58 protein-coding genes and 4 pseudogenes are annotated in these 55,455 nt (G+C 64.6%); 28 read left to right on the plus strand and 34 right to left on the minus strand.

The annotated features are described in order from the left end of the window. Positions 1-923: 923 nt before the first annotated feature. From MKK88_RS18970 to MKK88_RS18980, 3 genes and pseudogenes are all read right to left on the minus strand, one after another. Entirely contained in the window at positions 924-1,316 is a 393-nt protein-coding gene (locus MKK88_RS18970; protein WP_244002422.1) for a hypothetical protein, read from the minus strand. An 11-nt stretch (positions 1,317-1,327) separates the two neighbouring features. Further along, the gene (locus tag MKK88_RS18975; protein ID WP_244002424.1) at positions 1,328-1,885 is read right to left on the minus strand and encodes a Panacea domain-containing protein; all 558 of its coding nucleotides are present in this window, start codon (positions 1,883-1,885) and stop codon (positions 1,328-1,330) included. A gap of 920 nt (positions 1,886-2,805) precedes the next feature. Continuing rightward, positions 2,806-3,009: pseudogene (locus MKK88_RS18980) on the minus strand (nickel/cobalt efflux protein RcnA); the annotation flags it as partial. An 880-nt stretch (positions 3,010-3,889) separates the two neighbouring features. Here MKK88_RS18980 and MKK88_RS18990 point away from each other — a divergent pair. After that, entirely contained in the window at positions 3,890-4,150 is a 261-nt protein-coding gene (locus MKK88_RS18990) for a DUF6894 family protein (protein WP_409566677.1), read from the plus strand. 119 nt (positions 4,151-4,269) lie between these two features. Here MKK88_RS18990 and MKK88_RS18995 read toward each other — a convergent pair whose 3' ends face one another. The 3 genes from MKK88_RS18995 to MKK88_RS19005 form a co-directional block, all read right to left on the minus strand. Next, complete coding sequence (locus MKK88_RS18995; RefSeq protein ID WP_244002428.1) at positions 4,270-4,659, minus strand: heme utilization protein; 390 nt, start codon at positions 4,657-4,659, stop codon at positions 4,270-4,272. Positions 4,660-4,981: 322 nt separating this feature from the next. Further along, the gene (locus MKK88_RS19000; RefSeq protein ID WP_244002430.1) at positions 4,982-5,347 is read right to left on the minus strand and encodes a hypothetical protein; all 366 of its coding nucleotides are present in this window, start codon (positions 5,345-5,347) and stop codon (positions 4,982-4,984) included. A 4-nt stretch (positions 5,348-5,351) separates the two neighbouring features. Beyond that, positions 5,352-5,807, minus strand: a complete 456-nt coding sequence (locus tag MKK88_RS19005; RefSeq protein WP_243972793.1) for a hypothetical protein — start codon at positions 5,805-5,807, stop codon at positions 5,352-5,354. 676 nt (positions 5,808-6,483) lie between these two features. Between MKK88_RS19005 and MKK88_RS19010 the strand changes: the two genes are divergently transcribed. The 3 genes from MKK88_RS19010 (at position 6,484) to MKK88_RS19030 (ending at position 10,041) form a co-directional block, all read left to right on the plus strand. Then, positions 6,484-6,711, plus strand: coding sequence for a hypothetical protein (locus MKK88_RS19010; RefSeq protein WP_279602413.1), 228 nt, complete (start codon positions 6,484-6,486; stop codon positions 6,709-6,711). Between the two features lie 2,341 nt (positions 6,712-9,052). After that, positions 9,053-9,799: a Crp/Fnr family transcriptional regulator gene (locus MKK88_RS19025; protein ID WP_244002433.1), complete on the plus strand. Its 747-nt coding sequence runs from the start codon at positions 9,053-9,055 to the stop codon at positions 9,797-9,799. Beyond that, on the plus strand, positions 9,796-10,041 hold the full coding sequence (locus MKK88_RS19030; protein ID WP_244002435.1) for a hypothetical protein: 246 nt from the start codon (positions 9,796-9,798) through the stop codon (positions 10,039-10,041). Before MKK88_RS19025 ends, MKK88_RS19030 begins: the two co-directional genes overlap by 4 nt. 598 nt (positions 10,042-10,639) lie before the next feature. Here the strand turns inward: MKK88_RS19030 and MKK88_RS19035 are convergent. Both MKK88_RS19035 and MKK88_RS19040 read right to left on the minus strand, forming a co-directional pair. Beyond that, positions 10,640-10,912 carry a hypothetical protein gene (locus tag MKK88_RS19035; RefSeq protein ID WP_243917805.1) on the minus strand — a complete coding sequence of 91 codons (273 nt, stop codon included), beginning with the start codon at positions 10,910-10,912 and terminating at the stop codon, positions 10,640-10,642. Between the two features lie 3 nt (positions 10,913-10,915). After that, positions 10,916-11,680 carry a Crp/Fnr family transcriptional regulator gene (locus tag MKK88_RS19040; RefSeq protein WP_243917803.1) on the minus strand — a complete coding sequence of 255 codons (765 nt, stop codon included), beginning with the start codon at positions 11,678-11,680 and terminating at the stop codon, positions 10,916-10,918. A 186-nt stretch (positions 11,681-11,866) separates the two neighbouring features. On the opposite strand from MKK88_RS19040, the gene MKK88_RS19045 reads away from it, so the two are divergent. Continuing rightward, positions 11,867-12,595, plus strand: coding sequence for a Crp/Fnr family transcriptional regulator (locus MKK88_RS19045; RefSeq protein WP_244002437.1), 729 nt, complete (start codon positions 11,867-11,869; stop codon positions 12,593-12,595). A 24-nt stretch (positions 12,596-12,619) separates the two neighbouring features. Here MKK88_RS19045 and MKK88_RS19050 read toward each other — a convergent pair whose 3' ends face one another. The 4 genes and pseudogenes from MKK88_RS19050 to MKK88_RS19060 all read right to left on the minus strand — a co-directional run bounded on the left by MKK88_RS19050 (position 12,620) and on the right by MKK88_RS19060 (position 13,952). Further along, entirely contained in the window at positions 12,620-12,874 is a 255-nt protein-coding gene (locus MKK88_RS19050; protein ID WP_244002438.1) for a hypothetical protein, read from the minus strand. Beyond that, a pseudogene (locus MKK88_RS34105) lies at positions 12,871-13,041 on the minus strand (Crp/Fnr family transcriptional regulator); the annotation flags it as partial. The gene MKK88_RS19050 and the pseudogene MKK88_RS34105, both read right to left, overlap by 4 nt. A gap of 15 nt (positions 13,042-13,056) precedes the next feature. After that, the gene (locus MKK88_RS19055) at positions 13,057-13,614 is read right to left on the minus strand and encodes a Crp/Fnr family transcriptional regulator (protein ID WP_313902331.1); all 558 of its coding nucleotides are present in this window, start codon (positions 13,612-13,614) and stop codon (positions 13,057-13,059) included. A 158-nt stretch (positions 13,615-13,772) separates the two neighbouring features. After that, a complete protein-coding gene (locus tag MKK88_RS19060) occupies positions 13,773-13,952 on the minus strand; it encodes a hypothetical protein (protein ID WP_243917796.1) in 180 nt (59 codons plus the stop codon). Positions 13,953-14,127: 175 nt separating this feature from the next. Between MKK88_RS19060 and MKK88_RS19065 the strand changes: the two genes are divergently transcribed. Together MKK88_RS19065 and MKK88_RS19070 are read left to right on the plus strand one after the other, a co-directional pair. Next, on the plus strand, positions 14,128-14,361 hold the full coding sequence (locus MKK88_RS19065) for a hypothetical protein (RefSeq protein ID WP_244002440.1): 234 nt from the start codon (positions 14,128-14,130) through the stop codon (positions 14,359-14,361). A gap of 93 nt (positions 14,362-14,454) precedes the next feature. Beyond that, entirely contained in the window at positions 14,455-14,865 is a 411-nt protein-coding gene (locus tag MKK88_RS19070) for a hypothetical protein (protein WP_244002442.1), read from the plus strand. Between the two features lie 201 nt (positions 14,866-15,066). Here MKK88_RS19070 and MKK88_RS19075 read toward each other — a convergent pair whose 3' ends face one another. Then, a complete protein-coding gene (locus MKK88_RS19075) occupies positions 15,067-16,851 on the minus strand; it encodes a putative bifunctional diguanylate cyclase/phosphodiesterase (protein WP_244002444.1) in 1,785 nt (594 codons plus the stop codon). Between the two features lie 282 nt (positions 16,852-17,133). Beyond that, complete coding sequence (locus MKK88_RS19080; RefSeq protein ID WP_243917792.1) at positions 17,134-17,652, minus strand: PAS domain-containing protein; 519 nt, start codon at positions 17,650-17,652, stop codon at positions 17,134-17,136. Positions 17,653-18,059: 407 nt separating this feature from the next. Between MKK88_RS19080 and MKK88_RS34110 the strand changes: the two genes are divergently transcribed. Beyond that, positions 18,060-18,176 (plus strand): recombinase family protein, encoded by a 117-nt coding sequence (locus MKK88_RS34110; RefSeq protein ID WP_313902332.1) that lies wholly within the window; start codon positions 18,060-18,062, stop codon positions 18,174-18,176. 1,205 nt (positions 18,177-19,381) lie between these two features. Continuing rightward, the gene (locus tag MKK88_RS19085; protein WP_244002446.1) at positions 19,382-19,624 is read left to right on the plus strand and encodes a hypothetical protein; all 243 of its coding nucleotides are present in this window, start codon (positions 19,382-19,384) and stop codon (positions 19,622-19,624) included. A 26-nt stretch (positions 19,625-19,650) separates the two neighbouring features. Here the strand turns inward: MKK88_RS19085 and MKK88_RS19090 are convergent, their stop codons facing one another. After that, positions 19,651-20,010, minus strand: a complete 360-nt coding sequence (locus MKK88_RS19090) for a hypothetical protein (RefSeq protein WP_243917788.1) — start codon at positions 20,008-20,010, stop codon at positions 19,651-19,653. Between the two features lie 117 nt (positions 20,011-20,127). On the opposite strand from MKK88_RS19090, the gene MKK88_RS19095 reads away from it, so the two are divergent. Next, positions 20,128-20,496 (plus strand): hypothetical protein, encoded by a 369-nt coding sequence (locus tag MKK88_RS19095; RefSeq protein WP_244002448.1) that lies wholly within the window; start codon positions 20,128-20,130, stop codon positions 20,494-20,496. Positions 20,497-20,515: 19 nt separating this feature from the next. Here the strand turns inward: MKK88_RS19095 and MKK88_RS19100 are convergent. Further along, positions 20,516-20,872, minus strand: a pseudogene (locus MKK88_RS19100) (DDE-type integrase/transposase/recombinase); the annotation flags it as partial. Positions 20,873-21,200: 328 nt separating this feature from the next. On the opposite strand from MKK88_RS19100, the gene MKK88_RS19105 reads away from it, so the two are divergent. Beyond that, complete coding sequence (locus MKK88_RS19105) at positions 21,201-21,401, plus strand: hypothetical protein (RefSeq protein ID WP_244002450.1); 201 nt, start codon at positions 21,201-21,203, stop codon at positions 21,399-21,401. A gap of 38 nt (positions 21,402-21,439) precedes the next feature. On the opposite strand, the gene MKK88_RS19110 is transcribed toward MKK88_RS19105, so the two are convergent. From MKK88_RS19110 to MKK88_RS19130, 5 genes are read right to left on the minus strand one after another with little or no spacing between them, the layout of a single operon-like run. Continuing rightward, on the minus strand, positions 21,440-22,144 hold the full coding sequence (locus tag MKK88_RS19110) for an ABC transporter ATP-binding protein (RefSeq protein WP_243917776.1): 705 nt from the start codon (positions 22,142-22,144) through the stop codon (positions 21,440-21,442). After that, positions 22,141-24,030 carry an ABC transporter permease subunit gene (locus MKK88_RS19115; RefSeq protein WP_244002452.1) on the minus strand — a complete coding sequence of 630 codons (1,890 nt, stop codon included), beginning with the start codon at positions 24,028-24,030 and terminating at the stop codon, positions 22,141-22,143. The genes MKK88_RS19110 and MKK88_RS19115 overlap by 4 nt, the downstream gene beginning before the upstream one ends. Further along, positions 24,030-24,905 (minus strand): branched-chain amino acid ABC transporter permease, encoded by an 876-nt coding sequence (locus tag MKK88_RS19120; protein ID WP_243917772.1) that lies wholly within the window; start codon positions 24,903-24,905, stop codon positions 24,030-24,032. The genes MKK88_RS19115 and MKK88_RS19120 overlap by 1 nt, the downstream gene beginning before the upstream one ends. A 10-nt stretch (positions 24,906-24,915) precedes the next feature. After that, the gene (locus tag MKK88_RS19125) at positions 24,916-26,223 is read right to left on the minus strand and encodes a substrate-binding protein (protein WP_409566678.1); all 1,308 of its coding nucleotides are present in this window, start codon (positions 26,221-26,223) and stop codon (positions 24,916-24,918) included. A gap of 44 nt (positions 26,224-26,267) precedes the next feature. Then, complete coding sequence (locus MKK88_RS19130; RefSeq protein ID WP_244002456.1) at positions 26,268-27,293, minus strand: carbon-nitrogen hydrolase family protein; 1,026 nt, start codon at positions 27,291-27,293, stop codon at positions 26,268-26,270. 123 nt (positions 27,294-27,416) lie between these two features. Between MKK88_RS19130 and MKK88_RS19135 the strand changes: the two genes are divergently transcribed. The 4 genes from MKK88_RS19135 (at position 27,417) to MKK88_RS19150 (ending at position 30,810) form a co-directional block, all read left to right on the plus strand. After that, positions 27,417-28,406, plus strand: a complete 990-nt coding sequence (locus MKK88_RS19135) for a LysR family transcriptional regulator (RefSeq protein ID WP_244002458.1) — start codon at positions 27,417-27,419, stop codon at positions 28,404-28,406. Positions 28,407-28,646: 240 nt separating this feature from the next. Beyond that, positions 28,647-28,862: a hypothetical protein gene (locus MKK88_RS19140; protein WP_244002460.1), complete on the plus strand. Its 216-nt coding sequence runs from the start codon at positions 28,647-28,649 to the stop codon at positions 28,860-28,862. A gap of 172 nt (positions 28,863-29,034) precedes the next feature. Then, a complete protein-coding gene (locus tag MKK88_RS19145) occupies positions 29,035-29,766 on the plus strand; it encodes a Crp/Fnr family transcriptional regulator (RefSeq protein WP_244002462.1) in 732 nt (243 codons plus the stop codon). 336 nt (positions 29,767-30,102) lie between these two features. Beyond that, on the plus strand, positions 30,103-30,810 hold the full coding sequence (locus tag MKK88_RS19150) for a Crp/Fnr family transcriptional regulator (RefSeq protein WP_244002464.1): 708 nt from the start codon (positions 30,103-30,105) through the stop codon (positions 30,808-30,810). A 4-nt stretch (positions 30,811-30,814) separates the two neighbouring features. On the opposite strand, the gene MKK88_RS19155 is transcribed toward MKK88_RS19150, so the two are convergent. From MKK88_RS19155 to cyoA, 5 genes are all read right to left on the minus strand, one after another. Next, positions 30,815-31,354 carry a hypothetical protein gene (locus tag MKK88_RS19155; RefSeq protein ID WP_244002466.1) on the minus strand — a complete coding sequence of 180 codons (540 nt, stop codon included), beginning with the start codon at positions 31,352-31,354 and terminating at the stop codon, positions 30,815-30,817. Positions 31,355-31,469: 115 nt separating this feature from the next. Then, entirely contained in the window at positions 31,470-31,850 is a 381-nt protein-coding gene (gene cyoD, locus MKK88_RS19160) for a cytochrome o ubiquinol oxidase subunit IV (protein ID WP_244002468.1), read from the minus strand. Then, positions 31,847-32,485 (minus strand): cytochrome o ubiquinol oxidase subunit III, encoded by a 639-nt coding sequence (gene cyoC / locus MKK88_RS19165; protein WP_244002469.1) that lies wholly within the window; start codon positions 32,483-32,485, stop codon positions 31,847-31,849. Before cyoC ends, cyoD begins: the two co-directional genes overlap by 4 nt. A gap of 1 nt (position 32,486) precedes the next feature. Then, complete coding sequence (gene cyoB / locus MKK88_RS19170; protein ID WP_244002471.1) at positions 32,487-34,481, minus strand: cytochrome o ubiquinol oxidase subunit I; 1,995 nt, start codon at positions 34,479-34,481, stop codon at positions 32,487-32,489. Between the two features lie 67 nt (positions 34,482-34,548). Then, positions 34,549-35,655 carry a ubiquinol oxidase subunit II gene (cyoA, locus tag MKK88_RS19175; RefSeq protein WP_244002473.1) on the minus strand — a complete coding sequence of 369 codons (1,107 nt, stop codon included), beginning with the start codon at positions 35,653-35,655 and terminating at the stop codon, positions 34,549-34,551. A 175-nt stretch (positions 35,656-35,830) separates the two neighbouring features. Here cyoA and MKK88_RS19180 point away from each other — a divergent pair, with 175 nt between their 5' ends. Next, positions 35,831-37,162, plus strand: a complete 1,332-nt coding sequence (locus MKK88_RS19180) for an MFS transporter (RefSeq protein WP_244002475.1) — start codon at positions 35,831-35,833, stop codon at positions 37,160-37,162. A 695-nt stretch (positions 37,163-37,857) separates the two neighbouring features. Here MKK88_RS19180 and MKK88_RS19185 read toward each other — a convergent pair. The 6 genes from MKK88_RS19185 to MKK88_RS19210 form a co-directional block, all read right to left on the minus strand. Further along, a complete protein-coding gene (locus MKK88_RS19185; RefSeq protein ID WP_244002477.1) occupies positions 37,858-39,192 on the minus strand; it encodes an efflux RND transporter periplasmic adaptor subunit in 1,335 nt (444 codons plus the stop codon). Positions 39,193-39,197: 5 nt separating this feature from the next. After that, complete coding sequence (locus MKK88_RS19190) at positions 39,198-40,709, minus strand: TolC family protein (protein WP_244002479.1); 1,512 nt, start codon at positions 40,707-40,709, stop codon at positions 39,198-39,200. A 67-nt stretch (positions 40,710-40,776) separates the two neighbouring features. Then, on the minus strand, positions 40,777-41,799 hold the full coding sequence (locus MKK88_RS19195) for a hypothetical protein (protein WP_244002481.1): 1,023 nt from the start codon (positions 41,797-41,799) through the stop codon (positions 40,777-40,779). A gap of 1,463 nt (positions 41,800-43,262) precedes the next feature. Further along, entirely contained in the window at positions 43,263-44,459 is a 1,197-nt protein-coding gene (locus MKK88_RS19200) for an ABC transporter permease (protein WP_244002483.1), read from the minus strand. Beyond that, positions 44,456-45,115 (minus strand): ABC transporter ATP-binding protein, encoded by a 660-nt coding sequence (locus tag MKK88_RS19205; RefSeq protein WP_279602412.1) that lies wholly within the window; start codon positions 45,113-45,115, stop codon positions 44,456-44,458. The genes MKK88_RS19200 and MKK88_RS19205 overlap by 4 nt, the downstream gene beginning before the upstream one ends. Before the next feature lie 623 nt (positions 45,116-45,738). Then, a complete protein-coding gene (locus MKK88_RS19210; protein ID WP_244002484.1) occupies positions 45,739-45,984 on the minus strand; it encodes a hypothetical protein in 246 nt (81 codons plus the stop codon). A 136-nt stretch (positions 45,985-46,120) separates the two neighbouring features. Between MKK88_RS19210 and MKK88_RS19215 the strand changes: the two genes are divergently transcribed. Next, a complete protein-coding gene (locus MKK88_RS19215; protein WP_244002486.1) occupies positions 46,121-46,309 on the plus strand; it encodes a hypothetical protein in 189 nt (62 codons plus the stop codon). 4 nt (positions 46,310-46,313) lie between these two features. On the opposite strand, the gene MKK88_RS19220 is transcribed toward MKK88_RS19215, so the two are convergent. Next, complete coding sequence (locus MKK88_RS19220) at positions 46,314-46,616, minus strand: hypothetical protein (protein ID WP_244002487.1); 303 nt, start codon at positions 46,614-46,616, stop codon at positions 46,314-46,316. A gap of 264 nt (positions 46,617-46,880) precedes the next feature. Between MKK88_RS19220 and MKK88_RS19225 the strand changes: the two genes are divergently transcribed. The 3 genes from MKK88_RS19225 to MKK88_RS19235 all read left to right on the plus strand — a co-directional run bounded on the left by MKK88_RS19225 (position 46,881) and on the right by MKK88_RS19235 (position 47,906). Continuing rightward, the gene (locus MKK88_RS19225) at positions 46,881-47,198 is read left to right on the plus strand and encodes a hypothetical protein (protein WP_244002489.1); all 318 of its coding nucleotides are present in this window, start codon (positions 46,881-46,883) and stop codon (positions 47,196-47,198) included. Between the two features lie 208 nt (positions 47,199-47,406). Continuing rightward, positions 47,407-47,565, plus strand: a complete 159-nt coding sequence (locus MKK88_RS19230) for a hypothetical protein (RefSeq protein ID WP_244002491.1) — start codon at positions 47,407-47,409, stop codon at positions 47,563-47,565. Between the two features lie 113 nt (positions 47,566-47,678). Continuing rightward, a complete protein-coding gene (locus MKK88_RS19235) occupies positions 47,679-47,906 on the plus strand; it encodes a hypothetical protein (protein ID WP_244002492.1) in 228 nt (75 codons plus the stop codon). A gap of 10 nt (positions 47,907-47,916) precedes the next feature. Here the strand turns inward: MKK88_RS19235 and MKK88_RS19240 are convergent, their stop codons facing one another. Continuing rightward, the gene (locus MKK88_RS19240) at positions 47,917-48,204 is read right to left on the minus strand and encodes a hypothetical protein (RefSeq protein WP_244002495.1); all 288 of its coding nucleotides are present in this window, start codon (positions 48,202-48,204) and stop codon (positions 47,917-47,919) included. Between the two features lie 475 nt (positions 48,205-48,679). On the opposite strand from MKK88_RS19240, the gene MKK88_RS19245 reads away from it, so the two are divergent. The 8 genes and pseudogenes from MKK88_RS19245 to MKK88_RS19280 all read left to right on the plus strand — a co-directional run. Beyond that, on the plus strand, positions 48,680-48,856 hold the full coding sequence (locus MKK88_RS19245) for a hypothetical protein (protein ID WP_244002497.1): 177 nt from the start codon (positions 48,680-48,682) through the stop codon (positions 48,854-48,856). A 5-nt stretch (positions 48,857-48,861) separates the two neighbouring features. Continuing rightward, a complete protein-coding gene (locus MKK88_RS19250) occupies positions 48,862-48,999 on the plus strand; it encodes a hypothetical protein (RefSeq protein WP_244002500.1) in 138 nt (45 codons plus the stop codon). Positions 49,000-49,230: 231 nt separating this feature from the next. Continuing rightward, a complete protein-coding gene (locus MKK88_RS19255; RefSeq protein WP_244002502.1) occupies positions 49,231-50,505 on the plus strand; it encodes a nucleotide sugar dehydrogenase in 1,275 nt (424 codons plus the stop codon). Between the two features lie 29 nt (positions 50,506-50,534). Next, on the plus strand, positions 50,535-51,125 hold the full coding sequence (locus MKK88_RS19260) for a CoA-binding protein (RefSeq protein WP_244002504.1): 591 nt from the start codon (positions 50,535-50,537) through the stop codon (positions 51,123-51,125). 213 nt (positions 51,126-51,338) lie between these two features. Beyond that, on the plus strand, positions 51,339-51,800 hold the full coding sequence (gene rplM, locus MKK88_RS19265) for a 50S ribosomal protein L13 (RefSeq protein ID WP_244002506.1): 462 nt from the start codon (positions 51,339-51,341) through the stop codon (positions 51,798-51,800). Between the two features lie 2 nt (positions 51,801-51,802). Continuing rightward, positions 51,803-52,288, plus strand: coding sequence for a 30S ribosomal protein S9 (gene rpsI / locus MKK88_RS19270; protein WP_244002508.1), 486 nt, complete (start codon positions 51,803-51,805; stop codon positions 52,286-52,288). A 169-nt stretch (positions 52,289-52,457) separates the two neighbouring features. Further along, entirely contained in the window at positions 52,458-53,408 is a 951-nt protein-coding gene (argC, locus tag MKK88_RS19275) for an N-acetyl-gamma-glutamyl-phosphate reductase (RefSeq protein WP_244002510.1), read from the plus strand. Between the two features lie 237 nt (positions 53,409-53,645). After that, positions 53,646-55,455, plus strand: a pseudogene (locus MKK88_RS19280) (glycosyl transferase); the annotation flags it as partial.

Consider the following 55,455-nt stretch of genomic DNA (forward strand, 5'->3'; position numbering starts at 1 on the left):
TGCGACCCTGCGAGATCAAGACATCGACCTGCCGCAGCTTAGCAACGATCTCTTCAGCCGTATGCTTCTTCCGTCCCATGACGACATCCTCCACATGGCTCAAAGCCATACCTCAGGGAGGACCACTTTTCAGGGGGCAGGCCATGTAGGCGGGCTGGTGTGCGCCCAAACTGGAATGGCCCGATCCCCTTTCGCTCCATTAGATACGCATAGAGGTCCCCCGCGGTGCGGCGGATGCCGATGATCGGCACGTGGAAGTGGACGCGGTCGATCCAAAGTGGGTCACGCTCGGCGTTCTGGGCAGTGCAACCGGTTGCACTGGTAGAGAATGACCGGAGGGCTTGGACGCGTTCGCGATAGCGTGGTGGTCTTGGGGGCTCATGCATGCAGAATGGCGATGTCAGTGGGCTTCTATAGAGGGAGGGGCGCTGGAAGGTGCCGCATCACTTTACCAGGGGTGTGACGCCGGTGGACGGCAATCTCATTGTCGCGTAGAGCCGCCCCGAACCCAAATCGGTCCATGAGGGTCAATGGCTGCTACATGCAGATCGTACTCGCTCTTGCTAAGTTTTTAACTTCTTGGATTTGAGAAATCAGGGACGATGGACCCGCACAGTCCGTCACCGTTCCCAGCTGCACGCTCTGTCTGCTGGAGACTTTTGCTACCCAGTGCAACCGGTTTCACTAGCTGGACTGATCGACGCAACTTCAAATTGACGGTGGTAGCGCAGTCGCTTGGCTAGATCTCGCGGCGCCTAAACATCCACCACCGCGACCTCTCGGCGAAAGCAGCCATGCTGCTTCGCGCCCAGCTCACGGCGCCGGAAATTCAGGTGCGATTCGGGCCAGCTCGGCCTGCTGTAGCACCAGCTCAATCGTAACCCGGCATTCAGGTGACTAGGCAGGTGACTCTGAGCGATCAATCAGACGAGGCTGGCGCGAACCGCCTCTGTCTGGGCAGGGGAGATATCCAAGCTCTCCAATGCGCACTCCTGGATCATGCGTGTGATCTCCTTCGGTAGATCGCAGACAGGCTTGATCAGACCGGAGAAGCGCGCGGCAAGCACGGCCTTCGATCCAAACTCGTAGAACTCGTCCAGGCAAACCCAGGTGTTGCAACGAAGATAGCAGCACCCCGGCGGAAGGTACGCGTTGTGAAAGCGATCCTCTGGCTGGCAGCCAAAGGACGTCCCCCTGCCGTGCTGCTTCGATGTGGTTTTGGCCACCACGTGGATCGAGGCCACGTTCCCGAGCGCTACGAAGAGCTTCTCGCCGGTCTCGCCATCATGGAAGTAAAACTCCTCGTGGAAGAACACAGACCCAGGGATCATCCAAGCCGGTCCACCAGTGCCCTTCGATCAGCTGCAACCCGCGTCATCGACTCGGCTTCGTCAGCTCTCAGCGCCAGCTCGTAAGGGATCTTGTGCTGTCGCAGGCCCTGCTGGTTGTAAATCTTGTCCCACGGCATGTTCTCGAGGTGAGTCGCCTCGACCATGTCGTCGGAGCGCGCATCTCGATACTCGTGCGCCAGGCTCTGCATGAGCGCCATTTCGCGACGAGTGAAATGACGATCTGAGAACTCCGCCTTCGGCTTGATGTCTAGCATCATCTGCTCACCGCCACGGATCGGCTTCTGGCCGAAGTCGATGGCATCAGCCATGTCGGGCTGCGGAGCGTCTATCTCCTCATAAAGCGCAACAGGCACAGGCCCCATTTTCCAGGCGCTGTAATTCTGGCCCGTGACGCTTCTGCCGGTAAGCTTGAAATGCTCGAAGTCGAGGAAATAGAGAAGCTTGAACAGCTTCACTTTTCCGCATTGGCGGGTGTGGGTGACGAAGAAAGTGATCGCCTGGATCAGCTTTTCGCGTTCATGCGTGACTAGCATTTTCCGCCCCTACGAACGGTCGATGCTGATGAGTGCAATGAAGCGATAGCCGTACGAAGCGCCGGCGACGGACGTGTGCATTGGACGACCCTCCCCGCGATCCATGCTATGGCGGGCACAAAGAACCATGCGAGCCTGATCGCTTTATGTTCTTCGTTATCCCCGCTGTCCACACTCCTATCCCAAGTTCTCAATATGTTCCAGATGGAGGAAGTGCGTATGGCGCCGCAGCCACAGAGAGAGGCGTTCTGCTCGCCGCTCTTGTCCGCCGAGGCAGTCTTCCCTTCCAATCGGGCTACGCGCAGGTCGTCTCCATCAACAGGGGTTGATCCCTGCTACACCTGACTGCTACGCCGCGAGGGCAGGGGACTTCTCTAAGTCATTGATCTTGTAGGCATCGGCAGTCCCGGACGATTGCCCGCATCTTCCGACAAGATTGCGAGGTTCGCCGCTGTAGCGGCACGAGCCCGCTGTTACCTAGTGCAACCGGTTTCACTGGCTCAGTCGAACAACATACCCTCGGGCCGACGGCGGTTGCGCCCTTGCCCGACCCGATGCCTGCGCTGCTACGGCATCCAATAGGGCGACCGCCCGCTAAAAGCAGCCATACTGCTTTGCGCCCATCCCGGTCATTCAGATGGCTTCGACGACGTCCCGTAAGCGGACGTTACGGGCCACGATCGGCCATTCGCATAAGGGCACGCTACGGAACGTCGGTGTGTAGATCGGCGTTAAAGCGGGGCCCCAGCTAAAACCAAGATAGCGTATTGATCTTATTGGCAGAAGCAAAAGAGGAGCGGGATCTCGGTCGGCGCTGATTGGGACCCCGCCTCTAAATGGAAATTTTTTGTTTGTTGAGGACGTTACCGTCCTTCAGGAAGGAGTCCCGGATCGGCGCTTATCTGCAGCCATTCGCAAAATCAGGCGCGTTGCACAGCGAGTGCCTCGGCAGCGTGGCCAACCGGGCCGTGTTGGATACCCTGGTAGCCGAGCCAACCGGTGTAGAGGCCGATAAGAACGATCAGACCTGCGGAGGCGTAGGGGGCCAGCTGCGCGAAGCTGCTGAACCCGGACCAGCGGCTGGCGATTTGCTTGACGCTCAACGCCGCAATCACGCCCGCCGAGGGCCGAGAGCAGCCCTGGCGAGCCGACGATCACTATCATTCAGTTGAACACCCTGATGCAGGCCCTGCGCGCTGCCGGCGCCAGCTTCTCAGAAGCCGATCCTGACCATAGCTCTGGAGAGGGACGGTCCTGAGCTTTGGTCATGCCGAGCGTCTGGAGCTATAGCGAGGGCCAGGGCTTAGAATGCCGGTAGCGCCAAACGCGCCACTCAATGACTGCGGATGGTGGGTGGATACGCTCTGGATGCAGCAGTGCCCGCGATCCGACGCACCCTAGCGATGATCCGGCAAGAAGCTTCTTCCGCTCCCTGACGCTCCGCGTCCATCTCCAGTTCAAGCAAGCGATTGAACAAAAGCGCGTCCTGCGTGCTGGCCATTGTCGACTGATCCTCGGAGAGGATAATGACGAGCTTTCGCATAAAGCGACATGTTATCGACGGCGACCACGCGGCCATTGGCGTGCCCCAACATTCAAGTATCCGCGTGAGAACAATAATCATAAATCTGATACCGGCGCCATCATTTGATAGAGTCTCATCGATATAATTATGCTCGCTTTGAGATGGTCAACTCTGACAGGAGCATGGATGCAGCCATGCCGAATGACCTCCCGCAAGGCCGAGTCACTTTTCGTGGCCGCGGACTGGCCTTTATCTCCGGCACACGAATTGTCGTAAAAATCTGTCCGCTTTGTTCGCAATGGAATGCACCAAAGGCGGCGGAGAACGGCCACTGCGGCTGGTGTGCCTACGTTCCATCGTACTTGGACGTGGAGCCGGTTGCTGTCGCACGGATCGGCATGATCTGATGCCGAGTTGCGCATCCTTGAGAGCAAGGTAAGCCAATCGATGGCCCGGCACGATTAGTGCTTTAGGTCCATATGCCGCCGGCACATCTAAATTGTATCCCGTTGTATTTCTTCCACGTCCGCGATGGGGGCCGACTGATTGAAGACGTGGATGGCAGTTATTTGCCGAGCTTGGCAGAAGCATGCGCCGACGCTTCTGCTTCTGCCCGTCACGTGCTCGCAAAGGGCCGATCGCTCGGCGAGGTGCTGGATGGACGATGCTTTCAGATCAGCGACAGCGCCGGGTTGATCCTCGCCGTGATGCCCTTCAAGGAAGCGATCATCCCGAGGTAAATATCCCGGCAGGATAGCCACTGGCGCACGGGTATCGAGCGGCCCCGACCCACGGGCAAGGTCCTTCTCGCCGCATAGCCTACCGACGCCAGGAACCATGCCTTCGCGCCTTGAATACCCTAACTTGAACGCTTGGCGCTCCAACTGCCGGTGCATTCGACCAGTCCGCCGGACGTGCGCCATGTGCCGCTGCCGTCGCCCTTGGCGTCGAGGCTGCCGGAGATCGGGACCTTGTTGGCGCCGCTGGTGATCGTGGCGTGCACGGAGCCGCTCGCAGACACGCCGCCGTCGATATCGACCTCTTCACCGGGGATCGAGGCATCGCTATCCTTGATCTGCACGTGATAGCTCGTGCTCGCCGAACAGGGGCCTTGAGCCGTGGTGGCGACGATGGTCCAAGAGCCATCGTACTGGTTCGGCACCCGGACTTTTTTCATGGCGGCACCAGCCGAGCAGAGAGCGCCAGCCGTCAGGCCAGTTGCGAGGATCAAGACAGGAATACGGGCCACGGACAGCTCCGACGGTTGCGCCGTCGGGACTGACTTCGCGCTCTGAAAACAATAGCATCGCACAAACAGTTTCCGGATCTCGGCGCCTTCACCGCTTCTCAGGCGATTTCCCTCGGCAGTCTAATCTGATGCGAGCGGGGCAGTCCGACGATCGAGCAGACGCCGGCGCATACGGGGTCCAACTCGACTCTGGTCCAGCACAGCGTTGGCGGTCAGCTCGGCGGCAAGATCCCGCATCACTGGGAGCGCGCAGGTCTGCGCGTGCTGATCTCGATGCCGATGACCCAGCTGCTGCCGATGAACGGGACCGGATCGGGCTCCCTCAGCCCCACAGAGCGCTGAAGGTTCGCTCGAAGTCTCCGACCAAAGTCCGGTTGCAGAAACGGTGCAGGACGGGACCGTCCGTCGTTCCCTCGCGCATCTCAATCGACTCGGTATTCTGGTCGTAGGAGAAGGTCAGATGGCGACCGCCGAGGGTGGTCGACAGGATGGCGTTGGTACCCATCTCGTCCTGGATCATCTCAGTCGATCCGGGCGCGCCGCGCCACATGATCCCGCCGAGCAGCGCCAAGGTGACCGCCTTCATCTGCAAGGCCTCACCTTCGGATTGCGCGATGACGCTCACCGCGTACCGCCGCACGGCGTCGAGGTCGGTCGTCTCGGACTTGACGGGAGCGAACTGAGGCATCGGCTTATTCCCGTCTCGTCGTGATGTCCGTGGCACCGGTCGAGGTGGCGGAATAGCCGCCCCACCCCTCTGTCGAGACCGGCGACGTGCCGCCCCACCCCTCGGCGCGCCACGTCGCGAGGCGCAGCGTCGGGTCGACCGAGCCGTGGTCCTCCAGGATGCTCATGACGTGGTCCCGCTGGGCGTCCGCGACCACCAGGTCCAGCATCGCCGCGCCCTGCCTCAGCCGCGCGCAGCAGGCGTCCAATGCCTCCCGGGGCAGGCCCATCGTCCCGAGCCTATCCCGGAGGCCGGGGCCGTCGGGAAGCGCCGCCGTCGCCTCGACGCGTCCGGGTTCCGGATCAGCGGAGCCGACGACGAGCCGGATCGCCCGCTCGGGAATGCCGGCCGCGACCAGCGTGGCCATCGCCGCCTGCGCCTTGCTGCGGCTCTCATACAGCGCGAGGATCCCGAGACTCATGGTCGGGTCTTCGCTCGTGGCAGGGGTGCCTCCGATCGGTCGGCCGAGCCGCCCTCGGATGCGATCTCCGCTCGCGCCGCGGCGATGAACGCGGCGCGCTGATCCGCGCTCAAAGCGAAGCAGGCACTCATCGCGGATCCCTCCATCGGGGAGGGATCTACCCACATCCGGTCGCCCGGACCGGTGTCGAGAAAGTTCTGCTGAGCTCGTTCAAGCACCGCAGCCTCGACTGGATCTTCGTTCGCCGTCTCAACCGCGGTCACGGGTTCAGTGCTCTGTCCCAGGCATGTTCGGACGTGGCGCGCCGCCATGATCCTTGATGAGATTGGAACGTTCCGGGTCGCCCTTCAAATTGGCGACCTGCTTCCGTGCAGCCAATGCGAGGACGCCGACTCCGCCTATCGTACCGAGCGCTAGAAATAGCAGAGAGATACCGCTGCCCATGGGCGAAGCCTTTCATCGAAAGAACCGCCGAAGGAAGGGCGACGGGGAGCATGATGCTACAGATCGAACTAAGCCAAGGGTCATAGGTTGCCATTTTAGATGATATCAGGGGTGCGGCGTCTTTTCTTAACATTTTTAGGGAGTATCAACGTGGTCTTAAGCCGCATTAATCTAGGCACTATCTACTACATCGCGGAGTTTTAACGTGTATAATAGCATCTTTTCATCGATAATGCTCGCGATTAAGTCGCGACGGGTCATCGAGTTGCGCATGGTACGCCTCGCTTGGGGTGGCCGTGAGGGCCGGGCCGAGATGCAGTCGATGGTGATCGAGAAGGTGCACGCCGCCGGTGAGGCAATGACGACGCTGATGCTCGGCGGCTCGTCCGAGACAGTCATCGCTCGCTACCGCGAGCACGTTGCCTTCAACACCAAGCGGCTATCAGCAGCCCGAGGCTGAAGTATTTAATTTACGCCATAAGTTCTCGCGAATGTTTTTTAAATACCAGACTATATTTTTGATTTCGGTCCTTGGCCTTTCGGCAACATCTCCATCGCTCGCTCAGGATAAGACGGTGATCGGCACCGATACAATACTTACTGGCACGGGTCCAAGCTCCTCGACCGACGGAACGGGCGGCCAACTCAGGCAGGTCGCCAGGGCGGATGATGCAACGCGGCGCAGTAATCCCAAACCCATCACCTTCCTGACGTCACAGATGATCGGCACAGGGGTGCACAATCTGTCGGGACAGAGCGTCGGCAAGATGACTGACCTTCTGATCGGTGATGGGGGCGCCCTCAAGGCGGTGGTTCTAGATGTCGGAGGCGTCCTCGGCGTCGGCAGCCGCCGTATCGCGGTCCGAGCCCTCAGCGCTGGTGCTGTATCCCAGTGGCGACCGGTTCTCGGCCATGCTCATCATGGGCAAAGACACGATCGCGGCGGCTGCCACTTTCAAGCCGGATCAGACAGTCAAGTCCGACTAGTGTCCACACCGTGCTGATTTTCGTCGGCTTGGTCGAAGAGAACCGAGCCGGCTGGATTATTGCGGGTTCTGATGGTCGGGGGCGGACCGGCGCGTGGCGTTGAGGCCGACCGGATCTTGTTTGAGCGAACCTCCGGATATCGGAATGGGCCGGGCCAGCAATGGGGTATCTCAGTATGGGAGTTCGTCGAGAAGGGCGCGGGCCGGTGAGCTGCCGGCTCTTCGCGCAAATCGGCAGCGCGAAGTCGCTGCTGGGTGTCACGATGCTGGTGACGGCAGTGCCCGCGTGCAGGTTCACCGGTCTCGTGCAGTGACCTTCGGCCCAGAGTTCATCCCTGAGAACGGCGGGGTGCCGGGCTCCGCTTACGGCTCCAGAAAGATGGAACGCGGGGCGAGCATTGTCGGCCCGAAACCAAGCAAGGAGGTCTCGCCCCTAAAGCCCGGCACATCAATGGCTTAGGCTCAAATCGTGGGTCAGAGGGAATTATCCCTGCGGGCTGGCCAAGCAGCCACTTCCTTCCTGCGCCAGCCGCTTCCCGAGCGCCCCATCGGATAGACCCGCTAAGAAAGCAGGTCTGGAGACCTTGAGCGGCCATTGACATCAACCTGCGGCATTGCGCAGGAGACACCTATGTTAAAAAATCTCCCTCAAGGCACGACCACCTTCGGTGGCCGCGGACTGGCGTTCGTCCACGGCACCCGCATTGTGATGAAGGTCTGCCCCACCTGCTCGCAGTGGAATGCCCCAAAGGCGGCTGATAGGGGCGTATGCGGCTGGTGCGCCTACATCCCCTCATGCGAGGACCTGGAGCCCGCCGTACAGTTCGAGCGTCCCTGATCTGCTCCACGGTGCGCCAATTCTCGGATAACAAGACTAACCCTAACGGTCGTTGCGTCCCGTCTATCGCCGTGCGGAACGGCACCAAGCCCCGCCATCCGGTAATCAGATCAGGTGACGGAACGGTCCACCCAGGGTCCGGCTCCGGACGCGGGTAGTTTCACTGACCGACAGCCAAGGTCCGGCCTACTCTTTCTAAGCCGGGTGACAAAACCTCAGATGCGCGTCCCATCGTCCTTCGGTGGCTTCCCACAGCGGAAGCGCTCAACCCGCCAATCGGCGTGAGAGCCCTGCCAATGGGCCATCTGAGGCTGGGCGACAGACATACACTGCTGGGGCGTCGTGACATCATCGTCGAAGGCGTGAACGCGCATAATGCAGTGTGCCGGGTTCGAAACCATGCACGTTATGAAATAGAGACCATAAAGCATCGTCCGAAATCCTCAGTTCGGCAAAGCATTCTGGGATTTGTGCGTTTGCTTGGCTTTCCTCGTCACACCACGGAACGGATGATCCGCACAAAAAGGCCCCGCTACCCGAACCGGGCAACGGAGCCTGAGTGCGCTCGGGTTAGGAAAGGCCATGCGGGCGATGAAGGGGCAAGGAACGCTCGCGTGGCCATCTGCGCTCACATCATCGCGGCGACAGCCGGACGCTCATGCCAGCAAACAAAAAGATCCATCTGATCAAAAGACGGGCGTTGGTCAGGTTTTGTCCTCAATCGCCTCGTGTAATCGAGGGTGCAAGCTTGGAATTTTGATCAAGGTCATGCCGATAGCCATGCCTTCGCCGCGCGATCGAAGCAAATGGACCCCGAAGCTGAGCATTGCGGGCGTATGATCGCCTCAAGAACATATCTTATGACAGAACTTCGAGGTAAAATCAGTCTATCGTAGGGATCATCATCGGTTGATCCGATACAGGCGCCGATGACTGGAAGAGCCGTGCGCTTCCGCCTGCGATGAGAAGTGGGAGATATGAACGCAGCCCCCGACCAGCACGCCCCGGGCATGCTCATCCGCAAGCTGGAGAGCATCACCACCCTCTCGGACAAGGAACGTCAGGCCGTTCGGAGCTTGCCGATGAGGATCCACAACCTCGACGCTCGCCAGGACATCGTGCGCGACGGCGACCAGCCCACGCACTGCTGCCTCATCCTCGACGGATGGGCCTGCCGGTACAAGATGCTTAGCCAGGGCAAGCGCCAGATCCTATCGTTCCACATCGCAGGCGACATCCCGGATCTGCAGAGCCTACACATTCACACCATGGATCACAGCCTCGCCACGCTGACCAAAGCGGTCGTGGCCTTCATCCCGTACGAGAGCCTGCGGGAGTTGACGGCGTGCTACCCTGGCATCGCGTCGATCTTCTGGCGCGACACCCTGATCGATGCGGGTATCTTCCGCGAGTGGCTGATCAGCATGGGCCGCCGCTCGGCCTTCGAGCACGTCGCGCACCTGTTCTGCGAACTGTACCTGAAGCTGCAGGCGGTCGGCTTGGCCGGCAACTTCCGCTGTCCGCTGCCGATCACCCAGACCGATATTGCCGACGCGCTGGGGCTCACCTCCGTGCACGTCAACCGCGTGCTCCAGGAGATGCGCGGCCGGACCATGATCACGCTCCGGAGCCAGATGCTCGTGATCGAGGCGTGGGACGAACTTCTTCGGGTCTCGGAGTTTGACTCTACATACCTGCAGCTTGAGAAGCGGGCGGCCGGATGACCCTTCGCCTACAGCCCGTGCAGGTCGGAACGGGCAGCTACGATATCGAGGGCCAACTCGTCTTCGCCGATGCCTTCCTCGCGGCGGTGCTGGTGCGGCTCTCAGGATTTCACGAGGACATAGCCGGGATGTGGTTCTTGGAAGCGGGCTTCGGGCTGGTGAGCAGCGCGACCCCGCCCACCTTCGCCGACCTCGATGCCGCGCATACCTGGATCGAGCAGCGGCTGGCGCACGCGGCCTGAGCCTACTGTATCCTTGAAAGGCACGCGTCATTTAGAGGCTGGCGGGCCAAATTATTCTGGTTCGCTAGACGACGTACCAAGGCCCTTCAGCCTGTCGACAATCCCGAGTGATCCCATCCAGCGAGCGCTAGCCAGCGACGCCGGTTATTCTGTAGCGCAGCACAGATTTCATTCTGGGGATGTTGATCCGGAAATTGGTTCTTGGATCAACGAGGAGCGATGCGGCTGTGTCTCTGTCTCTCGGAAGCATGCTTATAGCAGCGGTCTGCGCCATCGCACTACCCATCGCCGTTCTTCCCTCTTTCGATCACTTCTTTCGCTTATGAGCTGATAAGTGGACACATCAGCGCTTCAACAGGTCAGGCTGAGTTCAATCTAATGGGAGGACGCCGCGATGGAATTCGTGGTCATGATTGCGGGCGTGTTGGGCGCTGGGGCGACAATGGTGTTCATGCTGCCGAAACTCGACTGGCTGTTCTCGTGGTGATTAGCGGTCCCGTGCGTGGGTTCGCTCGTGCTCCGACCCGATCGCACTCGTTCGGTGGCGTCATCCTCGGATCTGTAGGTCATGCGCTCCGGCCGATAGCCTGCGGACAGATCACGCCGCCTTCAGATGCCGTCGCAGCCAGCGCGTCGCTTCTTCCAGAGTGGGGAAGGTAGGGACCCTCTGCCCTTGCAGTCGACCAAACCCTGCCTCCATGAACCAGCTCCCGCGATCATCGTGCTCCGGCCCTTCGAGGCGCACCAGAACCGCCACGAGCAGGCCATTGGCGATCACCAGCATGCCTTCACGGTCGGGGCTGTTGGTGTCGACCGCAATCGGCTGAAGCTGCAGCACGAGGAGCGTCTCGACGTTGCCCCGCCCGGACATCGTCTAGCCCTCCTGGGCTCGACCGGGCCAGCTCAGGTCGCGGCGATCCCCCCAGCGCGTGCTGCGCAGGTGCAGGTAGTTCGGTGTGAAGCTGCAGAAGGCCTTCAGGCGCTCGACGTCGAGGATGGTCAGCACCCGGCGCTTGAGGTGGATCAGGCCGAGGGCGCGAAGCTCGCGCAGCGTCCGGTTCACGTGCACGTCGGACAGACCCATCGTCTCGGCGATCTCGGTCTGCGTGAGTGGAAACGCGTAGCTGTTGTCGGTGACACGACCGACCGCTTCCAAGCGCATGAGAAGCTCGCACAGAAGGTGGGAGATGCGCTGGTCCGGAGCGCGCGCTCCCATGTTGACCAGCCACTCGCGTAGGACGGCACCATCGACCAGGGAGCACCACCAGAAAGCGCGCGCGATGCTCGGGTGATGGGCTGCGATGTCATCGATGGCTTGGCGCGGGATGTCCACGATTTGGCACGTCGAGATCGTGCCGATGGTGTGGTCCATCTCGTCGAGGATGAAGACGTTCAGGTCGCAGAAGTCGCCGGGCACCAGCAGAGCCATGATCTGGCGCTGGCCGTCCGGAAGCACCTTGTACCGGCACGCGAAGCCGTCGAGGATCAGGAGGACGTTGTCAGGCTTGTCGCCTTCCTGGATCAAATCCTGGCGTGCGCCGACCTGCCGGACCTTGAGCACCAGGCCGTTGAGGGCCCAGCGGGCTTGGTCGGACAAGGGTTCGAAGCTCTCAAGCTTCCGCGTCAGCGCCTGCTGCATGGGGCCCACATCGCCGAGACTCGATGTCAGCCCATATGTCAGATATCCGACCAAATCTCCATCAAATGACCGATATCTTGCGCTTTTAGGAGATCAGGCTCAAAGACAGGCGAGGCGTCGCGCGCAGGCATGTCCAGGGGCTCCCGACCGAGGGCACTTGGCCCCCCGCTCCAAGTGAACGGGACCATGTCGCACCCGACGCAGCATAGCTGCCTCAATCGCCTGCTTAGATCCCTGGATCCGGACGATTTCGGTCTGCTTCGGCCGCACCTCGAACTTATGACCTTGTCGTTGGGTGATGTGCTGATCAAAGCCGACACCCCCATCACGCGGGTTGCCTTCGTCGAACAGGGCATCGTCTCGCTCGTCAGCATCGCGGCAGACGGACAGCAGGTCGAGGTCGGGCTGGTCGGATGCGAGGGCATGGTCGGCGTACCCATCCTGCTCAACGCCGAGCGGACGCCGGACGAGGCCCGAGTTCAGGCTATCGGGTTGGCGCGGGCCATGCCGGCGAGCGCCTTCTCCGAGGCGCTTCGGCACAGTCCGCGCCTGCACAATCAGCTGTTGCGGTATGCGCACGTCCTCGGCGTGCAGGCCACGGCCACGGCCCTGGCCAACGGCCGCTACACTCTGGAGCCGCGTCTCGCCCGCTGGCTCCTCATGTGTCACGATCGGACCGAGGGTGACGAACTGCCGACGACGCACCGCTTTCTGTCGCTGATGCTGGGGGTCAATCGTCCGGGCCTGACGGGCGCGATCTCGGTCCTGGAGCGTTCCGGCGTGATCGGTCGGCAGCGCGGTACCCTGATCGTCCGCGATCGCGCGGCGCTGCTCGCCCTAGCTGGCCCCTCCTACGGCGCTCCCGAGGCCGAATACGAGCGCCTGATCACGGATCCGACGCCGGGTGGCCACTGAGAACCTTCTCAGTCCCACCCCAAGCTACGCGCTGCCGCGCTTGCTGCTGAGGTACCCCTCAATCCAATCTTGAGCCGCATCGAGGTCAAAGAACAGGGGCGCGCGGGCTACCGAGGTTAGGCCGAACCCAGCTTCTAGGAACCACAAGCCCACGTCAGCACCATGCTGGTCTGAAAGCCGCACCAGGACTGCCACGAGGAAGTCATCCGCGAACACAAGCTGGCCGTCGCCGTCTTCGCTGCCGGTGGCGACATGCACAGGCTGAAGATGCAAGCTCATCCGAGGGCACGCTTCTGCAGGTGCAGATACTTACCGTCGAACTCGGAGGCACGGATAAGTTCGTCCCAGGCCTTAACGACCAGCGTCTGTCGGTGCAGCGTGATCAGGCCGCGGCCGCGCATCTCCTTCAACACGCGATTGATGTGAACGCCGGTCATTCCGGTGGCGTCGGCGAGATCGACCTAAGTGATCGGCAGTGAGCAGCGGTGATCACCTGCCAAGCCGACCGCCTCCTGCTTGAGGTACAGCTCACAGAATAGGTGAGCGAGGTGCTCGAACGCCGGGCGGCGACCCATGGCGATCAACCATTCCCGGAAGATCGCCGCATCGATCAGCGTGTCACGCCAGAGCTTGGCCGCAATGCTCGGGAAGCGCGCCGTGAGGTCGTGCATGCTCTCATGCGGGATGAACGCGACCGTGGCCTGGGTCATCGTCCCGAGGTTGTGGTCCATCAACGGGATGTGCAGGCTCTGCAGATCCGGGATGTCGCCCGCGATGTGGAACGAGAAGATCTGCCGCCGCCCCTCGCTCAGGAGCTTGTAGCGGTAGGCCCAACCCTCCAGGATGAGGCAGCACTGAGTGGCGAGGTCGCCCTCCCGCGCGATGTCCTGCCGCGCTGAGAGGGTTCGAACCCGGACCGGCAGCGCTTCGATTGCGTGCCGTTCCTCGTCCGAGAGGCGGGTGACGCTCTCCAGCTTGCGGATGAGCGGGCAGAGAGCGTGGGGGATCTTCGAAGCCACCGTGGCGTCGCCTTGCATTGCAGGCGGAAGCGCACGGCTCTCCCAGGCGGCAGCACCTGTTTCGGAGCGGCTGACGATCAGTCAGGTCTAAAGGTTATATCAGCGCCGCAATCATACCTGGGTTAAGGATTTTCAAGATTAACCCCCGGGGCTCAAGGCTAACCGTCATCATTAGCCGCTACGGTCGCGCCGCGGCCGCGGCGTCGGACTTCCTCCCCAAGCGCATAGAGCAGCAGGCGAGAGGCGGTCTTCATCTCGGATGAACCGTGCTGCATGATCTCAGCGTGGTTGGCGATGCAGGCTTCTATCATCGCCTCGAACTCGTTGAGCGCATTCATCCTGCCCTCCCGCAAGTACCGCCTCTCTTGTCCGAGGTAGCTAACTCTAGATAGACAGCGCCCGACATATAAATTAATTCTCCAACCCCAAATCCATCAAATGACGTTGCGCTGAGCTTAATATCTCGCTCTAACTGTTGTCTACCCGCAATCTAAGTAGCGCGTGGAGACTTTTTTGCGAGAAGCTTTGCGTCGCCACTGCGAGGAAGACGATGCCGGAAGCGTCAACATCCTGAAGCGCATTGCCGCTGCGCTCGGCAAGCCCGAGACCGCATTCGTCGATGGGCCCGAGGCGCTGGCAGACCTTAATGACGCTTCTGAGATGCTGCGGCTATGGGATAGACTGAAACACGCCTCAGACCGCCGGAAGGTACTGGCGTTCGCGCAATCCCTCGCTGCGCGGGATTGAATGCATCGCGACCGGCATGTGCTGCCTCCGTGAGGAGCAAGCCTTGCTGATGCGGGACACGCGGCGAGGCGTCTACGCAGAGGGTACGACCATTTGCCTGCGCGCTTCGCCCATGCGCTCGTCATCGGAGCGGACCAGCATGTCGACGAAGACCTTCTGCACGATCTGCCGCGTAGTCGCCTGATCCAGGCCAAGCCCGCGGGCGAACCCATCAAGGCGACGGGGGCGGCCATACCATCACGGCTCGCCCGCCCCCTCGCGCACTCCCGACCGTACCGCGGCTGGTGCGCCCGAGATGGACCCCGAGCCCAGCTTGGGGAGCAGCGGTATGTCTCTGGCGTCCTCGCGGACGGCCTTCTGCTCGACTTCTCGACCAGCTCGCCGCTGGGCGCGCAGATCCACCAACAAAGCCTTGAAGTCGACGACCTCCCGCGCGGGCGGTTGCCGGAGCAGGTCTACGGTTTCGTGTCCGCTCACGCGAGCACTCCAGCCACCGCTGCTTGAACGAAACCGGGTGATGCCCTCCGTATCGAACCGCTCGCGGACCCACTTCAAGCCTGACCAGCTGCAAAGTTGGCCTCGACAATCCATAGGAAGTGTCCGACGGGGGGATTTCAAAGCGAGCGTATCATCGCGACTCCGCTAAACCATGGCTCTTCCGATCGAACGCTGCACTAGAAAAGCCAATCACAGCGGAATTTGCTATCAGCCAACCGCCAAATTAGAGGCTCGGGTCTCCGTCCATTTTATGAATTCATCGGCTGGAATAGGACGAGCGAAGAAGTAACCCTGCACCTCATCGCACGCAGTTAATCGGAGCTGGTCGAGCACTTCCTGCGTTTCGACGCCCTCCGCGACGACACGATGGCCGAGATGCTTCGCCATCAAGACCATCATCGTGACCAGCGAGAGCTGACGCGGGTCGGTATCAAGATCACCCATGAAGGAGCGATCGATCTTCACGACGTGCACCGGCAGCCGCTGAAGGTAGGACAGGCTGCTGTACCCAGTACCAAAGTCGTCGATCGCCAACCGAATTCCGGCAGCCGCGAGGTCCTTAAGCTGACGTAAGGCCTGCTCGGCATCATTCATCACCGCCGTCTCGGTGATTTCCAGTTCGAGGAACTCGGGAGAGACACCATGTCGAGCCAGGACTTGGCTGACACGAGAAGCGAAATCGGGCTCGTGCAGGTTGGTCGAGGAAATGTTGGCCGAGACGATCAGCTCCATGCCGGCCGCGTGCCACCGGGCCATCTGCGAGACCGCCGTCTCCAGCACCCAGGCGGTCGTTGGCGTGGCTAGGGCCATTCGCTCGACCAACGGGATGAACTCACCCGGCGAGATCGGCCCAAGCGTCGGATGCATCCACCGCATCAGCGCCTCGGCCCCGACACAGCGTCCGGAGGTCAGGTCGACGCGGGGCTGATAGACCAGACGGAAACCGGAGGGGCTTTGCAAAGCCGCCTCGAAGTCGCGCAGCAGCGTGAAGCTTCGCTGGGATGCGTTATCCAGCGTGTTCGAGTGGATCTGGAAGAGTTTGCCTTTTGAGCGCGCATCCTGGGCCGCTCCCTGAGCGATCCTCAGCACATCGGTCGGAGGTAGATCGCCAAGGGCGAAAGGGGCAACCCCAATCACGGTCGTGCCGATCGCGTCGGGCCCACCGAGCTTGCGCAGCCGCTCGGCCCGGACGGTCAAGAGATCGCTGTATGCGACCTCATCCATTCCGTCGGGAGCCAGGGCTGCCAGTTGTGTGGCGCCGACGTGGTAGGCTTTCCGCTGGGGCCCGATCAAAAGCCGGAAATTGCGCGCGGCAGCCTTGACCATACTGTCGATGGCAGCCTGTCCCATGACGCGCACGACATGGTTCATCTGATCGACGGAGATCAAATCCACCAGGACCGCGATCCGCCGTTCTCCAGACGTATGATCACGAGCAAAGTCGCTCAGGTCATCGATGAACTGCGTTCGGTTCGGCAGTTCACTGATAGGGTCGATGCGTCCGAAGGCATGCTGCAGCTCGATCTGCGACATGACCATGGCGGCGAGATCGCGCAACGCCGCCAATTCTGACGGTTGTGCTTGCCGAGGCGACGTCCCCAGGACGCACATGGCACCGAGGCCGAAACCGTCTCGCGTGACAAGTGGGGCACCGGCATAGAAACGGACGCCGGCCTTTGCCAAAGCGCTGTCGTGATAGTAGGGGTCCGTCAGGAAGTCCTCGATCACCACCAAATCACAGCTCTCGGCTACCTGAGAACACGGTGCTTTTTGGCGCGTGACCGACCAGTGCTCTACTCCGATCCTGGACTTGAACCATTGTCTGTCGCTATCAGTCAAAGAGACGGCGGCGATTGACAGGCCGAATATCTGGCTTGCCATACGCGTGATGCGGTCGAAGCTTTCTCCTGGGGGCGTATCCAAGAGGTCGAACCTTCGAAGCGCATCAAGACGCTCAGTTTCTGCGGCCGACACCATAAGTTGCTCCCTCATGCCGTCCACGTACTGGCTGCGGTCGCCTCATGTCCTAGAGTGTGGCGAACCCCTGCACCGGCCTCCTCCGAGATGCCGCCTCGGCAGAAGTCCGTCTTGTCCGATATGACAGGGCCATGGCCCGTGATCAGGCTTGATCTACTCGCTGGCAATAAGTCGCGACGTAATCACTTTTTCCTGTGCTTGATATAGTACCAATTTATTACTTATTTCTTAAAAACAGCTTGTTACTGTGTCGGAAGAAACACAACAAATGACGGAATTTCAGTGTTGTAGCGATGATTAGAACAGTGCTGCCGATTGTGGCGGGCGGGAATTTGCATCTCCGGAGCTGAAAACACCCAAACTGCGCAAAGCGTCCCCTAACAAATCGTTACTTATGGAGATTGCTTCATACCGCCCCCCACGGCTTTCAAAGGGGCGTCCGATGCGCCGCGCCACCTCACGCTCGAACGAGATGAAGCCCTCGATCTCACCACACACGTTGCGCAATGGCCGGCAATCGATCTCGGCCCGGTATTTGGTGCCGTCGCCTCGGTAGTTGGTCAGATACCCGTGGAAGCGTTCACCGGCCCTCAGGGCCCGATGAAAGGCGTCGAGAGTCGCCTGACGCGTTTCCTTGCCCTGCATGAAGCGGGGGCTCTGCCCGATGATCTCATCTGGATCGCGTCCAACAAGCCGGCCAAAGGCCGAGTTGGCATAGACGATGATCGGGCCCGGCCGCTCTATGGATGCGTCCGTAATCAGGATGCCGACCGGGAGGTCGCGGCCAAAGGCACGGATCAATTCAACGATTGTCATATAGGTTGGTCGTCACTTGGTGAGGCTCAGCCTACGGGCGTCCGAGCGTGAACAGGATCGGGACGTTCCGTAAGTCCGCCTTATACGACCGGCCAAGATTGCCGGCTGATTGCACGCCGACCTCGCGCACCTCCCGACCGCGTCGGCAGCAGATAGTCCTGAGATAGGCGCGAGCGCGGCCGCGGGGAAGCCTCTGTGTGTCCCTGGCGTCATCGCGGGCGGGTGTTTCATCCGGTTGAACGCTCGTTAATCTGCATCATGTGAGACGGGTCGCCCCTTCTCGGGCGAACATCTGGTCTAGGCAAGCCGGAGAACCTATCGAACCGGGAGGCCGGCCAAGTGCGCGGGCACGACAGACCCGGCGGCCCGAGGAGTGGGCCCGGGACCTCGCCCCAGTGATAGCCGCCGTGCGGGCCGAGGGCGCGGTCCCGCTGCGCCAGATCGCGGCGGCGCTGAACGCGCGGGGCATCCCGGCCGCTCGGGGTGGGGCGTGGACGGCTACACAGGTACGGCGCGTCTCGTAACGAATGTTTGGACCTAGACCCGTGGCAGAGCCGTACTTTCACATAGGTTAGTTCAAGCTCAGTTTAGCACCATCTTTCAACAATGTGAGGCTTACAAAAACGGGAACATCTCCTGATGCTGATAGTTTATTGGGCAAGATCCTGTCTGGGATCTACTTACAAACAAAAGTTGGGTTTTGAGATGAACGTCAAAAATCTATGCGTTCCCTTGATTGCTGCAGCTCTGCTTACCGGCGGCGCTAGCTTTGCTCTCGCCCAGGGCGGAGCTGCCGGCGGCGGTGCAGGTGGTGCTGGAACTGGCATGAGCGGCGGTTCCACAGGAACAGGCGGCTCGATGGGTGCAGGTAGTGGATCCGGCACCGGCATGAGCACCGGCGGTCAGATGAACAATGGGAGCGGCACGGGGGACCGCATGGGTGCGGGCAACTCTGGATCGATGAGCACCGGCTCGACCGGAACGTCTGGTTCGATGGGTAAGGGAACCGGCAGCTCGTCCGGCAGCTCGTCCGGCAGCATGGGTCGCTAATCACTCATTTCGCCCCGTCACCCGCGAGAAGCGGGTGGCGGGTCAATCGGTATAAACCTCGTGTGGCTGCAATCTGCCCACCGAGGTTTCAGGTGGCCGAGCATCAGAACATCAAGATCTTCGGCGAAGTCTTGCAACGCCTGGATGGCGGTACAATCCCGGACACAAGTTGAGCCCTCATGGGTCTCCAGGGTGACGGCGGTAGTCAGCGCCGTCTGCCGGACCGGCTTGATACCGGCGGCGAAGGCGACTTCCTCGCGAACAGTAGCGTTACGCATTTAAGCACTCCAACTGTCATTTGACCGGATGGGCATCAAATAAAGGTGCAAGAAATCAACCCGACATTTTCGAGTCGGGGAGTTTTAACAATGCAAGAAATGTTAATTTCGCCAGAATTCTGGACCGAGCTTGAGCGTAAGGTGTCGTCCAAAGTAGACGAGGCTCTTAACACAGATGATGTTCCGCACGGGTTGCTAATTTCATATCTGCGCGATCTAGAGGTCATGGCGCGGACTGCCTGCGATAGCCGACAGACTGTCCAGATCATCGCCTCTGGCCGAAGAGTTCTCGGGGATCGAACCCAAGTTGGGCCGCAGGACGGGCCGTTCACATACGCCGTCGCGTGAGCGGATTGGATCTCGGGGCGCCTCAACTGCCAGAGCCCAGATCGGAGAAAAAAATGCTCTACGACGAGATGGGCCGGTTGGTCGATGAAGCACTTCGGTTGAACGCGAGAATGGTCCAGAACGCCATGCTGCTTACGGTGGCGATGAACTACGCCTGGACCGCAAGTCAGCACCGCGAACCTCGGCGAACGAGAAGCGAGATCAAGGCTCACGTGAAGCGGCAAGCGCGAACGAGGCGACCTAAGCGTCGCGGTGTGCCAACAGAGGTCGCGGCCCGAGGTCTGCGCATCCTGTAGAGGGATGTTGCGGTACTCGCTGGACGTCATCGGGCTTGCTGCACCGGCTTGATGCCAAAATTTCCCACTCGCGGGCGCGCTCGCGCGAGGCGGTCATGGCTGGCGCTCATCTCGGCCTCGAACGCTTCCATCTCCTCGTCGGTGAAGGCGACGGCGCTGCACCACTGGTAGTGGACCGGGAGCGGCATGCCATAGGATGGTACTTTGTAGAGCCCGAAGGCGTCGCGCCGGACTTCTCCGCCGTGGTCGACGATCAGACCGGCATCGAGCAGGGCCTTCAGCGTCTTTGCCGAGCTGCCCGGGGACTTGCCGCAGCCGATCCGGTCGAGGGCGCGGCGCTCGGCCGAGGTCTGGCCAAGATGGGGCATGCGGGCAGTCTCGGACATCAGCAGGCCTCCCGGTGAGTGGCGGTCATGACATCACCTCGGCGTCCGAAGCCTGTCGGGATGCGTTGTCTTCTATGACAGGGCGCATCCGCTGCTGCCCGCTCAGGAGCCCCCCCGATGAACATCATCAGTTGGCTGATCTCCATGATCATTCAGTTCTTCATCGGCAGCGGAGATGAGCAAAGAAACACCTCTATGGCTAAGGAGAAAGAGGCGGGGCTTTACGTCGGGGAAACATCGGCAAAGGCTACGAATTTCGAGGACGACTATCATGCTGCCACAAACATGCTGAAGCTGCGGATGGATAAGAATTTCCCGGACAATTATCACGCAAGGCTGAGTTCCGGCGAGAATAGCCCCTATGACCACGGAGAGGATCGGGCACTTGCCGTCGACACCACGTCGACCGCGATAGCCATGGCGCTTCGGAGCGGAGCCACCGTGAGACAGGCAGCGGAAGCGGGCGCGGTGAGCGTCGGTATCTAACCTAGCAGGCAGCGCCACGGCTGAGCAGGAAATCGACTGCCTCGCCGTGCTTGTCGATGGCGCGGTTAGAGATCCCGCCATTGGTCCCGGACGCGGATGTAGGTTCCGTCCACGCGCATAGACCTGCAGTTCGGCTTGCGGAACTGGCGTAGGCGGTGCTCGATGGTGGCGCGTAGGCCAGCACCCCACGGTTGATGGTGGAGTGATCCATCTTCATGCCACGTTCCAGGAGCATCTCTCCGATACTGCGGTAGCTGAGCGCGTAGTGCAGGTACCAGGACACTGCCTGCACGATCAGGCTGGCCTCGAAGTGCCGGCCTCTGAAGTCGCCGCCGGCTTCTCATTTCAACTTGAGGTCAGGTGCGTTAAGGATCATGGGCCGGCTCAGAGGCGGAGGCGGCCAGCTGGGCAGGTAGGGCTAACAACTCGTGAAAACCAGCGTTATCGCCTTTGCGACAGGCCCAGGCGCCGCGGGTGAACGGCACGGCTCAGTTCCAGCTACGTCGTTCCATTGCGCAAGCCCTATTGGAACGCAACGGCGGGTAACATGATCGGTCGTGCACGGAAAACGATCGTCTTCCCGACAAACGCTGGCAATGCATGTTGCGCCCGCCGAGGCTGCCGGAATCTGTCGCAAAAACCACGTCGGAAATTCAAACGTCGAAAAAACGTGTCCGTCGGCAGCCGGCAGCGAGAACGCTGTGATGTCCGGTTTAGCACCTCGCGCAACCGAACACCGCCAGAGCGCTTTCGGCCAGCATCTGCCGCAACGCATCGCGTGTCCGAACGTCTCGGATGCATGGATTGCCGCCGGTCTTTTTTCGGGCAAAATGCAGCAAGAACCGACATCAAATCGCGCGATCAAACATCCTCAGGTTAACCGATTCAAGGTGGTGACCTCTTGATATAAGCAGCGGCATCAAGACAGTGTCCGTGGTCTCGCTCACAGCGCCAAGCCCATGAAGTCCCTCATTGGAGCGGGATCCGTTCGGAGAGCTGAAGCCTGCCCCTCGTAGACGACGTGGCCGTTGTTGAAGCCGTAGACCCGATCGGCGAAGCTCAGTACCGCTGCGACGTTCTGCTCGACCACGACGATCGTGCGCCCTTCCGCGGCCAGACGCTTCGTCAACACGACTAGATCCTGAACGATCAGTGGCGCCAGCCCCTCAAAGGGTTCGTCGAGGAGGAGGATGCGCGGGTCGCGGACCAGGGCGCGGGCGATCGAGAGCATCTGCTGCTCGCCCCCCGAGAGGGTGCGCCCCCGCGAGGTGCGTCGCTCCTTGAGCCGGGGGAAGATCTCCCAGATCCGGCTGAGGGGCCACGCCTTAGGGGCGCTTAGGCACGCGACCCGGAGGTTCTCCTCCACGGTCAGGCCGCCGAACACGGCGCGCTCCTCCGGCACGAGCTGCATGCCGACGCGGGCGATCTTCGAGGGCGGGAGCCCGTGGATCGGCTGACCGTCGAGGCGGATCGTGCCCGTCCTAGGGCTGAGCACGCCCATGAGGGTGCGCAGCGTCGTGGTCTTGCCCGCACCGTTGCGGCCGAGCAGGGCCACGACCTCGTTCTGTTCCACTCGCAGGGAGACGCCGAACAGGACGTGGGAATCGCCGTAGAGGGTGTCGATGCCCTCGACTTCGAGCAGGCTCATGCGGCGCTCCCCAGCGTGGCACCAGCTTCCGCTGGCCCGGCACCGAGATAGGCGCGCTGGACGGCTGCGTCCCGGCGCACGGAATCGGTTGGGCCGTCGGCAAGGAGGCGGCCCTCGCACAGCACGGTGATCCGCTCGGCGAGGTCGAAGATAGCGTCGAGGTCGTGCTCCACCACGACGACCGTGCAAGCCTTCGCGATGCGTCGGATCAGGGCGCAGGTCGCCGCCCGCTCCGACAGGCTCATGCCGGCCAAGGGTTCGTCGAGGAGCAGCACGTTCGGGCTGGTGGCGAGCGCCATGCCGATCTCCAGCCGTCGCTTCTCACCATAGGCCAGGACGCTCGCCGGGGTGCCGGCTCGCTCGCTGAGATCGAGAAGGTCCATCAGGGTCGCGACCTGCGCCTCCATCTCGGGGCGTCCGTCGGCGGGGGCGAGAAGATCCAGACGGAAGCCGCCCCGCGCCCGCGCCAGCGCCGCTACCCGCAGGTTGTCCTGCACCGTGAGGTTCAGGAAGAGCTGGTTGAGCTGGTTACTCTTGGCGATACCCCGCTGGGCCGCCCGGCTTACGCCGCCCCCGGTCAGACGCTCGCCGAACAGCAGCACCTCGCCCGCGCTCGGGCTCACCTCGTCGGAGAGCATCTTGAACAGGGTGCTCTTGCCCGCCCCATTCGGCCCGATCACCGCATGGATCGAACCCCGGCGCACGGTGAAGCTCACGCCATCGACCGCCTTCAGGCCACCGTAGTGCCGGGCGAGCCCGCGCGCCTCAAGGGCGATCTCCCCGCGCGCGCTGCGTCCGTCCACCGCCGGGCGCGGCATCGGCAGGGCGATCTCAGCCGGGATGGCGCGGGCCGGTGCCCCGCCGCTCACCTCGATGGCCTCCGTTCGGGCCAGCTCCGCGCGGAGGCGATGGGCCTCCCGGCGGCGGTTCCAGAGATGCAGGATCTCCCCGCAGATGCCCCGACGGAGGCCGATCACGAGGCCGATGAAGGCGAGCCCAAGGACGAGCTTCCACAGCGGACCGAGGCCAGGGATGGGCTGGAGGTTGTCGCGCAGCCACAGCCAGAGGGCCGCGCCGACCAGTGGCCCGACCAAGGTGCCGACGCCGCCGACGATGGTCTGCACCACGAGTTGCCCCGAGGTCTCCAGGGCGAAAGCGTCCGGCGGCATATAGCTCTGGAACGGCCCAAGCATCGCCCCGGCGAGCCCCGCATAGAGCGCGGCGATGGTGAAGGCGGCGAGCTTGTAGGCCGGGACGTCGTGGCCGAGCATCGCCACGCGGGCGGTGTTCTCCTTCACCGCCCGCAGAATCAGCCCCACAGGAGATTTCGCGATGCGGCGGGCCAGGACGAAGCCGACAAGGAAGGTGGCCGCAAGGAGCGTGTACATCGGCAGCCCGGCGGTGATCCGCACCGCGTCCGCCCCGAAGCCGATTGTCGGAAGGGGCACGCCGGCGATGCCGTTCTCGCCGCCGGTCCAGCCCGAGAGCGGGGAGTTTTCGATAAAATACGCCATCTGGCCGAAGGCCAGGGTGATCATGGCGAAGTAGATGCCGATGCGCCGGACGGCGAGCCACCCGACGAGTAGGCCGAACAGCCCCGCCGCCAGCGTCCCGGCCAGGAGGGCGAGCCAGACGCTTCCCACCGTCCCGGAGACGAGGAGGGTGGCGGTGACGAACCCGCCCGTCCCGTAGAAGGCGGCCTGGCCGAAGGAGAGGAGGCCCGTGAGACCGAACAGGATGTCGAGCCCGAGGCCGAACAGCGCCCAATTGAGCGCCCGCGACAGCAGGTCGTGCGAGAAGCCCAGCGGCGGCAGCAGGAGAGGGGCGACCAATAGGAAGGCGGCGAGCGCCAGTTCGGGGAGGATGCGGCGGAGAGCAGGGGGCATCAGACGCGGCCCTCCGTGCCGAACAGCCCTTGCGGGCGCGCCACCAGCACCAGAGCCATCAGGCCGTAGAGCATCACCTCCGAATAGGCGGAGCTGAAGGCGCTCGTCAGGCTGATGACCTCGCCTGCGATCAGCCCTCCCACCACCGCACCGGGGAACGAGCCGAGCCCGCCCAGCACGATGACCACGAAGGATTGCACCATGAAGCTGGCGCCCATGTCAGGCGTCACCGAGACGACGGGGGCGTAGAGCATCCCGGCGAGCCCTACCGCGACGACGCCGATGCCGAAGACGAGGAGGAAGGTGCGGCGCACGTCGATGCCGAGGATGCCGACCATGCCGGCATTCTCGATGCCCGCCCGCACCACGAGGCCGATCGCCGTCCGGTAGAGGACGAGGTAGAGGCCGAGGAGGAGCGCCGCGACGATGCCGATCAGTTGGAGTCGGTAGGTCGGGTAGACGAGGAAGCCGAGCTTGGTCGCCCCCACGCCCCACGAGGGCACCGGCACCCGCTGGCTGTTCCCCCCGAACCACGCGCGCAATGCCTCCACGAGGACGATGCCAATGCCGTAGGTGACGAGGATCTGGTCCTCGTCTGGCCTCGCGTAGAAATGGCGGATCACCAGGCGCTCCATGGCGAAGCCGACAACCAGCATGATGGCGCAGCCGCCGAGCAGGGCGAGCAGGAAGGAATGCGTCGCTGACATCATCACGAAGGCGGTGTAGGCCCCCACGGCGAACAGCGCGCCGTGGGCGAAGTTGAGCACCCCCAGGGTGCCCAGGATGATGGTGAGCCCGCTGGACACGAGCGCCAGAAGGCTCCCGAGGGCAAGGCCGTTGAAGGCCTGAGAGAGGAGAACCGCCGTGCTGGGCATGGCCGGTCCCTCAGGTGTAGGGGCCGAGCTTGCAACCGAACAGGTCGGTCGGGTTCATCACGCTCTCCCCCTCGACCATGTCCACGATCTCGTAGAAATCCTCCGGCCCCTTCATCGCGGCGGGCGCCTTGCCTTTCAGGATCGGGATCGGTCGGACCATCTGGTGGTCCTCGGCACGGTAATAGACGCGGCCGATGGTCGAGTCATAGGGCTGGCTCTTCGAGGCCTCCATCGCTTTGATCATGTCAACCGGGTTGAACCCGCCGACCCGCTCGACCGTAAGCGCCCAGAGATAGGTCTGCATGTAGGCAATGTGGGCGCCCCAGCGCGGATGATATTTGTTCTTGTCGAGGAAGCTCGCCACGAAGGTCTTGGCGAGGGGGTAGCGATCCTCCAGCGTCCACCAAAAATCGCAGGAGCCATAGACGCCTTGCATCAGTTCGGCGCCCAGTTCCTTGTCCTGGAAGGAGGACAGGTTCGGCACGACGAGCTTCATGCTCGACAGGACGCCGAACTGCTCGGCCTGCTTGGTTGAGGCGACCGCATCGGCGCCGAAGCAGATGTTCACGAAGACGTCGGCACCGCTATTAGCGATGTTGAGGAGCGCCGAGCTGTAATCCGCGGTGCCCAGCGGCACGGTCTCCTTCAGAACCTGTGTCCAGCCCGCCTCTTTGGCGAACTTGGCAAAAGATTCGTAGACCGTCTGGCCGTAGGTGTAGTCCGGCACCAGGAAGGCCATCTTGCGCTTGGGACCGAGTGCCTTTGCCACCACCGGGGCCAGCGCCTTGGCGGCCATGAAGGCGTTCTGCTGCGAGCGGAAGCCGTAGCGCTGGCAGTTCTTGCCGGTGACGTCGTTCGAACCGGCAATGCCGACCATGTAGAGGACCTTGTCGCGGCTCGCGAGTTCCTCCAGGGCGATGGCCTCGGAACTGCTCACGGAGCCCGAGAACTGAATCGCCTTGTCACGCTGAATGAACTGGGTCGCCGCCTGCACCGCGACGTTGGGCTTCCCCTCCGTGTCGGCGACCTTGTAGCGAATCTGGCGTCCAAGGACGCCCTTGCCCTTCAGGCCCCAGGCAGCCGGGATCTCGCCACCCCCGTTGATCTGCGCGATGGCGAGTTCATAGCCGAGCTTGAGGTCGTTGCCATCACCTGAGAAGACGCCTGTCAGGGGCATGTTTAGGCCGACGAAGACGGAGTCGGCGCTGACGCCCTCCGGGAAGGTGCCGATCGCGGCGGGCGCCTGCGCCCGGGCCAAACCCGGCAGCATCAGCCCGGCGCCGCCCCCGAGGAGCAGCTTACGACGGTCGAACATCAGGGCACATCTCCGCTTAGGCAGGGGTCGAGGTAAAGCTCAGCAAGTCACGCGCCGTCGCCGGGAACGGGCGCGGACACGGTCGTGGGCGGCGGGGCCGAGCCGGGATCGCGAAAGGCCGCGGGGGCGAGGCGGCGGCGGTTCACCGTGAGGTCGAACACGTCGAAGCGGTTGTAGTAGCCGACCACGTCGTGGAACTGCTTCGGCTCGATGCAGGCTGCGAGGTCGATCTCCGCGTAGAGGATCCCCTCGTCCCGAAGGGCTTCGCCGATCTGGGCACCGGTGGGATCGAGGAAGAACGAGGCCGCGCGCGGGGTTGCTTCCAGCACCTCGGCGGCCCGGGGATCGCAGGCGGCGATGGTGTCGAACGCCGCCCGGTCGAGCACACTCGCGGTGACAAGGCCGAAGACCTTGGCCTCGAAGCAATGGGCGCCCGCCCGGAGTCGGTTCGCGGCGAGGTTGTCGTAATTGCCTCCGCCCGCTGGGCGCCGCGTCGGCCAAACCGGCGGCCAGGACGAGATGTGGAACTGCTCGCCCTGCGCCATCAGGCTGAAGCGGGCCAGCGGATTGGTGTTCTCGCCGCAGATGAGTTGGCCGATGCGTCCGATCGCGGTCTCGACCACCCGCAGCCCGGCTCCATCGCCTGCCGCCCAGACAAGCTTCTCGTAGAAGGTCGGTACGAGCTTGCGGTGGTGGTTGAGGATGTCGCCGCCCTCGCCGATCAGCAGGTTGCTGTTCCACAGGCAGCCGACACTCACGGGCGAACGCTCGCTGAAACCGGTGGAGACGATGACCCCCGCCGCCTTCGCGGTCTCGCGGATGCGGGCGACTTCCGGCCCGTCGACGAGGACCGACTGGTCGGCCATGCGGGTGAACAGGTCGTGATTGTCGATCGGCGCAGCCAGGGGGGCCCAGACTGGAAAGGCCGGGATGAAGGTTTCCGGGAAGGCGACGAGGGCCGCGCCGGCCCTGGCCGCTTCGTGGATGAGCGAGACCGCCTTGTCCGTAGTCGCCGTGGCGTCGAGGAAGACCGGTGCGGCATGGATGGCTGCTGCCTTGAAACGGGGATGCATAGGTTACCCTTTCTAAGCCGAGCTTAGGCGCCTCGTCCGCGGCTTGAAGCGGCCAATTCCGCAAGCGCCCTTGCACAGATCCCGAGCCGCCGACGTGGCGCGCCTCTTGCGGCGCGCGAGGCGATGCGTGCCCTCGATCAGCTCGACTGGGATGAACTGAAGGTCTTCGTCCATGCCGCCCGTGGGGGCAGCCTTGCGGGTGCGGCCAAGAGGCTGCGGGTCGATCAATCGACCGTCAGCCGACGACTCGCCCATCTGGAAGCTGCCCTGGGCGTCTCCCTGTTCGAGCGTGTACCCTCCGGCCTGCGCCTAAGCGAGGCGGGCCAGCGCTTGCTGCGCCATGCGGAGCGGGTGGAGAGCGCCATCATCGCTATGGAGGAGGAGGTCACCCCCGGATCGGGGCAGGCCGGGGGCCGCGTCCGGCTTGCGACGATGGAAGGAATCGCCTCCCTCTACCTCGCCGAGCGGTTCGTGTGCCTGCACGAGACGCACCCCCACCTCACCGTCGAGCTGCTGACCTCGTCTCAGACAGTCTACGTGAACCGCCGGGAGGCCGACCTTTTCCTCAGCTTTTTTAAGCCTCCGGGACAAGGGCTCGTCTCCGAGCGGATCGGCCGCTTCCGGCTCGGGCTGTACGCCTCGCCGGGCTACCTCGACCGGGCGGGAACGCCCCAATCCATCCAGGATCTGGAGCGCCACGCCTTTGTCACCTACGTCGAGGACCTCGTGCAGGTCGATTGCGTTCGGTGGCTCGACGAGATCATTGCGGATCGGCGTACCGTGTTCCATTCGACGAGCATGATCGCGCAGAAGCAGGCGGCCGCCGGAGGGCTCGGCATCGTCCTCCTCCCAAGCTTCGCGGTTACCAGTCGCGACCTCTTGGTCCCCGTACTGCACGATGACTTGTCGACAACCCGAGATCTCTGGCTCAACGTCCACACCGACCTGCAATTCTCGCCCCGCATCAGGGCGGTTTCGGCCTTCCTGAAAACCCTGTTCCGCTCCGACTCCTCGCTACAGGTTGATCTTCGGCATTCGCAACCGGTCTCGGCCTTGGGTGCCCCGACATCTTCAACGGACTGGTCTGAAATACCCACGCCGTTTGCTTCTTGACGACGAAAAGTATCTCCCAACTGTTGCTCGATGCGCGTTTTTGGTGAGCCGCGCCGATCATGTCCTGTGACCGCGTCGGGTCGATAGGAGGTTGTCCGCTTCTCCGATCTGCCTTTTCCGAAGCGGTCATTCCGCTTTCGGCCAATTCCGGCCGGCCGCTTCCCGTCGGGGCATTGTTTCAGATCAAAGCGCAGCCAGATAAATTCGGCAGGTTTGAAGCGTCCTATGCGGGGAGGCTTCATGCGCGAATATCTCATCACCTTCCACAAAATCGTCCTGGACGGCGCCGGACACGATCGATGCATCGTGCAACGCCGCACGCGGCTTCGCGCGCAATCGGACGTCAGCGCGGCCTGGGAGGCCAAAGCGCTCTTCTGCCGAGCCCTCGGCATCTCCGACTGGCGGCTGCGGGCCGATACCTGCGAAGTCATGGAGCTGGCGCATTTCGTTACGTAGGCTCACCGCATCGCTCAGATGCCCGTTCGGGACGGAGGCGGGCTTCGGCACGGCGTAGCGCGCGATCTGGGTGCATAAGTGCCGTGCGCAGGATGCGGCGGGTTTCCGTGGTACGCGTCGAGAGCGGTTCGGGTAAGCTTGCGTCTCCGCGAGGAAGTCCGGAACCTGGTTGATGTCGAGTGAGACCTGCGGCCCCGAACGGCATACGTGTCCGCACGCACGCACCGAGGGTGGCTGCGCCCACTGCCAAGTTCGCCTCCTGAGCGTGTGCGCTGCACTCACACCTGAGGAACTGAACGAAATCGAGTCGCTCAGCCGGCACGCCGTGCTCGATGCGCGCCAGACGCTGTTCTCGCAGGACGAGGAGACCACGGCCGTCTACAACGTCACCGCGGGAGCCTTACGCCTCTCGCGCCTGCTTCCGGACGGACGCCGCCACGTCATGGGCTTCGCTCTCGTCGGCGACTTCCTTGGCCTCGCGCTGGCGGAGCGACAGACGGTGACCGCCGAGGCCCTGTCGCACGTCACCGTTTGCCGCTTCGATCGGCGGGCGTTCCATAATCTCATGGTTCGAAAGCCCCACCTCCTGCAGCGCCTGCATGAGCGCGCCGGCTACGAGCTCGGCCTCGCGCAGGAGCTCATGCTGCTGCTCGCCCGTCGTGGGGCCGAGGAGAAGGTCGCGAGCTTCCTGCTCGCCCTGCGCGGACGCTACGCGCGCATCGGCCTGACTTCGGTGACGCTGGAGCTGCCTATGGGCCGACAGGACATCGCCGACCATCTCGGCCTCACCATCGAGACGGTAAGCCGCACGCTGACGCGGCTGGACCGCGAGAAAGTCATCCTGATCGTACCTGGCGGGGTCCGCCTGCTCGACATACCCCGACTTGAACGCCTCGGTGGATGACGCAGCCAATGAGCCTCGGCGCGCGGACGCCCTTACTGTCGGAGCTGTTGCCTTGATCTGAAACAAGGACCCGGCTGCCCGACGGGATCAGTTCGGAGGAACTGGTCACGGAGACGCCGATGGCCGACCTGCAAGCCCAACCGCCCCAGCCATGCCCGCACAAGCCCGGCTTGTCGTAGGCGGCGCCGAGCACTGCAAGTCAGCTGCCCACTTCGTTGGCCATGTCGACCCGCCCTGGGACGCGGCTGCAAGCTCGTGGCCGATGCTCCATGCATCTCATCTCACGCAGGTCCCGGCCAACGCGCCTGACTGCTGTCGCCTTCAAGGATTGGACCGGTGCCGACCGAGATCTGCGTGGACTGCCCCGTACGCGAACACGCGCTGTGCAGCAGCCTCAACGACGAGGGTGTGATCGCTTTCACCGGTCTGTGCCAGCGCCGTTGCGTCACGGCGGGCGAGACCGTGATGTGGGCGGGCGACGAGAGCCGGATCTGTGCCAATCTGGTGTCGGGCGTCCTGAAGATGGTCGCCGCCACGGCCGACGGACGAGAGCAGATCGTAGGCTTGTTCTACCCGGCCGATTTCGTCGGTGAACCCTACGCAGAAGAGCACGCCTTCACCGTCACGGCTCTGACCAACGCGGAACTGTGCACGGTCCAGAGACGACCCTTCGAGCACTTCCTGGAGGAGCACGCGCGGATGGAGAACCTCCTGCTCCAGCGTACCTTACGAGCGCTGAAGGAGGCGCGCGGCCGCATGCTGAGCTTGGCGCGTCTCTCGGCCGGTGAGAAGGTGGCCGGACTCCTCATCGACATGGCTGCACGAGCAGAGCGCTGTGTCCGCCGACCGGGATTGGACCACCCGGTGACCTTCGATCTGCCGATGACCCGCGGTCATATGGCAGATGTGCTCGGGATGACGATCGAGACGGTGAGCCGACAACTCACGAAGCTGAAGGGCGCCGGCGTGCTCGCCCTCTCGGGCAATCGGACGGTGACGATCAAAGATGCACATGCGCTTCGTGCTTGGGCGGCGGCCCGATAAGGCGTCAACTCGCCCGCCGGCAGAGGCTGCTGAGGAGCAGCGACTCGCCGCTAACTGTCAGGTGATCGCGGCCGAGCGCCAGGACCGCAAACTCCTCCAAAACCATCGATTGGCGGCCCGCTGCGAAGAAGCAGCGGAGCATGTACCCGAACGTCTCGGCCGAGATCCTGCCGTTCGGTACCGGCCCCGCTTGCAGCGCGGCGATCAGGTCCTCAGCGTGCACGAGGTCATCGGTGTGGCGGGCATCGACGTGGCGTATCAAGGGTGCCGCCAACGGATCCTGCAACCCGCACCTAAAGATCTTGGTGAGGGACGCATCGCCTTCCCGCTCTCCCTCGACGAACGCGCCGAGCGCCAGGCGCAGCTGTTCAGCCTGTGTGTCTTTCGGCCAGATGGGCAAGCTGTCGGCACAGGCTTCCAACAGATCGCATAGGCACGCCAGTTGCTCGTGACGTGTCACCATGCGATCCAGGTCTGCTTCCTGAATGATGCACGACCGTCCCGAGGCGTGTATCGGGCTGTCGGCGGACGTGTCTGACGCCATCATTGATTTCTCCTGACGCACACTCGTGTGGTCATGTCGGCAGGTTCATGCACGATGAGCCGAGCGCAGCTCGGCCGCTATTGGAAGTCCCCCATCACAACCGCGACCGACCAGCTCAGCGCATCGTCGAGGGGGCGCTATCCGGCATCGGCATCATGTTCGTGTTGAGGTGGTACATCACCCAGACTGAGCCGCCGATCGTCAGCACCACGATCACCGCCGTGAACAGGAAGGCGAGCAACGTCCAACCGCCCTCGGACTGCGTATCGAGGTGCAGGAAGCTGACGACGTGCACGACGATCTGGACGAGTGCCAGCGCGAAGATGATCGCCGCCGTGACCGCCGCATTGGGCAGCGCCCCGGACATGACAAGCCAGAACGGGATGACCGTAAGCAGGATCGCGAGCGCGACGCCGATCCGGTAGCGGCGGCGGCTGCCATGCTCGCGAGCGGTCCCATGATCCTCGGGTGCGAGATGGACGGGACGGGTGCTCAACGGATCACTCCATACAGGTAGACGAAGTTGAAGACGCCGATCCAGATGATGTCCAGGAAGTGCCAGAACATCGACAGGCACACGACCCGGCGCCTGATCTCGCCCGTCAGCCCGTGCTGACCGATCTGGACGAGCATCGTCACTACCCAGATCAGGCCGACGGTGACGTGCGCGCCGTGCGTCCCGACCAAGGTGAAGAAGGCCGACAGGAACGCGCTGCGCTGCGGACCGGCCCCTTCGGCGATCAGGTGCGAGAACTCGTAGAGTTCGACGCCGACGAAGGCGGCGCCCAGCACACCCGTCACCGCGAGCCAGAGGCGCGTCGGGCCGATCCGACCCGCCTCCATGTGCGGCATGGCCTGCCCGAAGGTGATGGACGAGGCGAGCAGGAGCGCCGTGTTGAGGGCGACCAGCGGCAAATCGAAGATCTGCCGCGGGACGGGACCGCCGGCGTAGCTGGTGCTCACCACACCGAACATCGCGAACAGCGAGGCGAAGATGAGCGCGTCGCTCATCAGGTAGATCCAAAAGCCCAGGACCGTGGCGCCGCCGCCGTGATCGTGATCGTGATCGTCGGCGTCAAGGTGGTGCCAGGTGATGGCGGCCCCGGGGGCGGCGGTTGTGCGATGGGTCATGTCACGCCCCCACGGCCAGCGGCTGCCGCGCGTTCTCCGTCGCCGCGACCTCGGCGGCCGGGATGAAGGTGTCGCGCTTGAAGTTGAAGGTGTGTCCGACCGCCACGGCGAGCAGGCCGATGAAGCTCAGGGCGGCGAGCCACCACATGTACCAGACCATGCCGAACCCGAGGGCGAGCGACAGGCCGGCGAGGATAACGCCCGTGCCGGTGTTCCGCGGCATGTGGATGGGGCGAAACTCGCCCGCCGGCCGCTGATAGCCGCGCGCCTTCATGTCGTACCACGCGTCCAAGTCGTGCACGACGGGCAGGAAGGCGAAGTTGTAGGCCGGCGGCGGCGAAGAGGTGGACCATTCGAGCGTGCGGCCATCCCACGGGTCGCCTGTCGTGTCGCGCAGCTCCTCGCGCTTCACGAAGCCCATTACGATGCTCATCACGAAGCCAAGGATGCCGACCAGGATAATGAGCGCGCCGATCGCGGCGACGACGAAGTACGGCTGGATGCTCGGGTCGTCGAAGTGGTGGACGCGGCGGGTGGTGCCCATCAGGCCGACCACGTAGATCGGGGTCCAGGCCACCCAGTAGCCCACGACCCAGCCCCAGAACGCGACCTTGCCCCAGAACGGGTCGAGCTTGAACCCAAACGCCTTGGGGAACCAATAGACCATGGCGGCGAACAGGCCGAACACGACGCCGCCGATGATGGTGTTGTGGAAGTGCGCTACGAGGAACAGCGAGTTGTGGAGCACGAAGTCGGCGGGCGGGATCGCGAGCAGCACGCCGGTCATGCCGCCGACCACGAAGGTCAGCATGAAGGCCACCACCCACATCATCGGCAGCTCGAACCGGATGTCGCCGCGATACATCGTGAACAGCCAGTTGAAGACCTTGGCCCCCGTGGGGATCGAGATCACCATCGTGGCGATGCCGAAGAAGCTGTTGACGGCTGGGCCTGCGCCCATCGTGAAGAAGTGGTGCAGCCAGACCAGGTAGGACAGGATGGTGATGACAACCGTCGCGTAGACCATCGACGTGTAGCCGAACAGGCGCTTGCCGGCGAAGGTCGAGGTAATCTCCGAGTAGATGCCGAACGCGGGCAGGACGAGCACGTAGACCTCAGGGTGCCCCCAGATCCAGACCATGTTCCAGTACATCATCGGCGCACCGCCGAGCTCGTTGGTGAAGAAATTGGTCCCGACGTAGCGGTCGAGCATCAGCAGGAAGAAGGCGACCGTGAGCGCCGGGAAGATAGCGATCGCCAGCACGTTCGAGCACAGCGCGGTCCAACAGAAGACCGGCAGCTTCATCATGGTCATGCCAGGCGCCCGCATCTTGATGATGGTCGCGACCATGTTGATCGCCGACAGCGTCGTCCCGACACCCGCGATCTGCAGCGACCACAGGTAGTAGTCGACGCCAGTATCCGGGCTGTATGCCAGGCCCGCCAGGGGCGCGTAGGAGAGCCAGCCTGTGCGTGCGAACTCGCCGATGAACAGCGAGGTCATCGTCAGCACCGCGCCGGCGGCGGTAAGCCAGAAGCTCAGGTTGTTCAGGAACGGAAAGGCGACGTCGCGCGCGCCGATCTGGAGCGGCATCACGAAGTTGATCAAGCCGACCACCAGCGGGATCGCCACGAAGAAGATCATGATCGTCCCGTGGGCGGTGAAGATCTGATCGTAGTGATGGGCGGGCAGGTAACCCTCGTTAGCCCCGAAGGCGATCGCCTGCTGAGCCCGCATCATCAGCGCGTCGGCGAAGCCCCGCAGCAACATGATGATGCCGAGGATGACGTACATGATGCCGATCTTCTTGTGATCGACGCTCGTGAACCACTCCTTCCAGAGATAGCCCCAGAGCCGGAACCACGTCACCGCGCCGACGATGGCGAGGCCGAGCAGCGCGACGACGACAAAGGTGCCGAACAGGATCGGCTCGTGGATTGGGAACGACTCCCAGCCTAGGCGGCCGAAGATCGTCTTGAGTGTCGTCTCGGTCATGATGGTCCCGTGGCGAGGGATTAGGCCCGCTCCGCGTGCCGGGAGCGGCAAAGGGCTCGATCTCGGGCTACTGGAGGTCGCGGTTCTGCGCGTCGCCCGGTTTGAGCTGGCCGGGGGAGTCGGGGCCGACCGGCTTGGTGACGTTCGGGCCCGTGCCCTTCTCGTTGGGTGCCTTCTCGAGCGCGGGCTTCGGCTTGTCGCCGATCAGCGGCCCCGCCTCGCGGCCCGGCGGCATGGCGGGAGCCGGGTGCGAGTGGTGCGGATGTCCGCCGCTCGCCTGCATGTCCTGCCGCATGACGTCGACCATGCACGGCTTGCCGGGCTCGATGCAGCGGTTGACCGCGCGGTCGAACAAGCCATCCTGGACGGAGGCGAAGCGCATCACCGGCACCTTCTCGCTCGGCTTGATCAGCTCGACGAGGGTGGACAGCTCCAGGCCGCTTCCTGCCGCCTTCACGTCCGCCACCCAGCGGTCGAAATCGGCCCCCTCGACGCCGCGCAACTTGAAGCGCATGTCGGAGTACCCACGGCCCGTGTAGTTGCCCGAGTACCCCCGGCTCTCACCGGGCTTGTTGAGCACAGCGTTCAGTTCCGAACGCATGGTCGGCATGGCGTAGATCATGCCGGCGAGTGTCGGTGCGTAGAAGGTGTTGAATTGGTCCGTCGAGGTGATCGAGAAGCGCACCGGCACGTTCACCGGCAGCGCCAGCTCGTTCACGGTCGCGATCCCGAGGTCGGGATAGATGAACAGCCACTTCCAATCGAGCGCCACGACCTGGACGTTCAGCGGCTTGGCGTCGGCCGGGACCGGAACGCCCGGTGCGACGCGTTCCAGCGGCCGGAATGGGTCGAGCAGGTGGGTGCTCGTCCAGGTCACCGCGCTCAGCGCGATGATGATGAGCAGCGGGCAGGACCAGATCACCAGTTCGAGCGTGGTCGAATGGTCGAAGCTGGGATCGTAGGTCTTGTTCGGGTTGCCGTGCCGGTATCGGTAGGCGAACAGCACGGTCAGCACCATCACCGGCACGATGATGAGCAGCATGACCCCGACCGAGAACAGGATCAGATTGCGCTGCTGATAGGCGACATCGCCGGTCGGGTTCATCACCACCATGTCGCAGCCGCCGAGCAGGAGCGGCAGGACGAGGAGCGGGAGGCCGGCGGCCCGTCTCATGAGGCTGGAATCTGGGCTGGGCATGGCCTTTCGGATAGCCGCCGAGCTTCCGGTCGACTTTGACCGCGGTCAAACCACCCCGGATTTTCTGCCGCTATGGTCGGCCGCCGGCCCGGATGCCGCGCAAGTGCACGGAGCGAGGCCCCGCGGCGGGGTGGAGGAGAGGATCGAAAGAATGGCAGCCACGACCGCCAGAGCCGCGAGCTCGACGCCGCTGGAGCGCGACGCCCGCCTCGTCAACGCGCGGGAGCATCGCGTCCGTCCCGGCGAGATCGCGGTGGGCGTCATCATCGGGCGGTCGTCGGAGTTCTTCGACTTCTTCGTCTACGCGATCGCCTCGGTGCTGGTGTTCCCGTCGCTGATCTTCCCCTACGCCGACGCGCTCACCGGCACGCTATACTCCTTCGCGATCTTCTCTCTGGCATTCGTCGCCCGGCCCTTCGGTGCGCTCGCGTTCATGTGGATCGACCGCCGGCACGGGCGGGGGGTCAAGCTAACCGCCGCACTCTTCCTGCTCGGAGGATCGACGGCCGCCATGGCGTTCTTGCCCGGCTACGCACAGGTCGGAGGTGTCGCAGCCGTCATCTTGGCCGTGTTGCGGATCGGGCAGGGCTTCGCCCAGGGTGGCACCTGGGATGGGTTGCCCGCGCTCCTGTCGCTCAGCGCACCGCCGGAGCGGCGCGGCTGGTTCCGAATGATCCCGCAGCTCGGCGCGCCGATCGGGATGTTCGTGGCCAGCGCCCTGTTCGCGTTTCTGCTCGTCACCCTGAGACCGGCTGACTTCCTCGACTGGGGATGGCGGTACCCGTTCTTCGTCGCCTTCGTAATCAACGTCGTGGCGCTGTTCGCCAGGCTGCGCCTGATCTCGACCCCCGAATTCGAGCGCCTGTACGACAGCCGCGAGTTGCAGCCGTCGCCTGTGGCCGGGCTGTTCCGCGAGGAGTGGCGGACTGTGATCCTTGGCGCGTTTGCTCCCCTGGCGAGCTTCGCGCTGTTCCATCTCGTCACCGTGTTTCCGCTGTCGTGGGTCGTCCTCACGTCGAGCGATGCGCCGCTGCACTTCTTGGTGATTGAGCTTGTCGGGGCAGTCGTCGGGTTGCTGGCCGTCGCCCTATCGGGGATTATCGCCGATCGGATCGGCGGCCGAACGGTGCTCGGGTTGTCCGCCGTGCTGATCGGTGCCTACAGCGGCTTCGCGCCCCAGCTGCTCGACAGGGGCGTAGCGGGTGAATGGACCTACGTGCTGCTCGGCTTCGGGCTTCTGGGGCTGGCCTTCGGTCAGTCCTCGGGCGCGTTGAACGGCAGCTTCTCGTCTAAGCATCGCTACACAGGCGCGGGCACGACGGCGACGGCCGCGTGGTTCATCGGCGCCGGCTTCGCGCCGCTCGTCGCCCTGCTGCTGGCGAGCAAGTTCGGGCTGATCTCAGTGGGGGCCTACCTCCTCTCCGGGGCGGTCTGCACGCTGCTGGCGCTGGCCCTCAACCGGGAGAGAGGCGATGCATCGTAGTGGCTCGAAACTCCCGCTGCGTGACAGCAACATCTTGGCGCCGCAACGCCGGGAGCGGGAGCGATCCATCCCGTCTGCTCCACGCCACAGATTGCTAAAAACCGGACAGACAGCTTTCGGCCAGGTTCGGCCATTCCCGATCGCCCAAGGAGTCACTGTGTTCGATCTGAAGCAGCCGTTCGAGGGCACGCTGTCTAGGCATCGCGCAATTCCGAGCGGACGGCGGAGTACCGATCAGCGAGCATCGTTCTCGCCGCCACGGCAACGGGTCGCGAACGCCAGTTCGATTCCCAATGAGTCCGCCCAACCGAGAGGCCGGTGCAACCGGTTTCACTGAGGCTGCGCACAGGTCGACACATCGGCCGGGGTTGATCTCTGCTACACCGGACTGCTACACCGTGAGGGCAGCGGCCTTTTCTAAGCTATTGATTTTGTAGGCGTTGGTAGACTCGGACGATTGTCCCGCTCCCTCCGCCAGCCACTATTGATTTGATAGCATTTTATGAGCCGACATGGGGTTTACCCCATCATTCGCCCCACCAGCGAATGGGAGATCGTGGCCGTGAAGGCATGGCGCTCGACTCGAAAGGCAATCCCGAAGCGCTGCGCACTCAGGACGCGATGAGCGACGCAGGCCCGCGGCCGTCTCGCACGTCGCCGCCCCGCTAGCAGACCAACACACCGACTCGGCTGCCTCAAGGAAGGATCAGGGTATCTCCATCCCGAAGGCCCGATAGGATCTCGATACCCTGCTGCTGCGTGGCACCGAGCCGGACCTGGCGCGGCCGGGGTTCGCCGCTCGCCGGATCACGCACCCACACAACCGGATTCGCCGTCGGATCGCGGACGGCCTCGATCGGCACGACGATCGCCTGGGGATTGCTGGCGATCTCGATGCGCATCCGGGCCGACATGCCGAGGCGGATCTGACCGTGGCGGATGTCCCTGGGGAAGGCGGCACGCACTTCGAAGGAGGGGGCACGGCTCCCACCGCGGCCGGTATCGGCCTCGGCGCTGATCCCGATCAGGTGTCCCGGGATCGGCTCGCCCGGGAAGGCATCGCTGGTGATCGCGACCGGCTGCCCGACCCGGATGCGGTTGACGTCGACCTCATCGACGCGGCCCGCCACCACGAGCGTCGACGTGTCGGCCACGGCAAAGAGCGCTTGTCCCCGGCTGACCCTGACGCCGCCCGCGATCTCGACCGCCGGCTGGCCGTTCTGCTGGCTGACGGGTGGGTGAGAGAGGATGCCGCCGATCGGAGCGCACACGACCTTGCCGTCGACTTGCGCCATCACGTCGGTGAGGCGGGATCGCGTGTTCTGCAGATCCAGCTCGGCGAGCCGCCGGCTGTTCGCATCGCCGCGCGCCAGCGTCGTCTGCAGGTCCATGCCGGCGCTCGCGACCGCCTTCCTCTGCGTGTCGCGCTGCTGCACGAGGCCATCATACTCGTTGCGCGACACGATCCCGCGGTCGAACAGCCTCTTGGTCTCCGTCACCTGCCGCTCGGCCAGCGCGAGGCTCGCCTCGGCGCTCTCCAGCGTCCGCTTGGCGCGGATCACCTCGGGGCTGTCGGCCCAGCGATCGAGGAGGTCGACGGCGATCGAACTCTTCAGGAAGGCGGCCTGCGCTTCCCGCACCCGTGTGGCGATCTCGCCATCATCCATCACCACGAGCGGGTCGCCGGCCTGCACGACGTCGCCGATCTGCAGCCGCAGCTCGCGGATCACGCCGTCGAACGGTGCGGCGACCGGAACGGTCTTCCCCGCTCCCACCGTGCCGGCAAGGGTCACGAAGGAGGCGGCGGCCACGGGCGCGACCGTGATGGTGCGCTCCGCGACCGGCTGCACGGCCTTGAACTTGACCGCACCGAACCACGGCGTTCCCCAGAGCCAAGCCAGTCCGGCCAGGACCACGATGGCGGCGGCGCAAGCAAGGGCAGCCGCGCGCCGGACGCGAAGCGGTGCGCCGATCTTCGGCAACGGATCGGCGATCGGCGGCAGCGCGACTTCGGGTGCGGGCTCGGCCATGTCCGTCAATCCCGCAGGGCGACATGCCACGTGTCGAGCGTCGTCCCGAGCTGGAGATCGAGCAGCGTCAGCGTATTGAAGTAGCCGATCACGCTGTCCAGAAGCTGGACGTCCGCCGAGCGGAGGTAGGTCTCCAGGGCGCGGACCTGATAGTTGGCCGAGCGCCCGGCCTTGAGCTTCTCCCGCTCGATTTCGACGGCCCGCGCCGCCAGATCGCGGGCGCGGCGGGCGCCTTCGAGCTGGCGCCAGCGGATCGCGACGTCGCTTGCCGAGCTGCGGATCTGAAGCTCGATCCCCCGGCGGATTGTCTCAAGCTGCAGCTCGGCGGTCTGGCGGCTCGCCGTCGCCTGGACGAAGGGCTGCTCGCGCTGGAGATTGTTGAGGGGGGCGTTGAAGCTGAGCCCCACCGTGGTGTCGGACTGGCCGGTGACGCTGCCCTGCGGCCCCGTGATCGTCGTGCGGCCGACACTCCGGGTTGCGAACAGCGACAGGTCCCAGAGCCGCGCGTTCTCGGCGACGACGAGGCCGAGCTTGGTCTGCTCCAGCGCCAGGAGCTGGCCGAGATAATCGGGCCGCTGCGCGAACGCGACCGCCATCAGGTGCGGCAGCTGGGTGGCGACCTGCGCCGGCTCGGTGCTCTCGGTGGCCAGGATCGGGGTTCCGAGGTCGAGGGCCAGCAGGTCGAGGAGTTTGAGGCGGGCGCTGTCGAGGGATCGGGTCGCGCCCAGCACGCCAAGGCGCTGGTTCTCCAGGTCGGCCTCGGACTGGACGATCTCGACCGCGGCCATCCGTCCGGCCTCGATCAAGGCCCGGTTGATGTCGAGGATCTCCTCGGCGCGCCGCACGGCGGCCTGGGCGAGCACGATGGCTTTCTGGGCGCGCAGCAGATCGCGATAGGCGTAGATCACCTGCCCGATCGTCTCCGACACGGTCGCTTTGAGCCGCAACCGGTTCCCCTGTTCGCCGAGCCGGGCCGAGCGAATCGGCGCCAGGGTCACGTCGACGCCGCCGCCGCGCAGGAGCGGCTGATTGATCGACAGAACGCTGCCCGTGCTGCGCGTCCGGATGCCGGCGCCCTCGCTCGCGTGGTCGGCCCAGGAGAAAGTGACGGTGGCGCCCGTGGGCAGGAGCGCGGTGACGCCCGGGGAGACGTCGAGGCTGGTGGTGGTGATCCCGGCGATCGTCTGGCGCACCGCGCCGCCCGAGACGCCGAGATGCGGCATCAACCCGTCCTCGGCGACGCGCAGGCTGAATTTCTGGGCGATGCGGTCGATAGTGGCGCCGCGGATGGTGCGGTTGTCGCGCAGGGCCAGGGACACGGCGTCCGTCAGGCTGAGGGGAATGCCGGCCTCGCTCGCGGCTTTCACCTTGCTGTCGGAATTGCCGGAGATTGGCGCCGGCGACGCGGATGATCGCGGCGGCTTGGGCGGCCGGTGGGCCGCACGGGACTCGTGGACCGCCCCGATCGCCGCGATGACGTAGATCGCAGTAGCCGCGAGTCGCTTCCGACCTGACATGGCGCTAGCCGGATCGTCGAGCGGCGACTGAGTTCGCGCTGCTGCGGCTCAAAGCGCGCATCGATCTTTAGCGTGCGGCAGCAGCCGTCTGGTTCGTTCCAGTCCCGGCGGCGCTGCTCTCGGCGGCGGCCGTTGCGGCCGGAGTGGCGGAAGTTGTCTTGGGGTACAAGATGAACGCCACATCGTTGTCTTCTGCCCCCCATGTCACGTTCATGGTAGGGTTTTTTTTCTTTAGATCTTCAATGGTCTGGCGGATGTTGTTTTTATCGGTATCAAATCCGCCAACCCATTTGTATTGCCTGGCATCAGCATTGTACGCATACATGGTATATGCAGCGTAGTGATCATAGAATTCCGGTATGCTAGATCCGCGGATCATTTGCGCCGTACCCTTCAGCAAGGCCTGAGACAACTCATCAGATGGATCGATCGGATGCGTCAGCCCTCCCCCATACAAGGCATAGTTCTTGATATTTCGGAAGAAATCTTTATCGCTCGACCGCTCGCGTAAATGACTGCTTTCGTACCAGATTTCTCCACCCATGGCCTTGATCCGCGCCGCGTCCTCCGGTGGCGTCTCGGCCATCCCTCTGTAGATCGCAGCATCACTCCCTATGAACGCCCGGTAAGGTGCATCCGAGTCATCACCATATTTGTCCAAGTCTTTCAGTTGCTGAATGACATCAGGCGAATTCCAAGGCATCAGCGGGCTGTTCATGGATTCCACTGACTGCATTTTCAGGCTCTGCCACTGTTCTTTCATGGTATCCAGCCGAGATTGCATGTGCACTTTTGGCGCATTCGCCCACACTGCCAGCATGCCTGATTGTCCCGGTATGTCCGCGCCTGAAGCCGAGGTCGCATCCTGCTGCGATTGCTGGGCCAGTGGTTCATGCGCCTGATCCTTCCGGAGTTGGGTCCTTAGCTTCAGCAGGGCATCGAGCGATTGGGGGGCCAGCGCCAGAACCGATCGCGGATCGAGGAAGCGCTGGAGCGGATCCTGGTCCCGCTGTCCGGATGCCGCTTGCTGGGGTGCCTGCGCCTGCAGGACTTTCAGTGCCGCGGAGGAGGAAGAAACTGCGGATACCATGTCGCGCTCCTGTCTGCTTGATCGATTATCATGATATGATTAAGATGCACGAATTAACTGCTATCTCTTTCAGTTAGTTATTTGATATTCTGCCCTTCTGAATATTCTGCCCAAAGGATAATATGAATATCGAACACAAATTGAAAATATAATTATTCCTAAGATATTCCTTCCTGATCGTTAGGACAGCTAGTGAGTTTAAGATTTGCACTGAATAGGGTTTGACGCAATCAACAGCGGACCCGTGTTCGCAGGTTGACCCGATGTCGAGTTTGCGGCAAGCCCCACCAAAAATGCCACCATACGCCCGTTTCAGGAAATCTTCACAGAAGCGGTACCGTAGGGCCGGCTCGACACACATGCTTTGCAGTCGTCATTGCTGGCCATCATTTGTGGTTAGGATTAGTAAACTCCGAGTATATATCGAAACTACAGGTATTTGGCGACGGAACGACTTGCGGCTGTGTCCAGCTGCTAGTAGGCTGACACGTCACGTTGCCGCAAACGTTATTATTGCTCGTTGTTGTATAGGTTACAGTAGGTTTCTTGCTTGGACACTTGAGACCGTCAGATGTCGCATCGTAATTTGGTACATCGACCTTTATAGAACAAGAAACTAGACATCCATACGGACCGGGCGTCATCCCTTGTACTTCCACAGTGACCGATTGACCTTGATTGTCATCCCAGTACCCGCTGAAGATACCTGTGCCGCCAGGCCTAACTGTCTCTGGACTCTAGGACCAATTCTTTGCTTGCGGCCTCGCCGAGACATCGTGAAGTCCAAACGAGTGATCAGCTTTATTGTCTAAATGGATAGTTACAGTATTTCTATTCTGGGCCATAGCAGAGTTGCTCAGACAAAGAGCACCCAACACGCCAACCGCACCCACTATCAAAGCGCGCATGTTCGAATCCCCCCTGTTTTCCATGCGGAAGCACTCTGTTTCGGACGTGAGCAGCCGGTCGGCTTACATAGTCGGTCGATCGGCTGATCTGCGCGGGATCGTGGAGGCTGCATCGCCCCACGGATCCGGGGAGGTCGCGGTATCCCGTAGACCTTCGGCGCCGAGCTTCATGCTCCAGCCTGTCCAGCAGAACAAAAGTGCGACCTGAGGTCAACCAACAGAAAGTTGTATCTGAACAAAATCCTCGTTGAGGTTCGATCATCGGTTCGAATGCTTGAACCGTTCCAGATAATTCTTTATTTCAAGCCGGAGCGACCGCACTCTCATTTCGGTGGCCCCGCCGTCGGAGCCGACCCGGCGCGGACGTTTCAACGGCTGCCGCCATGCCAGGGAACGGCGCGGCCGTTTCGAAGGAGTCCTCCAGGAGGCACAGTGCTCTCTGGATGTCTCCTTCGAGGCCTCCGCTTCGCTTCGGCACCTCAGGATGAGGGTGGGGGTTGGAGATCTGGCGCAGCGCGTGGCCGCGCGCGCCGAGCCGCCAGCCCAGCCTCCGCCTCACTCCGCGCGCAGGGCGGCGATCGGGTCGAGCCGGGCGGCCTTGAGGGCGGGGTAGAGGCCGAAGAACAGGCCGACCGTCGCCGCCATGCCGGCGCCGAGGGGCAGCGCCAGCGGCGCAGGCTGGAACGGCCAGCCCGAGGCGCGCGCAAACATCCAGCCCGCGACGGTGCCGAGGCCCGTCCCCAGCAGGGAGCCGAGGCCTGACAGGAGCAGCGCCTCGGTGAGGAACAGGGCGGTGATGTCGCGGCGGTGCGCCCCGATCGCCCGGCGCAGGCCGATCTCGCGCCGCCGCTCCATCAGGCTCATCAGCATCACGTTCATGACGCCGACGCTGCCGACCACCAGCGACGTGGTGCCGATGCCGATCAGCAGCAGGGCGTAGATCCGCATCTGCTTCTCCAGCCCGTCGATCAGCTGCCGGGCGGTCTGGACGTCGACGCTGCCGGTGCGGAGCAGCAGGCGACAATAGTCGGTCACGCGCTGGGCCGTCGCCCGGTCGTCCGCGCCCGGGGCGAGGCGGGCCGCCACGTGGGTGATCTTCGCGTCCGGCATCACCCGCCGCGCGGCCTGGAACGGGATGACCGCCGACCGGTTCAGGTCGACGCCCAGCAGCGGGCTCCGGAACGCCGGCCCGAGGATGCCGATCACGGTCAGCACCTGATCGTTCACCGTCACGGGATCGCCGATGCGGACGGGTCGTCCGGCAGCCGCCGCATCCCGCGCCACCTCGGCCCCCAGGACCACGAACGGCGCGGCGCCGTCGAGATCCGACGTCCGGCGCCCCGCCACGAGGGGGGCCTTGAGGAAGCCGTAGAGCGCCGCGTCGGCGGCGATCAGGGCGGTGTAGAGCGAAGCCCGCCCGATGCGCAGTGACGCGCTGCCGGAGACGATCGGGATGGCCTCGGACAGGCCGAGCCGGCGCGCGGGCAGGGCGCGCATCGCCTCGGGCGGCAGGTCCGGGACATCGTGGTTGTCGCCGCGCGGGGTGAGGCTCACGAGGTCGGTGCCCAGCGCCTCGAACTGCCGCATCGCCTCGGCGCGGGCATTGTGGCCGACATGCAGGATCGCAATCACCGCGGCGGTGCCGACGGCGATGCCGGTGAGCGCCAGCAGGGCCCGCGCTCCGAGGGCCCGGAGATTGCCGGCGCCTTCGCGCACGACCTCGCGCAGCCGCGCCCGGCCCACAGCCGTCATGCGGGCAGGACGCCCGCGTCGTCGAGAACCCGGCCGTCGCGCATGACGATCCGGCGCGGGCAGCGTGCGGCCACGGCCGGATCGTGGGTCACGATCAGGATGGTGACGCCGGGATCCCGGTTGAGGGCGAGGAACAGGGCCATGATGTCGTCGGCAGCCCGGCTGTCGAGGTTGCCGGTCGGTTCGTCGGCCAGCAGCAGCGTCGGTGCGCCGACGAGCGCCCGCGCGATCGCGACGCGCTGACGCTGGCCGCCGGACAGCTCGTCCGGCCGATGGGATGCGCGGTCCGCCAGCCCGACCTTGTGCAGCGCCTCCGCGGCCCGCGCCCTGCGCAGGCGCTTTCCGAGGCCGCGATACAGGAGCGGAAGGGCGACATTGTCCAGAGCCGACAGGCGGGGCAGCAGGTGGAACGCCTGGAAGACGAAGCCGATCCGGCGGTTGCGCAGGGCAGCCAGTTCGTCGTCGCGCACGTTTGCCGTCGGCACGCCGTCCAGATGGATCTCGCCGTGGCAGGGACGGTCCAGCAGGCCGACCAGGTTCATCAGCGTGGTCTTGCCGGATCCGGACGCCCCCATCAGGGCACAGAGCTCCCCATGCCGGATGTCGAGATTGACCTTCTTCAGAACGGTGATCGATCCCGCGCGACCAGCGTACAATTTATCGACAGATTTTATTGACAGTAGTGCCATATTTATTTCTACAATGCATCAAGATTACACAACAAACCGAACATAACTGCCGAATTGCTATGGTAAAAATCGGATCCCGGCAAGACCTGTGGTGTAGCGTTCCAACGTCGGCATGTTGTGCCGGAGAAACGATGGCTCTCCCGGTGATCGCAAATGCACCAGTCGTACGGCTGATGCCGCTCGGTCAGGTGCCGCCCATCAGCCACGGGGCGAAGATCGCTCTGTCCGACCCGATCGATCCGGGTGCCGGGCCTGCCTGGATGGCGGCCTTGGCTGAGTCACCGAACGCGCAATCGGCGTCCAACCGCGTCGGGACCTCCCCGCGCGGGCCTCGGCAACGAACTGTTAACCATACGCGCTCATTCGGAACGCACCAGCCGAGCGCTGACCTTCCACGCCCACACGGTCCTCCGCTCAACACGGGTGGGCGTGGAAGCCTTGATCCCTGTCACCGCGACGACGCCCGTGACGGCCGCTCCGCCCCTACGACCAGCGCATCCGCCGATAGCGCGTGGCGCCCAGGCCGTCACCGCGGGCCCGGAGGCACCTTTGAACCTGCCGGCGCGCGGGTCGCGCCGCCACCTCACCCGTCAGGCGATCGAGTCATCGACGACCTGATAGGCGAAGAACTTGAACGGATCCTCGACCACGCCGTCCTGCGCATCCATGGCGTCCGCGCAGTGCTGGCTCTCGATCGGGGTCGAGGGGCGCTGCGTGAAAGTCGCCGTCGGCGCCTCCGCCTGGGCGGCTGCGATCTGCCGCTCGATCTCGCCCGCATGGGTCGAATGGCAGAGCATCCAGGGCTCACCGTCCTTCTCGATCGTCACGTAGGCCATGCGCCATCTCCTGCGTTTCGGGTGGGACAACGCAGCAGGACGCGATTGGGCTAGCGGGCGATCGTCGCGTTGATGACACAACCGCGCGTGCGGAGCGTTGGCGTCTTACTGCGGCTCACGCTCCGAAAGGGTGCCGATGTTCGTTCCGCCTGAGGACCGATCCATCCCACCCCCGTGGAAACCGCCGCGGCGGCCGGACCCGCAGGCCAGGCGGCAGGAGAACGCCGCCATCACGCTCATCATCCTGATCTCGGTCCTGGCCCTGTTCGCGCCGATCGCAGGCGGCACGCTCGTCGGTCTCGTCGTCGCCCTGTTCGGATCCTGAACGGTCAACCCTGCCGGTTCGTCAGCCAGCGCGACATGAACCGAACCGGCCGCGCGGGATGCGCCCGCGCTTTGCCGACCGCGTCGTCCGGCACCAGCGATGCGATCAGATGCAGCAGGTCGTCCCGTTCCCGGCCGCGGAACAGCACGAGGAACGCGCCGAGATCCAGCTGAACCTCCGGTACGTCGTCACCGGGACGGTGCAACACATAGGGTTCGCCGGTTTTCAGATCTCGCGTCAGCGCATACCGGTCACCGCCCGCACCGACGTGAAACTCCTTGGCGATCCGTGGCGCATGCTCAATCATGCCACTCTCCACGCAGGCACGAAGACTGTTCATAAGCCTCGCATATTGGACACAGCCGTTCACTAACATGCGGCAGATCTGCCGCGCTGTGGACAAACGTGCGTCCCCGACGGACGGAGCCGTGGGGCGATCTGGGGATCGGAGCGCGGCCACCCCCGCGGAGCGCGCCGCCGCCGATCCCGGCGGCTGCGGGATCGGTCGCCCGCGCCGGGGCGTCCCGTTTCAGGTTGGAAACGCCCGGCCGTCTCGGGGGCGAGCCAGATCGTGTGGAGCGCGAACACCGCGGTGGTGAAGCAGCCGACGAGCGGCAGCACCGCGATGGACAGCGTCACGCTGTCGAGCCAGGCGGCGGCTGCCGATATGGGTGATGACCCCGCTGCCCGCGCGTCGAAGCCGAAGGCGCTCAGCGAACCGGCCCGCGCCGCCATCGTGCAGATCACCCTGGCCGAAGGAACGGCGCTCACCGACACGGTACTCGCCCTCCGCGGCACGGCCGACAACCCGATGCCACGCGCGGACCGCGTCGCCACAAGCCGCGACCGGATGGCGCCCGTCCTGGCGCGAACCAGACGTCCCGGCTGATCGGGGCCGTCCCCGGGATCGAGACGGTCGGGGCCCTGCGCGACGTGGCCCGCCTGCTGCGCCTCGGCTGACCGGATGCCGCATCGCCACGCCCGCACGGTCCGCAGTTGTGCGAACGATCAATTAACCTGTCGACAACTGTCTCGCGCCGGAACCGGGCACCGGAACGACCGTAGTTTTCGAGGTGCGGAGAACTACGGAGACCTCCATGATGTCGCTGGGCGTATTCTGTGTCGTCGCCGGCACCGGCATGGCGGCCGGATCCCTGTGGTCTCCGCGCTACCGCGCCATCCTCGAGGTGATGGGCGGAAGCCTGTTTCTGGCCGGCCTCGGCTTCGCGGGGGCCACGTTCGCGCTGGCGTCCTGATGGAGCTCGGTCGCCCGCCGCCGGCGGAGTCCATCCGCGGGTGGACGACCGGCGGTGGCACCCATTCTTGCAATGTCCCCGGCAACACGTCAGTCGCCCGGGAATCTGTGCCCATGTCGGACGAATTCATCCCGTTCTGGAGATTGCTCGTCTCCGCGGAAGAGCAGCTTCAATGGGGACTTGAGCCCGAGACGATGGAGGACATGGCCCACGCGCTCGCCTGCCGGCATCCGGGCAGCGCCCTGGCCGAACGCCTGATGGCGCGCGCCGCCTATGTCCGCGCGACGGGTGCCGGCATGCCGAGCCACGGGGCACGGACGGCCTCCGCCGCGCCCCCCTGACCGGGCGCCTTCAGGCGACCCGGTGGCGCTCGGCAACCGTCTGCGGGGCCGGAGCGGCGGGATTGGCCTGCTCGGTCAAGGTCCGGAGGGCTGCCACCATCGCGTCGGTCTGTCCGTCGAGGATCGGCGCGTCCCGCCCGTCGCGGCTGCCACGCCACACCATCAGGAAGCTGGCCAGGACGGCCACGGCGCTGGCCGTGAAGGGCGCGGTGATCAGCGCGGCGAGCGGACTGATCGGCCCGAGCAGGGCGGCCGTCGCCACGCCACCCCCGAGTGCTGCCGCGACCAGAAAGAGCATCGGAATCTCGCCCGACAGTCGGACCGGACCCCAGCGGCCGACCCTTGCCCGGGTGGTAGGATCAATGTGTTAAGCCTTGGTTAACGCGAAGGTCTTTCAATAGCATACCGGTTAGCATTCCGATTCAAAACAGGCTTCGGAGCAGGATTCCCTGAGCCTGAGCGCAATCGGCAACCGCCGGACCGGGCAGGATCACACGCAGGACTGATCGCGCGTTCACCACCAAAGGGGACGCCGGTTCGGCACGGGCGAGCGCAGCAGACCGACGGGCTTGGGTCGCCACCGATCGCAGCATGATCCGGACCGGCTCCGGCGGCCGATTCTTCATCCCGGATGCCGCGTCGGCGCGCGGCCCCTCCGATAAAAAGCTGAAGGCAACCTGCTTGGCGGTACGGGGACCTATTGGTACCCGCTGGCTTGCAATTCATCGATAAATGGCTAAGCTCATCCGTAATTTCTACTGAGGGGAGCCGCCATGAAATCAGTCCATCCCCAGGGCGAAGATCGCCCGGACGTGTCCTTTCCGCCCGTGACGGCCATTCATCCGCTGCACGAGGATCTCCTGCTCCAGGAGCAGATGCGGCGCCTCCACAATTCGCGCGCGCGCCAGCGCGCCGCCCGGCATCACCGTGCCGGGCGATCCCTGATCTGAACACCGTGCTCGACACCATCCTCCTCGTCGCCGCCACGATCGCCATCGTCGGCACGGCGGTCCGGATCGGCATCGCCGCGTCCATGCCGGCGATCCGACCCCGCCGGATCGAATGGGATGATCCCGCCGAGAAGGAGGGCTGAGCGGCCGGGCGGAAGACCCCTCCGCAATTCGGATCGACCCGGCCCCCTCAGCAGATTCGCGTTGGCGGCCCAACGCGTCATCCGGTTAGGTGCTTGGTCGCTCGCAGGTTTTCGTCGCAGATCCGGCGGCCGTTTTTGCGAAACCCGCTGAGCCCCCCTATACGCCCCCGGGCGGGCGGCGCGGCGATCGGCGCCTCGACGGCCGCTGAGGGATGCGGCGTGGCGGAGAGCGTGGCAGTCGTCGGCCTGGGCTATGTCGGGCTCCCCCTGGCCCTGGCCTTCGGCCGGACGCGGACCACGATCGGCTACGAGCAATCCGCCGACAAGGTCGCGGCCTACCGGGCCAGGCGCGACCCCGCGGGCGAGATCGACGCGGCCCCGTTCGCGTTCGCCCGGCACCTCACGATCACCGACGATCCGACCGCGTTGTCGGCGGCCGACGTCGTCATCGTCACAGTCCCGACCCCCGTCGACGCGGCCCAGCGGCCGGATTTCGACCTGTTGATCCGGGCCGCCACGCTGGTCGGCCAGCACATGCGCCCCGGGGCGACCGTGGTGTTCGAATCCACCGTCTATCCCGGCGCCACCGAGGAGATCTGCATCCCGGTGCTGGAGCGGTCCTCGGGCCTGCGCTGGAAGGCGGATTTCTTCGTTGGCTACTCCCCGGAGCGGATCAACCCGGGCGACCGGGAGCACAGCCTCGCCCGGGTGGTGAAGATCGTCTCGGGCGACACCCCCGAGACCCTGGCGCGGCTGACGGCCCTCTACGGCTCGATCATCGAGGCCGGGATCCACGCCGCCGCGTCGATCCGGGTCGCGGAGGCCGCCAAGGTCATCGAGAACACCCAGCGCGACCTGAACATCGCCCTGATGAACGAGCTGTCGCTGATCTTCGACACGCTCGGCCTCGACACGCTGGAGGTGCTCGAAGCGGCCGGGACCAAGTGGAACTTTCTGCCGTTCCGCCCCGGCCTCGTCGGGGGCCACTGCATCGGGGTCGATCCCTATTACCTGACCCACAAGGCCGCGATGATCGGCCACCACCCGCAGGTGATCCTGGCCGGGCGGCGCATCAACGACAGCATGGCCGCGCACGTCGCCCGCGGGACGGTCAAGCGGATCGTCCGCAGGGGAGGGGGGCCGGGCGGCGGGCACGTCATCGTGCTCGGCCTGACCTTCAAGGAGAACTGTTCGGATTTGCGCAATTCCAAGGTCGCCGACCTCGTTCGGGAGCTGAAGGAATTCGGCTGCACCGTCGCGGTCCACGATCCCCGCGCCAGCGCCGCGGAGGCCCGGGCCGAGTATGGCATCACGCTGATCGCGTGGGACGACCTGCCCGGTGAGGCGGATGCGATCGTGATCGCCGTGCCGCATCAGGAGTATGCTCAGCTGGGCCCGGAGGCGATCACCGCGCGGCTGAGACCGGGGGGCTTGGTGGTGGACGTGAAGGCGCTCCATGAGCGGGCGGCCTTCGCGCGGCTGGGCTTCGAGGTCTGGCGGCTGTAGCACGGGTCGGACAGCGGAAGAGGCACGCCATGCAGCCGACAGGCGACGAACCCGGCCCGGTTGCAGACCGGCACGCGCGCTACCCCGATGCGCGGATCCGCGCGATCCTGAACGACACGCGCACGATCGCGCTGGTCGGCGCCTCCGCGAATCCGGCCCGCCCGAGCTGGATCGTGCTGAAATACCTGCTCGCCCGGGGCTACGCGGTGATCCCGGTCAATCCCGGCCTCGCCGGCCAGGATCTGCTCGGGCGCCGGGTCGCGGCGACGCTGGCCGAGGCGCAGGCTTCCCTGGGCGACCAGCCGATCGACATGGTCGAGATCTTCCGCAATTCGGCCGCCGCCGGCCCCTTGGTCGACGAGGCGCTGGCTCTCTCGCCCCTGCCGAAAATCATCTGGATGCAGCTCGGCGTGCGCGACGACGCGGCCGCCGCCCGGGCCGAGGCGAGGGGCCTCGCGGTGATCATGAACCGCTGCCCCAAGATCGAGTACGGGCGGCTCTCGGGCGAGATCGGCTGGACGGGGGTGAATTCCCGCATCCTCAGCGCGAAGAAGCCCGTGCTCGCCGCCAAGGGCGTCCAGAAGCTGACCATCGCCGAACGGGGCCGGCGCAGCGAATGACCACGGTATTCTGATACCGTGGTCGCTAAATCATTCTTGAAATTGAGGTTTTCAAAAAACAGGCGCGCCGCTGTTGACCCGACATCCGGGTCCGGCTATGCACCCGCCACCGCCGCCGCGTGTCCCCCACGCGGCGGCTCCTTTTTCGGCACCCCGATGCCTGACGGCCCCGCCAGTCGGGACCGGATCCGTCGGAACCCCTGGGATTTGGCTATGAAGACCACCTCGCTGAAGCCCGCCGAGGTCGACAAGAAGTGGATCGTGATCGACGCGGAGGGCCTCGTTGTGGGCCGTCTGGCGTCGATCGTGGCGATGCGCCTGCGCGGCAAGCACAAGGCCGCCTACACGCCCCACGTCGATTGCGGCGACAACGTCATCGTCATCAATGCGGACAAGGTGAAGTTTACCGGCCGCAAGTACACGCAGAAGAGCTACTTCTACCACACGGGCTATCCGGGCGGCATCAAGGAGCGCACGGCCAAGTTCATCCTCGAGGGCCGGTTCCCCGAGCGTGTGGTCGAGAAGGCCGTCGAGCGCATGCTGCCCCGCGGCCCGCTCTTCCGCCAGATCCTCGGGAACCTGCGCGTCTACAAGGGCGCCGCGCACCCGCATGAAGCCCAGCAGCCGCAGGCGCTCGACGTCGGCGCCCTCAACCGCAAGAACGTGAGCGCTTGATCATGGCGACCCTGCAGTCCCTCGCCGACCTCAACCGGGCGAATACCGGCGCAGCCGATTCCGCCAACGAGGCCCCCGTCCACGTCCAGAAGCTGGACGCGCAAGGGCGTGCCTACGCCACCGGCAAGCGCAAGGACGCGGTCGCCCGCGTCTGGATCAAGCCCGGCAACGGCACGGTCACGATCAACAAGCGCCCGGTCGAGACCTACTTCGCCCGTCCGGTGCTGCGCATGATCCTGCGCCAGCCGCTGGAGATCGCCGGCCGCGTCGACCAGTACGACATCACCGTCACGGTGGCGGGCGGCGGCCTCTCGGGTCAGGCCGGCGCGGTGCGCCACGGCCTGTCGAAGGCCCTGACCTACTACGAGCCGGAGCTGCGCGCGCCGCTGAAGCGCGAAGGCTTCCTCACCCGCGACGCCCGCGTGGTCGAGCGTAAGAAGTACGGCCGCAAGAAGGCCCGCCGCAGCTTCCAGTTCTCCAAGCGTTAAGACATCCGGTCACACCGGTGTCACGGAGAGGGCGGCTCCTGCGGGGGCCGCCCTTTTTGCGTTTCTGACGGTCTGGTACGGCCGTTGACACGATGGTGCAGTGCGATCACCTGAACAGCCGGCCCCGACTCGGGCGGCGCATGGGACTCTTGTAAGAGCGAGACGGACGATGGCTGGCGACGGCGCGAAGAAGCCCACCGTGTTCATCGACGGCGAGGCCGGCACGACCGGTCTCGGCATCCGCGAGCGCCTGGAGCGCGACGGGCGGGTCGCCCTGCGCAGCATCGCCCCCGAGCACCGCAAGGACCCGGAGGTCAAGCGGGCCTTGCTCGCCGAGGTCGATCTCGTCGTGCTCTGCTTACCCGACGCGGCCGCCAAGGAGACCGTGGCGCTGGCCGACAGCCTGCCCGGCGGCGGCCCCCGCATCCTCGACGCCAGCACGGCCCATCGCGTCGCCGAGGGCTGGACCTACGGATTCCCGGAGATGACCCGGGCGCAGGGCGCCGCGATCGCCCGGGCCCGGCGGGTGGCCAATCCCGGCTGCTACCCGACGGGGGGCATCGCGCTCCTGCGGCCCCTGGTGGAGGGCGGCCTGATCCCCGCCGATCACCCGATCAGCGTCAACGCGATCAGCGGCTACAGCGGCGGCGGCAAAAGCATGATCGAGGCCTACGAGCAGGGCACGGCGCCGCCGTTCCTGCTCTACGGCCTGGGTTTCGCCCACAAGCACGTGCCGGAGCTGCAGCGTTACAGCGCGCTCGCCCGCCGGCCGATCTTCGCGCCCTCCGTGGGCAATTTCCGGCAGGGCATGCTGGTGAGCGTGCCGCTCCACCTCGATGCGCTGCCGGGCAAGCCTGCCGCCGCCGACCTGGAGGCTGCGCTCCGCGACTGGTACGCCGACCGGCCGCTGGTGCAGGTCATGGCCGGCGCTGCTACGGGGGCGCAGGGCGAGACGATCGAGCCGGAGGGTCTCAACGACACCGACCGGCTGGAGCTGCGCGTGTTCGGCTCGTCCGAGCACCGGCAGGCAATGCTGGTGGCGCGCCTCGACAATCTCGGCAAGGGCGCCTCCGGGGCGGCTGTGCAGAATCTCGGGCTGATGCTCGGCCTCGACGGCTGAGGATCCGGCTCCATCGCCCGATGCAGGGAAGCGGGGCCCGGGGCCTTCCGAAGGCCGCGGGGCTTATTTACCGCGCGCCGGTGATCCGATAGGGCGGGTGCTTGATGACGGCGCGCTCCGCTGCGGCTCCGCGCGCATGCGTCCGATCCGCCTTGAGACACGCAAGCCGCGTCGGTTGGTCAGGATTCACGCAGCAGGTCGGAAAGGCCGAGGGAGCGGCTTGGTGAGATTGATCGCGTGACGCGGCTGAAAGCTCTGTCCCACCGCATCCCGGTGTCACGCTGGGTGCGGGCGCGCGGCGCGCCGCTGCTGGCCCGCCTGACCGGACCCGCCCTGCCGCCGGCCCACGACCTCGCCAGCGCCGGGGCGCAGATCGCGGCCCTCACGCCCCACTTCGACGCCGCCTTCTACGCCACGTGGTACGGCATCACCGCCGATCCCGTGCGCGACTACCTCGTCCACGGATGGCGCGAGGGCCGCGACCCCCGCCCGGACTTCGCCTCCGCCGCCTACCTCGACGCCCATCCCCACCTCGCCCGCGCCGGCATCAACCCGTTCCTGCACGCCCTCGTGCGCCGGGCCGGCAGCCTCGCTGACGCCGGCACCGCGACCCTGCCCCGGCCCGACACCGATCAGGCCCTGCGGCTGGCCCGGCGTCTGGTCGACGGGCCGTTCTACCTCGCCGCCAACCCCGACCTGCGGGCCGCCGGCGTCGACCCGGCCGACCACTACATGGCCTCGGGCTGGCGCGAGGGCCGCGAGCCGGCGCCCCGGTTCGACACCCTGGCCTACTGCCTGACCCACGCCATCACCTACGCCACCCAGAACCCGCTGGTGCACTACGTGCTCACCGGCGGCCCCGCCCGGCCCGACCGGGAGGCCGGCCTCGCGCTGCGGGTCGCGACCCTGGCGCCCTACTTCGACGCCGATCACTACCGGGCCGGCCTGGAGGCGGCGGGGGGCGGGCTGGCGGACGCGCTGGCGCAGGCCTCCGACGCCGAGCTGCTGCGCGCCTACGTGGACGGCGGCTGGCGGGCGTTCATCAGCCCGCGGCCGGACTTCGACCCGGCGGGCTTCGTGCAGGCGCGGGCCGGCAGCCGGGCGGTGAGCGACGACCCGTTCTTCCGCTACGTGGCCGAGACGCGGCTCGCCGGGGGTGAGCCGTTCACGGAGGCCGAGCGGCTGAACGTGCCTGCGGTGGACGCGGACTGGTACCGGGCGACCTACCCGGATGTGGGCGGGCAGGCACCGTATCTGCACTTTGCCGGTTCGGGCTGGCGGGAGCTGCGCGATCCGGGCCCGGGGCGCTCGACGCTCGACGCGCTGCTGCTTGTGTGCGGACTGCGGCCGGCGCGGGCTCCGATCGCCGACACGGGCTGGCTCGGGGCGATCGGGCGGGGGTCTGAGGATCGGCCGGCGGACCGGGATGCGGCGCTGGCGCGTCAGGCGCGGCTGATCGCGGGTCACTTCGACCACGGCTTCTACCGGGCGCGCTACGGCGTGGCCGCGGAGGCGGACGCGGTGCGCGACTATTGCGACACGGGCTGGCGCCTCGGACGCAACCCGAGGCCCGACTTCAACGGACAGGCCTATCTCGCCGCGCATCCGGGGGTCCGCGAGACCGGCGTGGCGCCCTTCGTCCACTTCCTGGCGACGGCTTTGCTGCACGGCGCCGACATCTCGGCCGGCGCCTTCAACCCACGCTACGGGTCACCGGACACCCGGGAGGCGGCGCTCGCGGACGAGATGCGCCTGATCGCCCCCCATTTCGATGCCGCCTACTATGCCCAGCGCTATCCCGATACCGCGAATGCGGACGGCGGCCCGCTCGCTCATTTCGTCGCCTATGGCCAGCACGAGGGTCGTAACCCGAGCCAGACCTTCTCCATCGCGTTCTACCAGGAGACCTACGGCCACCTGTTCGGTCCAGGGGAGTCGCCGTTCCTGCACTACGTGCGCGTGGGCCGCGCCGCCGGCCTGATGGGCTGCCCCGAGGATCTCGGGACCCTGCCGCCGCTCACCGCCCCCGACCCGCACGACTGGGACA

The sequence above is a fragment of the Methylobacterium sp. E-005 genome (genome assembly GCF_022829725.1).
GTDB lineage: Bacteria > Pseudomonadota > Alphaproteobacteria > Rhizobiales > Beijerinckiaceae > Methylobacterium.

Bases quoted from the DNA above. Each gene is read 5' to 3' on its own strand.
- MKK88_RS19195 (WP_244002481.1), bottom strand. From the start codon at position 41,799: ATGGTATCCGCAGTTTCTTCCTCCTCCGCGGCACTGAAAGTCCTGCAG.
- MKK88_RS19235 (WP_244002492.1), top strand. From the start codon at position 47,679: ATGTCGGACGAATTCATCCCGTTCTGGAGATTGCTCGTCTCCGCGGAA.
- MKK88_RS18975 (WP_244002424.1), bottom strand. From the start codon at position 1,885: ATGCTAGTCACGCATGAACGCGAAAAGCTGATCCAGGCGATCACTTTC.
- MKK88_RS19190 (WP_244002479.1), bottom strand. From the start codon at position 40,709: ATGTCAGGTCGGAAGCGACTCGCGGCTACTGCGATCTACGTCATCGCG.
- MKK88_RS19050 (WP_244002438.1), bottom strand. From the start codon at position 12,874: ATGAGCTTGCATCTTCAGCCTGTGCATGTCGCCACCGGCAGCGAAGAC.
- MKK88_RS19000 (WP_244002430.1), bottom strand. From the start codon at position 5,347: ATGCCTCAGTTCGCTCCCGTCAAGTCCGAGACGACCGACCTCGACGCC.
- MKK88_RS19010 (WP_279602413.1), top strand. From the start codon at position 6,484: ATGCTCGCGATTAAGTCGCGACGGGTCATCGAGTTGCGCATGGTACGC.
- MKK88_RS19085 (WP_244002446.1), top strand. From the start codon at position 19,382: ATGCTCTACGACGAGATGGGCCGGTTGGTCGATGAAGCACTTCGGTTG.
- MKK88_RS19200 (WP_244002483.1), bottom strand. From the start codon at position 44,459: ATGACGGCTGTGGGCCGGGCGCGGCTGCGCGAGGTCGTGCGCGAAGGC.
- MKK88_RS19045 (WP_244002437.1), top strand. From the start codon at position 11,867: ATGTCGCACCCGACGCAGCATAGCTGCCTCAATCGCCTGCTTAGATCC.
- MKK88_RS19110 (WP_243917776.1), bottom strand. From the start codon at position 22,144: ATGAGCCTGCTCGAAGTCGAGGGCATCGACACCCTCTACGGCGATTCC.
- MKK88_RS19080 (WP_243917792.1), bottom strand. From the start codon at position 17,652: ATGACAATCGTTGAATTGATCCGTGCCTTTGGCCGCGACCTCCCGGTC.
- MKK88_RS19215 (WP_244002486.1), top strand. From the start codon at position 46,121: ATGTTCGTTCCGCCTGAGGACCGATCCATCCCACCCCCGTGGAAACCG.
- MKK88_RS19135 (WP_244002458.1), top strand. From the start codon at position 27,417: ATGCGTGCCCTCGATCAGCTCGACTGGGATGAACTGAAGGTCTTCGTC.
- MKK88_RS19090 (WP_243917788.1), bottom strand. From the start codon at position 20,010: ATGTCCGAGACTGCCCGCATGCCCCATCTTGGCCAGACCTCGGCCGAG.
- cyoA (WP_244002473.1), bottom strand. From the start codon at position 35,655: ATGAGACGGGCCGCCGGCCTCCCGCTCCTCGTCCTGCCGCTCCTGCTC.
- MKK88_RS19140 (WP_244002460.1), top strand. From the start codon at position 28,647: ATGCGCGAATATCTCATCACCTTCCACAAAATCGTCCTGGACGGCGCC.
- MKK88_RS19130 (WP_244002456.1), bottom strand. From the start codon at position 27,293: ATGCATCCCCGTTTCAAGGCAGCAGCCATCCATGCCGCACCGGTCTTC.
- MKK88_RS19005 (WP_243972793.1), bottom strand. From the start codon at position 5,807: ATGAGTCTCGGGATCCTCGCGCTGTATGAGAGCCGCAGCAAGGCGCAG.
- argC (WP_244002510.1), top strand. From the start codon at position 52,458: ATGGCTGGCGACGGCGCGAAGAAGCCCACCGTGTTCATCGACGGCGAG.
- MKK88_RS19030 (WP_244002435.1), top strand. From the start codon at position 9,796: ATGACCCTTCGCCTACAGCCCGTGCAGGTCGGAACGGGCAGCTACGAT.
- cyoC (WP_244002469.1), bottom strand. From the start codon at position 32,485: ATGACCCATCGCACAACCGCCGCCCCCGGGGCCGCCATCACCTGGCAC.
- MKK88_RS19095 (WP_244002448.1), top strand. From the start codon at position 20,128: ATGAACATCATCAGTTGGCTGATCTCCATGATCATTCAGTTCTTCATC.
- MKK88_RS19180 (WP_244002475.1), top strand. From the start codon at position 35,831: ATGGCAGCCACGACCGCCAGAGCCGCGAGCTCGACGCCGCTGGAGCGC.
- rplM (WP_244002506.1), top strand. From the start codon at position 51,339: ATGAAGACCACCTCGCTGAAGCCCGCCGAGGTCGACAAGAAGTGGATC.
- MKK88_RS19120 (WP_243917772.1), bottom strand. From the start codon at position 24,905: ATGCCCAGCACGGCGGTTCTCCTCTCTCAGGCCTTCAACGGCCTTGCC.
- MKK88_RS19245 (WP_244002497.1), top strand. From the start codon at position 48,680: ATGAAATCAGTCCATCCCCAGGGCGAAGATCGCCCGGACGTGTCCTTT.
- MKK88_RS18990 (WP_409566677.1), top strand. From the start codon at position 3,890: ATGCCGCCGGCACATCTAAATTGTATCCCGTTGTATTTCTTCCACGTC.
- MKK88_RS19025 (WP_244002433.1), top strand. From the start codon at position 9,053: ATGAACGCAGCCCCCGACCAGCACGCCCCGGGCATGCTCATCCGCAAG.
- MKK88_RS19155 (WP_244002466.1), bottom strand. From the start codon at position 31,354: ATGGCGTCAGACACGTCCGCCGACAGCCCGATACACGCCTCGGGACGG.
- MKK88_RS19040 (WP_243917803.1), bottom strand. From the start codon at position 11,680: ATGCAGCAGGCGCTGACGCGGAAGCTTGAGAGCTTCGAACCCTTGTCC.
- MKK88_RS19145 (WP_244002462.1), top strand. From the start codon at position 29,035: ATGTCGAGTGAGACCTGCGGCCCCGAACGGCATACGTGTCCGCACGCA.
- MKK88_RS19060 (WP_243917796.1), bottom strand. From the start codon at position 13,952: ATGAATGCGCTCAACGAGTTCGAGGCGATGATAGAAGCCTGCATCGCC.
- MKK88_RS19230 (WP_244002491.1), top strand. From the start codon at position 47,407: ATGATGTCGCTGGGCGTATTCTGTGTCGTCGCCGGCACCGGCATGGCG.
- MKK88_RS19115 (WP_244002452.1), bottom strand. From the start codon at position 24,030: ATGCCCCCTGCTCTCCGCCGCATCCTCCCCGAACTGGCGCTCGCCGCC.
- MKK88_RS19035 (WP_243917805.1), bottom strand. From the start codon at position 10,912: ATGTCCGGGCGGGGCAACGTCGAGACGCTCCTCGTGCTGCAGCTTCAG.
- MKK88_RS19210 (WP_244002484.1), bottom strand. From the start codon at position 45,984: ATGGCCTACGTGACGATCGAGAAGGACGGTGAGCCCTGGATGCTCTGC.
- MKK88_RS19240 (WP_244002495.1), bottom strand. From the start codon at position 48,204: ATGCTCTTTCTGGTCGCGGCAGCACTCGGGGGTGGCGTGGCGACGGCC.
- rpsI (WP_244002508.1), top strand. From the start codon at position 51,803: ATGGCGACCCTGCAGTCCCTCGCCGACCTCAACCGGGCGAATACCGGC.
- MKK88_RS19220 (WP_244002487.1), bottom strand. From the start codon at position 46,616: ATGATTGAGCATGCGCCACGGATCGCCAAGGAGTTTCACGTCGGTGCG.
- MKK88_RS19075 (WP_244002444.1), bottom strand. From the start codon at position 16,851: ATGAGGGAGCAACTTATGGTGTCGGCCGCAGAAACTGAGCGTCTTGAT.
- cyoB (WP_244002471.1), bottom strand. From the start codon at position 34,481: ATGACCGAGACGACACTCAAGACGATCTTCGGCCGCCTAGGCTGGGAG.
- MKK88_RS19105 (WP_244002450.1), top strand. From the start codon at position 21,201: ATGTCCGGTTTAGCACCTCGCGCAACCGAACACCGCCAGAGCGCTTTC.
- MKK88_RS19260 (WP_244002504.1), top strand. From the start codon at position 50,535: ATGCAGCCGACAGGCGACGAACCCGGCCCGGTTGCAGACCGGCACGCG.
- MKK88_RS19185 (WP_244002477.1), bottom strand. From the start codon at position 39,192: ATGGCCGAGCCCGCACCCGAAGTCGCGCTGCCGCCGATCGCCGATCCG.